This window comes from Buchnera aphidicola (Hyadaphis tataricae) (assembly GCF_005081445.1).
In the GTDB taxonomy this organism is placed as follows: domain Bacteria; phylum Pseudomonadota; class Gammaproteobacteria; order Enterobacterales; family Enterobacteriaceae; genus Buchnera; species Buchnera aphidicola_AE.
In genome coordinates this window covers 346,030-403,700 of record NZ_CP034873.1, presented here as the reverse complement: position 1 = coordinate 403,700, position 57,671 = coordinate 346,030, and the positions used below count along the sequence as shown (strand labels likewise).

The 57,671-nt window shown below is 26.0% G+C and carries 50 protein-coding genes, 3 tRNA genes and 2 pseudogenes (2 of these 55 only partly in view); 19 read left to right on the top strand and 36 right to left on the bottom strand.

Translation table 11 applies throughout. The features are described 5' to 3' along the window. Positions 1-744, bottom strand: partial view of an ornithine carbamoyltransferase gene (gene argF / locus D9V69_RS01835; RefSeq protein ID WP_158356631.1) — the 5' portion only. Its footprint begins 273 nt before the window's first position; only the first 744 of its 1,017 coding nucleotides appear in the window; it begins with the start codon at positions 742-744; the stop codon falls past the left edge of the window. A 284-nt stretch (positions 745-1,028) separates the two neighbouring features. Between argF and D9V69_RS01830 the strand changes: the two genes are divergently transcribed. From D9V69_RS01830 to D9V69_RS01820, 3 genes are all read left to right on the top strand, one after another. After that, a complete protein-coding gene (locus tag D9V69_RS01830) occupies positions 1,029-2,534 on the top strand; it encodes a leucyl aminopeptidase (protein WP_158356630.1) in 1,506 nt (501 codons plus the stop codon). 60 nt (positions 2,535-2,594) lie between these two features. Then, positions 2,595-5,471, top strand: a complete 2,877-nt coding sequence (locus D9V69_RS01825; RefSeq protein WP_158356629.1) for a valine--tRNA ligase — start codon at positions 2,595-2,597, stop codon at positions 5,469-5,471. A gap of 119 nt (positions 5,472-5,590) precedes the next feature. Beyond that, a complete protein-coding gene (locus tag D9V69_RS01820; protein ID WP_158356628.1) occupies positions 5,591-6,532 on the top strand; it encodes a rhodanese-related sulfurtransferase in 942 nt (313 codons plus the stop codon). A gap of 19 nt (positions 6,533-6,551) precedes the next feature. Here D9V69_RS01820 and D9V69_RS01815 read toward each other — a convergent pair whose 3' ends face one another. The 3 genes and pseudogenes from D9V69_RS01815 to pyrD form a co-directional block, all read right to left on the bottom strand. Next, a complete protein-coding gene (locus D9V69_RS01815; RefSeq protein WP_158356627.1) occupies positions 6,552-8,339 on the bottom strand; it encodes an ATP-binding cassette domain-containing protein in 1,788 nt (595 codons plus the stop codon). A 20-nt stretch (positions 8,340-8,359) separates the two neighbouring features. Continuing rightward, positions 8,360-10,468, bottom strand: a complete 2,109-nt coding sequence (gene rlmKL, locus D9V69_RS01810; protein ID WP_158356626.1) for a bifunctional 23S rRNA (guanine(2069)-N(7))-methyltransferase RlmK/23S rRNA (guanine(2445)-N(2))-methyltransferase RlmL — start codon at positions 10,466-10,468, stop codon at positions 8,360-8,362. Positions 10,469-10,647: 179 nt separating this feature from the next. After that, positions 10,648-11,660: pseudogene (pyrD, locus tag D9V69_RS01805) on the bottom strand (quinone-dependent dihydroorotate dehydrogenase). A gap of 279 nt (positions 11,661-11,939) precedes the next feature. Between pyrD and pncB the strand changes: the two are divergent. The 3 genes from pncB to D9V69_RS01790 all read left to right on the top strand — a co-directional run bounded on the left by pncB (position 11,940) and on the right by D9V69_RS01790 (position 16,002). Further along, entirely contained in the window at positions 11,940-13,178 is a 1,239-nt protein-coding gene (gene pncB / locus D9V69_RS01800) for a nicotinate phosphoribosyltransferase (protein ID WP_158356625.1), read from the top strand. A gap of 142 nt (positions 13,179-13,320) precedes the next feature. After that, positions 13,321-14,721: an asparagine--tRNA ligase gene (asnS, locus tag D9V69_RS01795; protein WP_158356624.1), complete on the top strand. Its 1,401-nt coding sequence runs from the start codon at positions 13,321-13,323 to the stop codon at positions 14,719-14,721. A gap of 144 nt (positions 14,722-14,865) precedes the next feature. Beyond that, positions 14,866-16,002, top strand: coding sequence for a porin (locus D9V69_RS01790; protein ID WP_158356623.1), 1,137 nt, complete (start codon positions 14,866-14,868; stop codon positions 16,000-16,002). Between the two features lie 243 nt (positions 16,003-16,245). On the opposite strand, the gene D9V69_RS01785 is transcribed toward D9V69_RS01790, so the two are convergent. The 11 genes and pseudogenes from D9V69_RS01785 to rluC form a co-directional block, all read right to left on the bottom strand. Continuing rightward, entirely contained in the window at positions 16,246-16,746 is a 501-nt protein-coding gene (locus tag D9V69_RS01785) for a hypothetical protein (protein WP_158356622.1), read from the bottom strand. A 38-nt stretch (positions 16,747-16,784) separates the two neighbouring features. Further along, on the bottom strand, positions 16,785-17,126 hold the full coding sequence (locus tag D9V69_RS01780; RefSeq protein WP_158356621.1) for an HIT domain-containing protein: 342 nt from the start codon (positions 17,124-17,126) through the stop codon (positions 16,785-16,787). A 51-nt stretch (positions 17,127-17,177) separates the two neighbouring features. Continuing rightward, positions 17,178-18,614, bottom strand: coding sequence for a PTS glucose transporter subunit IIBC (gene ptsG / locus D9V69_RS01775; RefSeq protein ID WP_158356620.1), 1,437 nt, complete (start codon positions 18,612-18,614; stop codon positions 17,178-17,180). A gap of 103 nt (positions 18,615-18,717) precedes the next feature. Further along, the gene (locus D9V69_RS01770) at positions 18,718-19,518 is read right to left on the bottom strand and encodes a TatD family hydrolase (RefSeq protein ID WP_158356619.1); all 801 of its coding nucleotides are present in this window, start codon (positions 19,516-19,518) and stop codon (positions 18,718-18,720) included. A gap of 50 nt (positions 19,519-19,568) precedes the next feature. Next, positions 19,569-20,564 carry a DNA polymerase III subunit delta' C-terminal domain-containing protein gene (locus tag D9V69_RS01765; protein ID WP_261979615.1) on the bottom strand — a complete coding sequence of 332 codons (996 nt, stop codon included), beginning with the start codon at positions 20,562-20,564 and terminating at the stop codon, positions 19,569-19,571. Further along, positions 20,543-21,175: a dTMP kinase gene (tmk, locus tag D9V69_RS01760; RefSeq protein WP_158356618.1), complete on the bottom strand. Its 633-nt coding sequence runs from the start codon at positions 21,173-21,175 to the stop codon at positions 20,543-20,545. The genes D9V69_RS01765 and tmk overlap by 22 nt, the downstream gene beginning before the upstream one ends. Further along, positions 21,162-21,413: an acyl carrier protein gene (gene acpP / locus D9V69_RS01755; RefSeq protein WP_158356617.1), complete on the bottom strand. Its 252-nt coding sequence runs from the start codon at positions 21,411-21,413 to the stop codon at positions 21,162-21,164. Before acpP ends, tmk begins: the two co-directional genes overlap by 14 nt. A gap of 53 nt (positions 21,414-21,466) precedes the next feature. After that, a pseudogene (locus D9V69_RS01750) lies at positions 21,467-22,186 on the bottom strand (beta-ketoacyl-ACP reductase); the annotation flags it as partial. A gap of 3 nt (positions 22,187-22,189) precedes the next feature. Next, positions 22,190-23,134 (bottom strand): ACP S-malonyltransferase, encoded by a 945-nt coding sequence (fabD, locus tag D9V69_RS03090; protein WP_187308313.1) that lies wholly within the window; start codon positions 23,132-23,134, stop codon positions 22,190-22,192. 108 nt (positions 23,135-23,242) lie between these two features. Next, on the bottom strand, positions 23,243-23,407 hold the full coding sequence (gene rpmF / locus D9V69_RS01745) for a 50S ribosomal protein L32 (protein WP_158356616.1): 165 nt from the start codon (positions 23,405-23,407) through the stop codon (positions 23,243-23,245). Between the two features lie 71 nt (positions 23,408-23,478). Continuing rightward, positions 23,479-24,423, bottom strand: coding sequence for a 23S rRNA pseudouridine(955/2504/2580) synthase RluC (gene rluC / locus D9V69_RS01740; RefSeq protein ID WP_158356615.1), 945 nt, complete (start codon positions 24,421-24,423; stop codon positions 23,479-23,481). Positions 24,424-24,764: 341 nt separating this feature from the next. On the opposite strand from rluC, the gene rne reads away from it, so the two are divergent. Further along, positions 24,765-27,542, top strand: a complete 2,778-nt coding sequence (rne, locus tag D9V69_RS01735; RefSeq protein ID WP_158356614.1) for a ribonuclease E — start codon at positions 24,765-24,767, stop codon at positions 27,540-27,542. Positions 27,543-27,695: 153 nt separating this feature from the next. On the opposite strand, the gene D9V69_RS01730 is transcribed toward rne, so the two are convergent. The 10 genes from D9V69_RS01730 to flgB form a co-directional block, all read right to left on the bottom strand. Next, a complete protein-coding gene (locus tag D9V69_RS01730) occupies positions 27,696-29,318 on the bottom strand; it encodes a FlgK family flagellar hook-associated protein (RefSeq protein WP_158356613.1) in 1,623 nt (540 codons plus the stop codon). A 37-nt stretch (positions 29,319-29,355) separates the two neighbouring features. Continuing rightward, on the bottom strand, positions 29,356-29,670 hold the full coding sequence (locus D9V69_RS01725; protein ID WP_158356612.1) for a rod-binding protein: 315 nt from the start codon (positions 29,668-29,670) through the stop codon (positions 29,356-29,358). Beyond that, on the bottom strand, positions 29,670-30,785 hold the full coding sequence (locus D9V69_RS01720) for a flagellar basal body P-ring protein FlgI (protein WP_158356611.1): 1,116 nt from the start codon (positions 30,783-30,785) through the stop codon (positions 29,670-29,672). The genes D9V69_RS01725 and D9V69_RS01720 overlap by 1 nt, the downstream gene beginning before the upstream one ends. Positions 30,786-31,012: 227 nt before the next feature. Beyond that, the gene (locus D9V69_RS01715) at positions 31,013-31,729 is read right to left on the bottom strand and encodes a flagellar basal body L-ring protein FlgH (protein WP_158356610.1); all 717 of its coding nucleotides are present in this window, start codon (positions 31,727-31,729) and stop codon (positions 31,013-31,015) included. A gap of 82 nt (positions 31,730-31,811) precedes the next feature. Then, positions 31,812-32,594: a flagellar basal-body rod protein FlgG gene (flgG, locus tag D9V69_RS01710; protein WP_158356609.1), complete on the bottom strand. Its 783-nt coding sequence runs from the start codon at positions 32,592-32,594 to the stop codon at positions 31,812-31,814. A gap of 17 nt (positions 32,595-32,611) precedes the next feature. Then, positions 32,612-33,370, bottom strand: a complete 759-nt coding sequence (flgF, locus tag D9V69_RS01705) for a flagellar basal-body rod protein FlgF (protein WP_158356608.1) — start codon at positions 33,368-33,370, stop codon at positions 32,612-32,614. A 19-nt stretch (positions 33,371-33,389) separates the two neighbouring features. After that, the gene (locus D9V69_RS01700) at positions 33,390-34,640 is read right to left on the bottom strand and encodes a flagellar hook protein FlgE (protein WP_158356607.1); all 1,251 of its coding nucleotides are present in this window, start codon (positions 34,638-34,640) and stop codon (positions 33,390-33,392) included. Between the two features lie 14 nt (positions 34,641-34,654). Next, complete coding sequence (locus D9V69_RS01695) at positions 34,655-35,344, bottom strand: flagellar hook assembly protein FlgD (RefSeq protein WP_158356606.1); 690 nt, start codon at positions 35,342-35,344, stop codon at positions 34,655-34,657. A gap of 14 nt (positions 35,345-35,358) precedes the next feature. Further along, a complete protein-coding gene (flgC, locus tag D9V69_RS01690) occupies positions 35,359-35,769 on the bottom strand; it encodes a flagellar basal body rod protein FlgC (RefSeq protein WP_158356605.1) in 411 nt (136 codons plus the stop codon). A 6-nt stretch (positions 35,770-35,775) separates the two neighbouring features. Beyond that, positions 35,776-36,186: a flagellar basal body rod protein FlgB gene (gene flgB, locus D9V69_RS01685; protein ID WP_158356604.1), complete on the bottom strand. Its 411-nt coding sequence runs from the start codon at positions 36,184-36,186 to the stop codon at positions 35,776-35,778. A gap of 254 nt (positions 36,187-36,440) precedes the next feature. Here flgB and flgA point away from each other — a divergent pair, with 254 nt between their 5' ends. Both flgA and flgN read left to right on the top strand, forming a co-directional pair. Continuing rightward, the gene (flgA, locus tag D9V69_RS01680) at positions 36,441-37,097 is read left to right on the top strand and encodes a flagellar basal body P-ring formation chaperone FlgA (protein ID WP_261979614.1); all 657 of its coding nucleotides are present in this window, start codon (positions 36,441-36,443) and stop codon (positions 37,095-37,097) included. 121 nt (positions 37,098-37,218) lie between these two features. Further along, entirely contained in the window at positions 37,219-37,626 is a 408-nt protein-coding gene (flgN, locus tag D9V69_RS01675; RefSeq protein ID WP_158356603.1) for a flagellar export chaperone FlgN, read from the top strand. A 30-nt stretch (positions 37,627-37,656) separates the two neighbouring features. Here the strand turns inward: flgN and pyrC are convergent, their stop codons facing one another. Beyond that, the gene (gene pyrC, locus D9V69_RS01670) at positions 37,657-38,703 is read right to left on the bottom strand and encodes a dihydroorotase (RefSeq protein WP_158356602.1); all 1,047 of its coding nucleotides are present in this window, start codon (positions 38,701-38,703) and stop codon (positions 37,657-37,659) included. Between the two features lie 165 nt (positions 38,704-38,868). Here pyrC and murJ point away from each other — a divergent pair, with 165 nt between their 5' ends. Together murJ and D9V69_RS01660 are read left to right on the top strand one after the other, a co-directional pair. Beyond that, positions 38,869-40,404, top strand: coding sequence for a murein biosynthesis integral membrane protein MurJ (murJ, locus tag D9V69_RS01665; protein WP_158356601.1), 1,536 nt, complete (start codon positions 38,869-38,871; stop codon positions 40,402-40,404). A 227-nt stretch (positions 40,405-40,631) separates the two neighbouring features. After that, positions 40,632-41,696: an OmpA family protein gene (locus D9V69_RS01660; protein WP_158356600.1), complete on the top strand. Its 1,065-nt coding sequence runs from the start codon at positions 40,632-40,634 to the stop codon at positions 41,694-41,696. 89 nt (positions 41,697-41,785) lie between these two features. On the opposite strand, the gene D9V69_RS01655 is transcribed toward D9V69_RS01660, so the two are convergent. Next, positions 41,786-41,870, bottom strand: a tRNA-Ser gene (locus D9V69_RS01655). Positions 41,871-41,999: 129 nt separating this feature from the next. Between D9V69_RS01655 and D9V69_RS01650 the strand changes: the two genes are divergently transcribed. Together D9V69_RS01650 and D9V69_RS01645 are read left to right on the top strand one after the other, a co-directional pair. Then, positions 42,000-42,070 (top strand) — tRNA-Cys (locus tag D9V69_RS01650). 15 nt (positions 42,071-42,085) lie between these two features. Next, positions 42,086-42,170, top strand: a tRNA-Leu gene (locus D9V69_RS01645). A gap of 21 nt (positions 42,171-42,191) precedes the next feature. Here the strand turns inward: D9V69_RS01645 and rsmC are convergent. Then, on the bottom strand, positions 42,192-43,208 hold the full coding sequence (gene rsmC, locus D9V69_RS01640) for a 16S rRNA (guanine(1207)-N(2))-methyltransferase RsmC (RefSeq protein ID WP_158356599.1): 1,017 nt from the start codon (positions 43,206-43,208) through the stop codon (positions 42,192-42,194). 220 nt (positions 43,209-43,428) lie between these two features. On the opposite strand from rsmC, the gene minC reads away from it, so the two are divergent. Genes minC through minE form a run of 3 tightly spaced genes read left to right on the top strand, consistent with a single transcriptional unit; the run spans position 43,429 to position 45,247 of the window. After that, a complete protein-coding gene (gene minC, locus D9V69_RS01635; RefSeq protein WP_158356598.1) occupies positions 43,429-44,154 on the top strand; it encodes a septum site-determining protein MinC in 726 nt (241 codons plus the stop codon). Positions 44,155-44,180: 26 nt separating this feature from the next. Beyond that, a complete protein-coding gene (gene minD, locus D9V69_RS01630; protein ID WP_158356597.1) occupies positions 44,181-44,993 on the top strand; it encodes a septum site-determining protein MinD in 813 nt (270 codons plus the stop codon). A gap of 2 nt (positions 44,994-44,995) precedes the next feature. Continuing rightward, positions 44,996-45,247, top strand: coding sequence for a cell division topological specificity factor MinE (minE, locus tag D9V69_RS01625; protein ID WP_158356596.1), 252 nt, complete (start codon positions 44,996-44,998; stop codon positions 45,245-45,247). Between the two features lie 150 nt (positions 45,248-45,397). Here minE and tsaB read toward each other — a convergent pair whose 3' ends face one another. The 4 genes from tsaB to zwf form a co-directional block, all read right to left on the bottom strand. Then, complete coding sequence (gene tsaB, locus D9V69_RS01620; protein WP_158356595.1) at positions 45,398-46,069, bottom strand: tRNA (adenosine(37)-N6)-threonylcarbamoyltransferase complex dimerization subunit type 1 TsaB; 672 nt, start codon at positions 46,067-46,069, stop codon at positions 45,398-45,400. A gap of 56 nt (positions 46,070-46,125) precedes the next feature. Beyond that, positions 46,126-47,703, bottom strand: a complete 1,578-nt coding sequence (locus D9V69_RS01615) for a TerC family protein (RefSeq protein WP_158356594.1) — start codon at positions 47,701-47,703, stop codon at positions 46,126-46,128. A gap of 658 nt (positions 47,704-48,361) precedes the next feature. Next, positions 48,362-49,243 (bottom strand): protease HtpX, encoded by an 882-nt coding sequence (htpX, locus tag D9V69_RS01610; RefSeq protein WP_158356593.1) that lies wholly within the window; start codon positions 49,241-49,243, stop codon positions 48,362-48,364. A gap of 174 nt (positions 49,244-49,417) precedes the next feature. Next, the gene (gene zwf, locus D9V69_RS01605) at positions 49,418-50,893 is read right to left on the bottom strand and encodes a glucose-6-phosphate dehydrogenase (protein WP_158356592.1); all 1,476 of its coding nucleotides are present in this window, start codon (positions 50,891-50,893) and stop codon (positions 49,418-49,420) included. A gap of 272 nt (positions 50,894-51,165) precedes the next feature. Here zwf and pyk point away from each other — a divergent pair, with 272 nt between their 5' ends. Continuing rightward, a complete protein-coding gene (pyk, locus tag D9V69_RS01600) occupies positions 51,166-52,608 on the top strand; it encodes a pyruvate kinase (protein WP_158356591.1) in 1,443 nt (480 codons plus the stop codon). 30 nt (positions 52,609-52,638) lie between these two features. Here pyk and D9V69_RS01595 read toward each other — a convergent pair whose 3' ends face one another. From D9V69_RS01595 to D9V69_RS01585, 3 genes are read right to left on the bottom strand one after another with little or no spacing between them, the layout of a single operon-like run. Then, on the bottom strand, positions 52,639-53,877 hold the full coding sequence (locus tag D9V69_RS01595) for a peptidoglycan DD-metalloendopeptidase family protein (protein WP_158356590.1): 1,239 nt from the start codon (positions 53,875-53,877) through the stop codon (positions 52,639-52,641). A 10-nt stretch (positions 53,878-53,887) separates the two neighbouring features. Next, a complete protein-coding gene (locus D9V69_RS01590) occupies positions 53,888-54,508 on the bottom strand; it encodes a metal ABC transporter solute-binding protein, Zn/Mn family (protein WP_187308312.1) in 621 nt (206 codons plus the stop codon). Between the two features lie 5 nt (positions 54,509-54,513). Further along, entirely contained in the window at positions 54,514-54,822 is a 309-nt protein-coding gene (locus D9V69_RS01585; RefSeq protein ID WP_187308311.1) for a metal ABC transporter solute-binding protein, Zn/Mn family, read from the bottom strand. A 65-nt stretch (positions 54,823-54,887) separates the two neighbouring features. Between D9V69_RS01585 and znuC the strand changes: the two genes are divergently transcribed. Together znuC and znuB are read left to right on the top strand one after the other, a co-directional pair. Next, positions 54,888-55,604, top strand: a complete 717-nt coding sequence (znuC, locus tag D9V69_RS01580) for a zinc ABC transporter ATP-binding protein ZnuC (RefSeq protein WP_158356587.1) — start codon at positions 54,888-54,890, stop codon at positions 55,602-55,604. 29 nt (positions 55,605-55,633) lie between these two features. Beyond that, complete coding sequence (gene znuB, locus D9V69_RS01575; RefSeq protein ID WP_158356586.1) at positions 55,634-56,425, top strand: zinc ABC transporter permease subunit ZnuB; 792 nt, start codon at positions 55,634-55,636, stop codon at positions 56,423-56,425. Here znuB and aspS read toward each other — a convergent pair. Further along, positions 56,422-57,671: the 3' portion of an aspartate--tRNA ligase gene (aspS, locus tag D9V69_RS01570; protein ID WP_158356585.1), read on the bottom strand. 532 nt of this gene lie beyond the right edge of the window; 1,250 of the gene's 1,782 nt are visible here — the last part of the coding sequence; its start codon lies beyond the right edge, outside the window; its stop codon occupies positions 56,422-56,424. The genes znuB and aspS overlap by 4 nt on opposite strands.

The window sequence follows — 57,671 nt, the reverse complement described above, 5'->3', positions numbered from 1 at the left end:
AATTCTATTTTCCCACTGTTCTTGAGATTCTCCCATAGAAACCCAAACATCAGTATAGATAAAATCGACATTTTTAACACCCTCTTCAATATTTTCAGTGCAAATGATTTCTCCTTTTTGTTTTTTTGCCATTTTTTTGCATTGGATGAATAGTTCTTTTTCAGGCCAAAATTGTTTAGGTGAGACTAAACGTAAATCTAAACCTACTAATGCAGCTGCTTCTAAAAGGCTATTTCCCATATTATTATGAGTATCTCCAACATATGCACATGCTATTTCGTGAAACTGTTTTTCTGGGTGTATTTCTTTAATAGTTAGTAAATCTGCAAGTAATTGAGTGGGATGAAACGTTTTAGTTAAACCATTCCATACTGGAACTTTTGAATGTTTTGCTAAAATCTCTATTGTTTGATGATCATGACCTCGGTATTGAATTCCGTCATATAAACGACCAAGTATTTTAGCAGTGTCTTCTATAGATTCTTTTGTTCCAAGATGTGTACTACCTGGTCCTAGATAAGTCACGTGAGCCCCTTGATCATATGCGGCTATTTCAAAAGCACATCTTGTACGAGTAGATTCTTTTTCAAAAATTAAAGCTATATTTTTTCTTTTCAAAAACTGGATTTCTTGATTATTTATTTTGTTTTTTTTTAATTTTTGAGATAAATTAATAAGTGTTTTTAGTTCTAAATCTGTGAAGTCTAACAATCTTAAACAATCACGCTTATAAAGACTATTCATATTTAAATTCTCAGTATTATAAAAATATATTAAATAAAATGAAAATTGAAGTAAAAAGATTATTACAGTTAGTATATAATATTTTTTTTATATTGTAATAATTTTATTCAATTACAGAACATAGTTATTTGTAATCAATATAAAGATAAAGCATCAATAGTTTTATAAAATATATTATTTTCAATTAAGTTATACTGTAACAATTATTAATATATTCAATATGTAATATATTTTATTTTTACATCCAATCATGCAAGTATTTTCAATAACATTGAGTTAAAATAATGAAATTTATTCTGAAACATTGTCATTTAGAAAAAGAATATACAGATTGTATAATTGTTGGAATCTTTGAGTCGCTTCAACTTTCTAGATCTGCTAATTATTTAGATTCATCTAGTAACGGTTACATCACTTCTTTATTAAAATTAGGTGATATAAAGGGTAATATAGGTGAAACAATAATGTTCTATAATATTCCAAATGTTACTGCTCAAAGAGTATTATTAATAGGTCTTGGAAAAAAAAATACAATCACTCAATCTAATTTAAATTTGATTATAAAAAAAACTATAACATTTTTAAAAAAAACATCTATAAAAAATTTTATTTGCTCTTTAGATGAAATCAACATCGAAAATAATCATCATACATATTGGCTCATTAGAACTATTGTACTAGGCATACAGTCATCTTTATATCAAATTTCAAAAATTAATCAAACTACAAAAAAACATATTAATTTTGATTTAATAACATTAAACATCTTAAAAAAAAATGATTTGTATTTAGGTGAAATAGCGCTGAAACATGCATTAGCCATCAATCTCGGCATAACTTCTACAAAAAATATTAGCAATTTACCTCCTAATATTTGTACTCCTTTATATTTATCCAATCAAGCAAAAAAACTTGCTGACAAATATTCAGATAATATTGTTGTTGATGTTATCGATATCAAAGAAATGAAAAAATTAAAAATGAATGCTTATATAGCAGTGGGTGGTAGCTCTAAAAATCAGCCATTTATGTCTGTCATTAAATATTCTGGAAATAATAACATTAATAATATAACTATTGCTTTAGTGGGAAAGGGTGTAACTTTTGATTCTGGAGGAATATCGATTAAACCTTCAACGAACATGCATGAAATGAAATACGATATGTCAGGAGCAGCTGCAGTTTATGGCACGTTAATTATGGCTGCTGAGCTTCAGTTACCTTTAAAAATTATTGGAATTTTATCTGGATGTGAAAATATACTGAGCAGTAATGCTTTTAGACCTGGAGATGTTCTAAAAACTATGTCAGGTAAAACAGTAGAAATACTAAACACCGATGCTGAAGGGCGTTTAGTTTTATGCGATACGTTAACTTATGTAGAACGTTTTTCTCCAAATTTAGTGATTGATATTGCTACATTAACCGGCGCATGCGTGGTAGCATTAGGTGAGTGTGTCAGCGGTTTTTTTGCTAATGATGAAGAACTTTCTAAACAATTACAACATGCTTCAAAAGAAACTGATGATAAGATATGGCGTTTACCATTGTTAAAAGAATATGAAACAAACCTTTATTCATCTATTGCAGATTTATCTAATATAGGAAATAGCAAAGCTGGAGCTATAACGGCAGCTTGTTTTCTTTCTAATTTTACAAAACAGTATAAATGGGCTCATTTAGATATTGCAGGAACTGCATGGGAATCAGGTAAAGATAAAGGATCTACAGGACGTCCTGTTGAACTCTTATGTCAATTTCTATTAAATCAAAGTAAAATATCATATTAAATTTTATATCATATTTTTTTATAATATCACAGTTTTTTAATTTATAAAAAGTTAAAAATAATGGAAAAAAATTACAATCCTAACAGCATTGAAACAAGTCTATATAATTTTTGGGAAAATAATGGTTATTTTAAACCTAATGATGTAACCAAACCAACTTTTTGCATTATGATGCCACCGCCTAATATTACGGGTAGTCTACATATGGGTCATGCATTTCAACAGACTATTATAGATATATTAGTTCGTTATCATAGAATGCAAGGAAAAAATACACTTTTACAAGCAGGTACAGATCACGCCGGAATAGCTACACAGATTTTAGTTGAGCGCCAAATATTTTTAGAAGAGAGAAAAACAAAAAAAGATTATAGCAGAGAAGATTTTGTTAAAAAAGTTTGGAGTTGGAAACAAACTTATAATAATATTGTTATCAATCAAATGCGTCGTTTAGGTGTTTCTGCTGATTGGGATCGAACTAAATTTACTTTAGATTCTGATATTTCTATTGCTGTTAAAGAAGCATTTATTTTATTTTATAAAAACAACTTGATTTACCAAAAGAAAAAATTAGTACATTGGGATGCAGTTTTAGAAACGGTTATTTCAGATTTAGAAGTAGAGCACCGTTTAGAAAAAGGAAAAACATGGTTTATTAGATATCCAATTGTAAATCCTAAGAATTTTTTAAACGGTAATGTGAAATATTTAATTGTCTCTACTACTAGACCAGAAACGTTGTTAGGAGATACAGCTATTGCAGTTAATCCGAAAGACAGCAAAAATAATCAATTGATTGGACACTTTGTTCGATGCCCTATAATTAATAGAATTATTCCTATTATTGGAGATGAATATGCTAATCCACAAAAAGGAACAGGTTGTGTAAAAATTACACCAGCACATGATTTCAATGATTATAAAGTAGGTTATCGTCATAAATTACCGATGATTAATGTTTTTACATTCAATGGCAAGATTAGATCTTTTTCTCAGATTTTTAATTATAAAGGAGAAAAAATTGATTTATATGATAACGCTATACCATCTTTATTTCAAAAATTAGACATATTATCTGCAAGAACCAAAATCATAGAAGAAATTAAAAAATTAGGATTTTTAGAAAATATTCAAGAATCTGATATTACAGTTCCTTATAACGATCGTAGTGGTTCAGTTATTCATTCTATGCTTACAAATCAATGGTATTTAAAAACATCAAAATTAGCAAAAATAGCTCTTAGTGCTGTTGAAGATGAAAAAATTAAATTTATACCTGAACAATATAAAACTATGTATAGATCTTGGATGAATAATATTGAAGATTGGTGTATTTCTCGTCAATTGTGGTGGGGGCACCGTATTCCAGTTTGGTACGATGATAAAAAAAACATATATGTTGGTCATGATGAACAAACAATACGTAAAGAATACTCGTTATCAAAAAATATACTTTTAAAACAAGATGATGATGTTTTAGATACTTGGTTTTCATCTGGCTTATGGACATTCTCTACATTAGGATGGCCTAAAAAAACAGTATGGTTGAATTTATTTCATCCTACTGATGTTTTAGTAAGTGGTTTTGATATTATTTTCTTTTGGATTGCACGTATGATCATGTTAACTATGTATTTGATGAAATCAAAAAACGGAATATCTGAAGTACCATTTAAAAATATTTATGTCACTGGATTAATTCGTGATGAACAAGGTGTCAAAATGTCAAAATCAAAAGGCAATGTTATTGATCCTTTAGATATGATAGATGGCATTTCTTTAAAGAATTTAATTAAAAAAAGAACAAGACATTTATTACAACCTAGTTTATTTGAAAAAATTGTTAAATACACTCAAAAAAAATTTCCTACGGGAATTGAGGCGACGGGTACTGATGCATTACGTTTTACTTTCTCTGCTTTAGCATCTAATACACGAGATATTAATTGGGATATGAATAGATTAAAGGGATATCGAAATTTTTGTAATAAATTCTGGAATGCTAGTAGATTTGTTTTAATAAATGCTACAAATCATTCTTTTTCTACATTAAACTTTCAAGAAAATATTTTTTTAATAAATGAATGGATCTTAACGAAATTAAATAATATGGTGAAGTTATATCGAGATGCTTTAGATCATTATCGTTTTGATAGTGCGGCAAATATTTTATATAATTTTGTTTGGAATATATTTTGTGATTGGTATTTAGAATTTGCAAAAATATTAATTAAGCATGGATCTGAACAAGAAGTGTATTTTACTAAAAATACAATGTTATATGTTTTAGAATTTCTTTTGAGATTAGCTCATCCAATCATTCCTTTTATGACAGAAGAAATTTGGCAACGTGTAAAAATAATTAATAAAGTTTCAGGGGATACGATTATGTTACAACCGTTTCCTCAATACAATAAAAATATTTCTAATATTGAAGTAATTCAGAATGTGCAATGGATAATAGAAATTATTATTTTTGTTAGAAATATTCGATCTAATATGCACATTCATCCTCATAAACTATTGCCACTATGTTTGTATAAAGTTAATTTAAAACAGAAAAAAATTATTAAAGAAAATACTTTTTTATTAAAAAAAATTGCTTTTTTAGAAAGTATAACAATACTTTTTAAAGATTATGAACAAGATTTATATATAAAAAAAATAATCCATGGAGTAGAAATTATTATACCTATATTAAAGTTAATTGACGTAAAATTGGAATTACAACGACTAAAAAAAGAAAAAATCAGTATTCAAAAAAAAATATTTATTATAAAAAACAAACTCTCTAATAAGAATTTTTTATCTTTTGCTCCTGAAATAGTTGTTAAAAACGAAAAAAATAGATTTTTAACGTTAAATAAAATATATCAAGAATTATCTAAACAAATTAAAAAATTAATTCATTTAGATGATGACGAAAATTTAAAGTAATAATCTATTTATTAAGTGTTTGCTAAAAAATTTTTTAACTTATTCAATACCAATTAAATATGATTTGATATTATTGATCACACAGTGATAATTTTTTGTTTATTATTTAGGATTTTATAATGTCTCGTTTACACAATATTCTTTCTAAAAAAGAGTTAAAGAAACGCATGTATTTAGACACTACAGAACGTTTAACACTATCTTTTTATAAATACTTTAATATAATCAATACTCAAGAATATAGAAATAAAATTTATAAGCAATTTCTTAAATATAACATTTTAGGAAGAGTTTATATAGCAGAAGAAGGTATTAATGCACAAATCAGTGTGCCATTAAAAAACTTCACATTCTTAAAAAACTTTTTATTTCAATTGTCTTCATCATTGCATGATATAGTTATTAACAAAGCATTAAGCAATCAAAAATCATTTTGGGTACTGTCAGTAAAAGTCAAAAAAAATATTGTTGCAGATGGAATACAAGATTTTTTTTTTAATCCTCACGATGTTGGTATATATATTAACGCACAAGAAGTGAATTTAATGTTAAAAGATCAAAATGTAATATTTATTGATATGAGAAACTCTTATGAATATAAAATAGGTCATTTTGAGCACGCAATTGAAATTAAAAGTACTACTTTTCGTGAACAATTAAAAAAATTAGTAAAAAAAATGGAATATGCTAAACACAAAAGAATTGTATTGTATTGTACCGGAGGAATTCGTTGTGAGAAAGCTACTGCTTGGATGCGTTTTCATGATTTTAAATATATTTATCATATTAAGGGAGGCATTATCGGTTATATACACAATGCAAAAAAAAACAATTTGCCTATTTTGTTTAAAGGAAAAAATTTTGTTTTTGACAATAGAATGAGTGAAAAAGTGTCAGATGATGTTATTGCATTTTGTCAGCAATGCAAAAATCCTTCTGATGTTTATGTCAATTGCAGAAACGATCTATGTCATTTGCTTTTTATTCAATGTAAGGATTGTGCTGTAAAATTTAATTACTGTTGTTCTAAAGAGTGCATGAAAAAAATTAAAGGTTTTTGAATGTATTTTATATTTTATTTTATGTTGATTCTAAGTTTTCCCAATATAGAATTTTTGTTTTTAATGCTTGTTCTTTATATTTTAATTTTTTTAAAATTATCATTGTTTCTTGTGGTTCTTTTTTAAAAAAATTAGGTTGATTAATGATTTTTTGTAGTTTTTGAATACACAATTCAAGTTTTGTTATTTCGTTTAACGTATTAGATAGGTTTTGTTGTCTTGTTTTTTTGTAATTTGCATCAATAGATATTCTATATTTATTTTTTTTATCTTTTTTATTAATTTTTTTTATTATATTTTTTTCGTTTTTTATACTATTATCATAGCTAATATGAGTATTAATTAATGCGTTATCTGCAAAACACCAAAATTTTTTTGCTGTATTTTTAATAAAATTTTGGTCATGACTGGTTATTATAACAGTTCCTTGATAATTTATAATTGTTTTTTCTAGTACATTCAAACTATCTAAATCTAAATCGTTGGTAGGTTCATCAAGAATTAGCACGTTGCTTGGCTTTAAAAATAATCGCGCTAATAGTAATCGACTATACTGGCCTCCAGATAATGTTTTGACTAGAACGTTTAATTCATGAGGTTGAAATAAAAAATCTTTTAAATAGCTTATTATGTGCTGTTCTGTTCCATTTATTTTTATACTTTCTTTTCCATAATTTATGTTTTCTATAATAGATTTATTTGGATTGAGAAAAGATTTATTTTGATCAAAGTATGCTATGTGTAAATTTTTATTTCTATAAATTGTTCCTGTTTCAGGTAATATTTCTCCTAAAAGCATTTTTATTATCGTAGTTTTTCCACATCCGTTTTTTCCAATAATTCCTAATTTATCACCATTTTCGATAACCGATGAAAAATCTTGAATAACATGTTTATTGTTTATTGAAAAGTTAATGTTTTTTATTTTAAAAATAACTTTTCCCAAATAATTTTTATCTTGATTTATATTAATCTGATTGAATGTTGCTATTTTTTGATAATTTTCCTTTTCTTGTCTTAATAATTTCAAATTTTTAGTTCTTCCTTGATTACGAATAGAACGTGCTTGAACATTTTTTCTGATCCAAATTTCTTCTTTTTTTAAATTATTATCAAATGTTTTCTTGTGCATTTCGTCAATGCGATTATTTTCACATTTTAGCTTTTTAAAGTTTTTGTAATCTCCTGACCAAGAAGTCAGTTTTCCACGATCAAGATCTACGATTCTTGTGGATACATTTTGAATAAAATTTATATTATGTGATACGAACAATATGCTTCCTGAAAAATTTTTTAAAGTTTTTTCTAACCATTTTACTGTTTGTATATCTAAATTATTTGTAGGTTCGTCAAGTAAAAGTATGTCTGATTTTTCTATCAATACTTGAATTAATGCAGTTTTTCTTAATATTCCTCCTGATAGTTCAGATGTTATTTGACTTTTTTTTAGTGAAATATGTTTAAGGATTTTTGTGATTTCTGTGTCATGTTCTATATCTTTTTTGTAATAATCTTGATTTATATATTTTCTATTGTATCTTGATTTTATAAAATCATACACAGAAGCATTTGTATTTGTAGTATTATTTTGTTCTAAATAAGATATTTTGATATTTTTTTTAAAAGTGATGCTACCATGATCTAAACTTTGCTTTTGATTAATAATTTTTAAAAATGTAGATTTTCCAGTTCCATTTTTTCCAATTAAACATATTCTTTCATTTTTATTCATGTAAAACATACTATTGTTTAAAATAGTTAAATTGCTGAATGATAAATAACCATTTTTAATATTAATGAGCGACATAATATTTTTTGTTCTTAAAGTTATGGAAGATGTTTAATTATCCAGGAATGATGTAAATTTGAATCATTAATATAGTCTTTACATTGCATTTTTTTTGTAATGTTTTTGGCATATAATTGTATTTTTTTGATCTCATCTGACTGAAAATTAAAATTATGGGTAGAACTTGAAAAAATAATAGAACCATTTTTGCGTAAAATACTTTTTAAATTTTTTATAAGATTAAGATAATCTTTTTTTATGTCAAAATGTTTTTTCATTTTTTTTGAATTGGAGAATGTTGGTGGATTGATAAAAATTAGATCGAATTTTTTGTTAGTATTTTTAATCCAATCTACACAATCTGTTTGAATAAAATGATGTTGATGATTATTGTTTAAATTATTGATAAACATATTACGTTTAGACCATGTAATATAAGTTTTAGAGATATCTATACTAGTAGTGCTTTTTGCTTGTCCTAATCCAGCATATACGGTAGCAGTTCCAGTATATGAAAATAAATTTAAAAAATCTTTTCCTTTAGACATGTTGCCGATTAATTTTCTTATTAAACGTTTTTCCAAAAATAAACCAGTATCTAAGTAATCTACTAAATTTATTAAAAATTTTGCAGAATATTCTTTAACTTGAATAAAGTTATTTTGCTGAAATAGTTTTGAATATTGCGCATGATTTTTATTTTTTTTTCTAATTTTTAATATGATGTTATTGATTTCAATAGATAATATTTCTTTAGCATAATAAATAGCGTGACACAATCTTTTATGTGTTTTATTAAAGTTAATTATATTTGGAGCTTGATATTCTTGTACAACCATCCATTTTTTATATATATCTATAATTATATTATAATTTGGTAAATCAGCATTATATATGCGGAAACATTCTATTTTTTCTATATTTTTCCATTTTTCTAACTTTTGGACATTTTTTTTTAATCTATTTTGATATTCTTTGTTTTCAATATTTAATTGATTAGAATAGATATGGTAATTGTTTTGAAAACAATTAAGTGCGCCATTTTTTAAACAGTATTCTTGATTTGCTCTCATTTGTATGAATTGTAATAAAAATTTTGATGCACTGAAAATTGATAATGTCCAATTATGAAAATATTTTTTTGATACGATTCCTAATTGTATATAAAGTCCTACTAGTTGACTTTCAGTGTGATTTCTTTCACCGTATGGTGCATTACTCAATAATGTACCAATTTCTTCTTTGTTATATATGTTCTTAAGATTATTTAAGTTTTTTGTAAAAAATTGAGTTATTTTTGATACACCAGCATACAATGCATTGATTTTGGCTTTTTTTATGATTTCAGCGTTATAATCGTATCCTAAAAAATAATTTTTTGAGCATAATTTTATTCCAATTTGAAATTTTTTTTCTGCATCTTGATAAATTTTTTCCCATATATCTTTTTTGTATCCTTTCCAAAATTGAAATCCCCAAATTAATCTGTTCAAACCAGGAGCTCTATTGCAAGCAATCATGGCTGCTTCGATTACTAAAGTTCCTGATCCACACATAGGATCTATGATTGGAGTATTATGTTTCCAACCTGATTGTAATATTGCTGCTACACTTAGATTTTCTTTAATTGGAGTAGCGTGAACAAAACGACGATATCCTCTTTTATGTAATGCATCACCACTTAAATCTAGCATAACATTTATTTTGTTATTTTCGTATAAACATACTCGAATACGAATATTAGGATTAATAAGATCGACATTGGGACGTGAAGAGAAGTTTTTTTTAAACTTATCTACAATAGCATCTTTTACTGTCAAACTTCCGAATAAACTATTGCGAATAATATTGTTAGTACCTTTAAAATTAATCAAAAAAGTATTATGTGTATAAAAGAAATCATTCCATTCAATATTATATACATTATTATAAAGATCTTTAATGTTATAAATGCTAAATCGTTTTATACATAAAAAAATTCTTGATGCAATACGACTCCACATTAAAGTTTTATACAATAACAATTCATCAGCTTGATAATAGACACCACCATGTGTACTGTCAATTTTTTCAACACCTAAATCTAACAGTTCTTTTCCTAACATTTTTTCAGTGCCAAAATTGGTACTTGCAAATAAATAATTCATTTTTTTATTTTTTTTAAGTAATTACATTATATTGTTTACAAAATGATATAATAAGAATGATATATTTTGTTAATTTTTTTTTGAATTTATGTTAAATATTTTAAATATTTTTTAAAAATTAATTGTTTTTGATAAAATATGTGATATTTGATATATAATTTATAAATTATCAAATAAGATCATGTTTTTTCAACAATACTTCTAATAATTTGTGGTCCTTGATATATCAGTCCAGAGTAAATTTGTATTAAAGTTGCTCCTGATTGTATTTTTTCTTTGGCAGAATCAATTGAATTGATACCTCCTACTCCAATAATAGGGATTTGGTTCTTTAAAATTTTTGACAATGTGTTAATTATTTTGGTGCTTTTTTTTTGTAAGGGTAATCCACTTAAACCGCCTTTTTCTGTGCTATTAGTTAAACCGACTATTGAAGAATGATCTAATGTTGTATTTGTCGCAATAATACCATCTATTTCATGTCTAATCAGTTCTGTAGCAATATGATATAATTCTTTTGTGGAAAGATCTGGTGAAATTTTAATTGCTATTGGAACATATTTTAAATATTTTTTGTGCAATTCGCTTTGTTTTTTTTTAATTGCATATAACAAATTTTGAAATATTTTTCCGTATTGCAATTGTGTTAAATCATGAGTATTAGGAGATGAAATATTAATAGCAATATAACTGGCATAGAGATATGTTTTTTCTATACAAATTAAATAGTCTTTAACAGCGTTTTTGATGCTAGTATTTTTGTTTTTTCCTATATTTATACCAAGAATTCCTTGAAAACGCGCCTGTTGTATATTTTTAACTAAATTGTCCACTCCTAAATTAGGAAATCCCATTCTATTGATAAGGCCTTCTGCAGGAATAATCCTAAATAATCTTGGTTTAGCATTGCCATATTGCGGTAATGGAGTCACAGTTCCTACCTCGATAAATCCAAATCCTATTTGAGATAAGACGTTTATATACTCACCATTTTTATCTATTCCGGCTGCATTTCCTAATTTATTACTGAAATTTAACCCCATACATATTATATTTTTTGAGATGATTTTAGGCTTAAAAAAAAATTTTTTAAGAATTGTATTTTTTTGGAGCGAAGTTGCTTTAACGTGAACATGTGAGCTTTTTCTGGATCTATTAAAAATAATAGTTTACGAATGAAATAATAAAACATTATAATTCCTTTTTCATGTAGAAAAATATATAAACGTTTATCATAATGAATCGCATAAAAATGTTCTACTTTATTTGGTTATGTAATGATATATTTTTCAATTTATACAGTGTGATTTTATAAAAAATTTAATCACGTTTGTTTTTATGCTATATTTTTTCAATCAGCAAAGCAATTTTTATTTATTAATTAATATTTAAATATTTATTATCAAACACAATATTATTGTTTAGTTAAATATTAAAAAATAAAACAGTATAATAAAAAATCAAATATACTATGAAACAATATAATTACCCAATATTAAAAACATTACTTGATACTGATGTATATAAGTTTTATATGCAACAAGCAGTTTTTTATCATTATAAAAATGTAGATGTAGTTGCTGATTTTATTTGTAGAGGGGATAATTTTTTAGGTTGTTATTCTGGTGTTTTATCAGAACAAATTAAAATGATGAGACATTTATATTTGAATGATGAAGAATATATTTATATGAAATCTTTTTCATTTTTTAAACAAGAATATTTAAGTTGGTTGAAAAGTTTTCGTTATGATGTTTCTCAAGTAACAATTAATAATTATCAAGGTCAGCTAAAAATTCGTATTAGCGGCTCTTGGAAAGAAGTAATATTATGGGAAGTTCCTATTTTAGCTTTGATTAGTGAAATTTTTCATGCTAATTGTTCTCCAGAAATTACCACTACAAGTGCAATAAAACATTTACACGTTAAATTAAAAAATTTTTTTAATGCTACAAAATCTATAGATTTATCGCATTTAAAAATCGTTGATTTTGGAACACGAAGAAGATTTTCTTATCAAGTGCAATATTCTGTTATTCAAACGTTAAAAAAAGAATTTCCTTTTTTGGTAGGTTCAAGCAATTATCATATATCTCGTATGTTAAATTTGTCACCAATTGGTACTCAAGCTCATGAATGGTTTCAAGCTCATCAGCAAATTAGTGCCGATTTAAAAAACAGCCAAATTCTAGCATTACAAATATGGTTGTGTCAATATAAAAACGATTTAAATATAGCGTTAACAGATTCTATTAATATGAACTCTTTTTTGCGTGATTTTAATTTTTATTTTACTTCTTCATATAAAGGAATACGACATGATTCAGGAGATCCAGTAACATGGGGTGAGAAAGCTATAAAACATTATGAAAATTTAGGCATTGATCCTCGTACTAAAGTATTATTGTTTTCAGACAATTTAAATTTTCAAAAAATTATATCTCTTTATCAAAAATTTAATCGTAGAACTAATGTAATTTTTGGAATAGGAACACAATTAACATGCGATATTCCATATGTAAAACCATTAAATATAGTAATAAAATTAGTAAAATGCAATGGTAAACCGGTTGCAAAATTATCAGATAGTCCAGGAAAAACATTTTGTTTAAGTAAAAAATTTTTAGAAAAATTATGTAAAGAATTTAACATTCCGTTTAAAAAATACAAAGATACAAAAATCGATAAAGAATGTTCAATTTATCAATAAATTAAATACAACAATATTATTTAATTAATTTTTAAATAATTAAAGAAAAGTTCTTTAACGAAATGATCTAGATAAATAAGTTGATATATTATAAGTTATATAATAAAAAAATTTTTTTAGATGAGTCAAAAGGAAAGCATGTATGAATACAGTATCAATATCAGAAATATATAATGATGATATTATAATCAATAGTTTCATTACTGTATGTGGATGGGTTAGAGCTCGACGAGATTCGAAATCTGGTTTTTCTTTTATTATAATTTATGATGGTTCATGTTTTTATTCTATTCAAGTAATCGCTGATAATTCTTTACCTAATTATTATAAAGATATCTTACATTTGACGGTTGGGTTTTCTGTTATAGTTACTGGGAAAATAGTGCTATCTTCAGGAAAAAATCAAAAATATGAAATTCAAGCCACTGAAATCAAAATATTAGGTACAATTAAAAATCCAGATACTTATCCTATATCTCCTAAAAAACATAGCATGGAATATTTAAGAGAAGTGGCTCATCTAAGGTCTAGAACAAATTTAATAGGTGTAATAGTACGTATCAGAAGTTACATATTGCAATCTTTACATAGTTTTTTTTCTAAAAAATATTATTATTGGGTACCTACTCCGATTATTACGGGGTTCAATACTGAAGGTACCGGAGAAATGTTTCGTGTTTCCACTTTAGACATGAATAACATCCCTAAAAATCAAGATGGATCTATCGATTTTAAAAAAGATTTTTTTGGAAAAGAATCTTTTTTGACCGTTTCTGGTCAATTAAACTTAGAAACTTATGCTTGTGCTCTATCTAAAGTGTATACATTTGGCCCAACATTTCGCGCTGAAAATTCTAATACTAGTCGTCATTTAGCAGAATTTTGGATGTTAGAAGTAGAATCTGCGTTTTCTGATTTAAATGATATATCCAATTTTGCTGAAGATATGTTAAAATATATTTGTGAAGCTGTTTTGAAAAATTGTGTTGCAGAAATCAACTTTCTTAAAAATTACATTGATTCTGAGATTATTAATCGTCTAAAAACATTATTATCAGTAGATTTTGTGCGTATTGATTATTTAGATGCTGTAAATATTTTACTAAAAGCTAACATTCGATTTAAACAACCTGTTTCTTTTGGAATAGATTTATCTTCTGAACATGAACGTTTTCTTGTAGAAAAATATTTCAAAATTCCTGTAATCATTAAAAATTATCCAAAATCATTAAAAGCATTTTACATGAGGTTGAATGACGATAAAAAAACTGTTGCAGCAATAGATTTATTGGTGCCGAAAATCGGTGAATTAATAGGTGGTTCACAACGTGAAGAACGTATTGAAATATTAGATCAACGTTTATTAGAATTAGGTTTTAAAAAAGAAGATTATTGGTGGTATAGAGATTTACGTAGATATGGTACAGTTCCACATTCAGGATTTGGAATGGGTTTTGAAAGATTAATGTGTTATATAACAGGGATATCTAATATAAAAGATGTTGTTCCATTTCCACGAACCGTCAATAATGCTAATTTTTAGTAAAAATTTTTTAATATTTAATCATTAAATTTTTTATTACATGAATGATTTCATACAATAAAAATTTAAAAAAATAACATTATTTTTTTTAGTGAAAATTAATATATACTTTATATATTCATTGAAAAGGTAGTATAAAAAACTATGATAAATCGTAAATATTTAGCAATTGCAATACCAATGTTTTTATCCATAAGTAATGGAGCTAATGCAATAGATATTTTTAATAAAAATGGTAATAAGCTCGAATTATATGGTAGCATTGATCCCAATCATGAATTCTCTCAAAAATTTGCATCAAAAGAAATTAATTCTCATCAAGACTGTACACATTCTATTTTGGGTCTATTAGGAGAAGTAAACATTACTGATGAATTAATAAGTTATGCTACTTTGGAATATAAAACTGATTTTTTATTTCCAGAAAAACACACTAATCAACAACAATCTAATAGTGTTCGTTTAGGATATGCTGGTTTTAAATATGGTGATTTAGGTTCGATTGATTATGGTCGTAACTATGGTATTTTTCATGATGTAGAATCTTTAACTAATCGCACTCCTTATGTTACTAAAGATGGTTTATTTTCTAAAAATGATAATTACATGATAGGTAGAAATAATAGTTTACTTACATATAGAAATAACAATATTTTTGGTTTATTTGATGGTGTTAGTTTTGCATTGCAATATCAAAATAAATCTAATAAAAAAATTATTAATGAAGAAAATAGCTCAACTTGGGGTGCGTCTATCAAGTATGAAACTGATATAGGTTTAACTGCTATTGGTTCTTGTTTTTCTTCTGATCGATTTAAATATAAACAAGATGTAAATGAAAAAATGCCTTCTGTAAATGCATACGGATTAGGTTTTAAATATAATACAAATGATTTATATATTGCTGCTTTTTATGGCGCAGGAAAGAATTTGAATTTATTTGACACAAACAATCAAGATGATAATTCTAATGAATCACGTGTAGATAAAGTAGAAAATATAGAAGCGATTGCAGAATATGATTTTCATTCGGGATTTTATCCTTCTTTAAGTTACTTAGATGCTAAAGGACAAAATTCAACTGTACAAAATGAATCTAACGAAAATACTTGGGAATTAGCAAGACAAATTAATATTTCTACTCGTTATGAGTTCAATAAAAATATTTCTACATATATGAATTATAAAATTAATTTATTAAAAAATAACAATAAATTTATTAAAAAACATAATATGACTACAGATAATGTTATTGCTGCAGGGCTCGTGTATCAATTTTAATTTTGTTCAATCGTATCTTGATCTGAATAATTAACTATGCAATATAGCATTTAAAAATTAACAGTTAGAACTTTCTACTGAATTATAATATGATTCATATCATGTTAAATATGTGTTTTTTGCACAAGAGCATAATATATTCATATCATATAATTTTTCAGTAGAAAGAACTGTTCTTTATTAAAATTACCCTTTTTTTAAATATATTTTTGTTCTTTCAAAAACTGTTAAAGACAAACTATTTTAATAATTAAATTTTGCTGTTTTTAAAAATATTATTTCTCCTGTTTTTGTTAAAATTAATTTTAATGTTAATAAAAAAGGTTTTGTGTATCCTGAAACATTGCTTTCTAAATAGTATTCAGCATGATTACTTCGAGATAATAATATTGCAATACTAGTATTTCTTACATTTTTTTCATTAGATAATCCTAATTTTTGTTTGCTTTGATTAATTTTTTTTTCGCTAATAAAGATAATTTTATCATTATATTTTGTAATTGTGTTTTTTATAATGTCTGTGATTTTTTTTGCATTTATGTTAATAGTGCCATTGTTGTTTAAGGTATGCGCGAAGAATAATGTATTTTTGTTGATAATTATATTTTTAGATTGTAAAAGTTGTATAACAATATTTTCTATTGCTGCATCTATGTTGAAAAATATGTTTTTTTCTTTTTTGGCAACATTGCAACTATTTATAAAGATTATCATGCAAAATATATAAAAAAATTTTTTAATCAACTGGTATCCTTGTTGTTTAATATTCTTTATCGGTTAAATCATAATTTACTCAGCTTTTTGCCGCCTAATAAATGCATATGAAGATAATCAATTTCTTGTCCGCCATGTTTGTTACAATTTACAATAATTCTATATCCTGTTTGATGAATGTTTTTGTTTTTTGCTATGTTGATGGCTACATAAAACATATCTGCTAAAATATTTTTATTTTCAATATTTATATCATTTGATGATGCAATAAAAATATTAGGAACAATTAATATATGTATTGGCGCTTTAGGTTTAATATCTTCAAACGCAGTAATATATTGATCTTGGTAAACGATATTTGAAGGTGTTTTTTTATGAATAATATCTTGAAAAATGAAATAATTTGACATGATTAAAATGCTCATTGTGTAGGTTTTTTGAAAATTTTTTAATATTTTTTGTCATGTGCTGTGTTTTATATATTCATCTATAGATGTTTTTATATTTTCAGATCTGGTTCCAAAAACAGCTTGAATTCCCAATCCTGAAATCATTATTCCTGCTGCACCAAGATTTTTTAGCTGATCTTGATTGACTTGAGATATGTCTAAAACCGTGATTCTTAGCCTAGTAATACATGCATCTAAATTTTTTATATTATTTTTTCCACCTAACGCTTCTACAATATATGGCGCAATTTCAACATTACTTTTTAATCGATTTTTATTCTGATTTTCTTCTCGTCCCGGTGTTGGTAGATTAAAATTCACAATGACTAAATAAAATATAACATAGTATAAAACTCCATAAATCATACCAATAAAAGGAAAATAAAATATATGATGACTGTTTCCGCTTAATATTATAAAATCTATTAGTCCGTGTGAAAAACTAGTTCCCGCTCGCATATCTAAAAAGATACAAAGAGCAAAAGATAAGCCAGCTAATATAGAATGAATCACATATAAAATCGGAGCTACAATAATAAAAGAAAACTCAATAGGTTCGGTAATACCTGTTAAAAAAGCTGTTAAAGCGGATGAAATCATGATGCTACCGATTTTAGATTTATTTTCTGCTTTTGCTGTTTTCCAAATAGCTAATGCAGCACCAGGAAGACCATACATTTTAAAAATAAATCCTCCTGATAAATTTCCAGCTGTAGAATCTCCAGCCATGTATCGTGCAATATCTCCATGAAAAACTTGTCCTACAGAATTAGTATATTCTCCGATTTGCATTTGAAATGGTACATTCCATATATGGTGTAATCCAAATGGTACTAATGCTCTTTCTACTAATCCATATATAGTAAAAGCGAGAATAGGATTTTGATACGCAGCCCATTGAGAAAATATTTGAATACCTTTACCAATTGGAGGCCATATAAAAGATAATATTAAACCTATTAATATTGCAGATAAACCTGAAATAATCGGAATAAATCTTTTTCCAGAAAAAAAACCTAAATATTCTGGTAACTGAATACGATAAAATTTGTTAAACATATACGCTGCGATTGTTCCAGAAATAATACCTCCTAATATTCCTGTGTCGGCCATATGTTTGTTTTTTATAACATCAATATTATTATTGATAGTAATTGGTTCAAATACAGATAATGTTGCAATTAAAATACCATAAGATACTACTGCTGCTAATGCAGCAACACCATCGTTTTTTGTAAAACCGAGAGCAACACCAATTGCAAAAATTAAAGGCATATTATTAAATACTGAACTTCCTGTTTGAGCCATAATTTGAGAAATAATATCTGGTAATAAACTAAAATGTGCTGATCCTATTCCTAAAAGTATTCCTGCAATAGGTAATACTGAAACAGGCAGCATAAGTGATTTACCAACTTGTTGAAGGTGTGCAAATACGTTTTTAAACACTGTAAAGGACTCCTAGAAACACATAAAAATATAAATTCATAAAATATTATTGATTTTTTTGAATCAATCTCGATAATGCTGATGGCATTTTTTAATAAAATACTTATGCTTTGAGATTAAACAATGTGCGAAAATTATTTGTTGTAGTTTCTGCTAATTTTTTTAAGTCTATATTAATTAAAGAAGAAATATATTCTGCTATATTGAATAGGTATGCTGGTTGATTTTCTTGTCCTCGATATGGAACCGGTGACAAATATGGTGAATCAGTTTCTATTAATAAACTTGATAATGGTATTTTTTTTATTGTTTCTTGTAACGATGTAGAATTTTTAAACGTAATAATGCCAGAAAAAGAAATATAAAATCCCATATCTAATAGTTTTCTTGCTGCATTATAATCTTCAGTAAAAGAATGCAAGATTCCTTTGCATATTTGTGCATTTTCTTCTTTTAGAATTTTTATAGTATCGTGAATAGCATTTCGAGAATGCACTATAATTGGTTTTTTTAATTTAATCGCAATTCTAATATGTTCTCGGAAAAATGTTTGTTGAATATGTTTATTTTCTGTTGAATAATAATAGTCTAAACCAGTTTCTCCTAAAGCTATCACGCGTTTTATAGAAGACAATTCTGTTATTTTATCAGACAACACTTGTAATTTAAGAAATTTTTTTAACTCTCTTTGACAATATACTGGATGCACACCACAAGAATAAAAAATAGAGTGGTATTGTTTGAATAATTTTTGAATATGATAAAAATTCTTTATAGAAGTAGATACTGTTAATAAAGATTTCACATTTTGTTCATAAGATTTCTTTAAGACATCTTCTATATTTTTATGTATATAATGATAATTTAATTTATCAATGTGACAATGTGAATCTGTTAAAAACATAATTTTTTTATCTCTTATTTTTATAAAAAATTGTACAATGAATTAACAGTTTAAAAATGTAGTATTGTTTCCCACCGCAGCAATTGTTCTGCCATCAATAACTCATAATTTATTCCAGATATATTTAATAATCTATATCTACACTGCATCCAATTTCGAATGCTAATATCTAAAACATCATTTGTATAATTCTTAGACAAAAATTTAATAATTTCTAATTGATCAAGATTAATTAAATATTGGTCTTGAGTATAATGAAATTTAATAGCATCTAATAATAGTGAACATATCCAGTTAATTTTAGTGTGAGTATTAGTTGTATTTAATATTTTTAATAATTCAAGTAAATCTTTTTTTTTAAAAGCTTTAATAAAATGTTGATAGAACTTGATTCGTTCCATCCATAATGTTCCATCGAGAAATTTTTTTGAAGATATAGGAGAACCTGCATTAATGCGTAATGCAGTTAAATATAATGCATCATTGTTAATTTGATTGTTATTTAACCATTGCAAACTATCTTTTTCTGTTGGAGTAAACACTTTATACAAAACACAACGACTATGTAATGTTGCAAAGATATCTAAGCTGTGATAGTTTATAATTAAAAACCAAGTATTTTTTGGTGGTTCTTCTAGTGTTTTTAAAAATGCATTCATTGCAGGTTCTGTCAAGTTTTTAATATTTTCCAAAAAAATAATTTTAGGACCACCTTGTTGTGCACTTTTAAAAATTTTATTATTAATTTTTCTTACATCATCTACTTGCAATTTCTCATTTTTTTCATTTTTGAAATTATGCCAATCTGGATGGTTATGAGCATTCATTAATGTGCATCCATGACATTGGTTGCAAAAGTATATATCAATACGTTTAAGACATAATAACCATTTACTGATGAACCAGATTAGTTCAGATGTGCCTAATCCTTTTTGTGTTTTTATTAAAATAGCATGATGAGCTGTCTTTTTTTTATATTGATAAATAATATTTTTATATGTTTGTCTGAGCCAAGGATATAATTTCATTGATTTTTTTTTAGCCAATTAGATAATTCTTTTGTAATCTTTTTAGTTACAGTATGAATGTTTAAATTAGCATTAATTTTAATAAAATTTTCATTATTATTAATATTTTTCAAATAAACTGCTCTGGTTTTTTTAAAAAAATTTACAGATCTACTTTCAATTTGATCTAATAAACTTCGATTTGCAACTCTTTTTAATCCTATTTTTGGAGTTACATCTAAGTAAATTGTTAAATCTGGAAAAAAATTTTTTAAAAATAAATCGTGTAATTGCAGTATAATTTTTTTTTTAATTCCTAAACCTCCACCTTGATAGGCTAAAGAAGATAAACTATGACGGTCAGAGATGACCCATTTTCCATTTTTTAATGCAGGTTTTATTATTGTTTCAACTAACTGTATTCTTGCGGCATACATTAATAATAATTCAGTTTCTTTAACGATTTTTTCTTGACTGATTTTTTTTGTTAACTGTCTTATTTTTTCTGCGATAGGTGTACCGCCTGGTTGTCTTACTAAGATGATATTTTTAATATTATGTTCTTGTAATGTGTTTCTAATACATTTGCAGGCATGCGTTTTTCCTGCACCCTCTAACCCTTCAATTACAATAAATTTATTTTTTTGCATTTTTATTTAATCGATATTGAATGTATTCAATAGCATTATTTATTGTATTGATTTTTTCTGCTTCTTCATCTGAAATTTCAATGTCAAATTCTTCTTCTAAAGCCATAATTAATTCTACTATGTCAAGTGAATCAGCTCCAAGATCTTCTATCAAGGAAGAGTTTTTGAAAACTTTTTTTTCTTCTATATCTAATTTTTCAATGATAATTTTTTTTATACGTTCTTCAATTTTATTCATTTTTTATACATTCCATTTTTTGTCTATGTTTTATACAAAATATTTTATACATATTATACCATAAACATACCTCCGTTAACATGTAATGTCTGACCAGTTATATATGATGCTTTTTCAGAAACTAAAAACATAACAGCATGAGCAATATCTTCAGGATCTCCTAGTTTCTTCATTGGAATGAGCGATAAATATTTTTGATATTGTTGAGCATGAAAATTTTTTGTTAAATCTGTTTTAATCAATCCTGGAGAAACCATATTTACAGTAATCCCTTTTGAAGCAACTTCTAATGCTAATGATTTATGAAAACCTATCAATCCAGATTTTGAAGTACTATAATTTATTTGACCTTTGTTCCCTATATACCCAATTATTGATCCAATTGTTACTATTCTTCCGTATTTTTTTTGTATCATAGATTTAATACAATGTTTTGTTAAATAAAATATTGAGTTTAAATTAATTTGAATAACGTCGTACCATTCTTTTTCAGTCATTTTAATTAATAGATTATCTTTTGTAGTACCTGCATTGTTAATAAGTATATCAATTTGATATTTTTGATAAATTTTCTTGATATCTTCCTTCATAGAGCTGTCTGTTGAAAGCTTTAAAATCAAACCAAATCCATTTTTTTTTAAATATTTATTGATAATATTCACACCATTTTTATTTGTGGCTGTACCAATTATTTGAATGCCATGTTTAGATAGTTCTTTTGCAATTGCTCTTCCTATTCCACGACTCGCACCAGTAACTAAGGCTACTTTTTTTTTTTATTCATTTTGATTGTTGATGTAATTAAATGCTTGTAAAAAATTGTTTAAACGATCGGTATGCAATGAAATAATGTTTTTATTTTTTTTATTTAAATTCGTTAAAATTTTATTAGGTCCTACTTCTAACATTATAAAAATTTTTTTTAATTGTATTAAATTAATAATATTGTTCCATTTTACAGAGTGATAAATTTGTCGTATGAGTGCAGTTTTAATGTTTTTTTCACTATATTCAATTTTCACATCAACATTGTTAATAATTGGAATGATTGGAGAGTATATAGGAATTCTATCTAACATTTTTTTTAATCTCTTAGAAACTGGTTTCATTATTTTACAATGCGCTGGAACATTGATGTTTAGTCGTAGTATATTTTTAGCGCCAATATTTTTGCAATATAGACTAGCTTCACATACAGCTTTTGCATCTCCTGAAATAACAATTTGGTTTAGAGAATTAATGCTAGCTATACTCACAATGCCATTTTTTGAGGCAATTGAACAAGCCTTTTCAACTTTTTTCTGATCTAAACCAATAATTGCTTTCATTAAAACAGGACGATTAATGCTTGTTTTTTCCATTAATATACCACGCAAAAAAACAAGCTTTAATGCATCAGAAAATTTGATAGACTTAGCGCATACTAAAGCAGAATATTCGCCAAGACTATGTCCTGATATTAATGATGGAATTTTTCCATATTTATTTCTCCATAGTCGGTATATCGCAACAGATGTGGTTAATATTGCAGATTGTTTATACTGATTTTGATTCAGTTTTTCTTTTGGTCCTTCTTTTACTAATTTTAGTAAATTAAATTTTATATAATCTGATGCTTCGTTAAAAGTATGTTTAATAATATAATTATTATAAGAAAATGAAGATAACATGCCTATATATTCTGAACCTTGTCCTGGGAATAACATTGCAAATAGAGTCATGTCCAGATAACCTTTTTTAAAATAATGTACTTTTTTATAGTATTAAAATATCTTTATATTGTTATGAATAATATATGGTACTCAAGTATAAGTACCATATATTATTTCTTAAATTATTTTTTTTCCTTTGTAATATCCATTATGAGTAATATGATGTCGTATATGTGTTTCTCCACAAAATTTATCTATAGACAATGTTGGATTTAACAAAAAATCATGAGATCGTCTCATACCTCTTTTAGAACGAGTAGGTTTATTTTTTTGAACAGCCATTGATATAATTCTCTTTGATGTAGTAATATTTAATTGTTTAAAAAAATTTTTTATAATATATTTCTGACAACTTAAATCATATTTTTTAAATATGCGGTAAATGTTTTATCTAAAGGTGATTTTATACATATTGCATGATTGGTTTTTGGATGAATAAAATTAATTTCTGTAGCATGTAATAAAAGTCTTGTTGTATTGTTTTTGTATTTAATATTTTGATCAAAATTATTATTTCCATATCTTTCATCAAAAAAAATTGGATGACCAATATATGAAGTATGTACTCGGATTTGATGTGTTCGACCAGTTTTTGGAAAAATAGACAGTAATGTTGATGAATCAAACTGTTTTTTTATTTTAAAAAAAGTTTCTGAAGGTTTTCCAGAATCGCTCACAAATACTTTTTTTTTTGTATTATTTAATTTTATTTTAGATAATGGTTGAAATATTCTATTTAATTTTTTTGGCCATAATCCATGTACTAATGCTATATATGTTTTTTTGATTTTTTGTGCTCGTAATTGTTGGTGCAAAGAAATTAAAGCGGATCGTTTTTTCGCTAACATTAATACACCTGAAGTTTCACGATCAATACGATGAACAAGTTCCAGAAATTTTTCTAATGGACGTAATTTTCTAAAATATTCTATTATTCCAAAAGATAATCCACTTCCACCATGTACGGCAATTCCTGCAGGTTTATTGATAATTAATAAATCATTATCTTCATATATAATACTGTCAGTTAACATTTTTGCTTGATTTGAAGAAAATAAAATATTGTTTTTATTTTTTAAAATTTTTATTGGTGGAATTTTTAATATGTCTCCTAATTTTAATTTATAAGAAGGCTTGATTCTTTTTTTATTAATTCGTATTTTTCCTGTTCTAATAATTCTATAAATCATACTATTAGGAATTTTTTTATATTTTTTACGAATAAAATTATCTAATCTTTGATTTATCATATCCTTATTAGCATATATAATAGATACAGGAAGTGTTATATATTGCATTAAAAAAATCTCTTTATGTTAGGTAATTTTTTTAATTTTATATTTATTATAATATAATTGTTGGCATAAATATATTATTCTAATTATTTATTATGCAGTAAATTCAAAGAAATAATGATTTTAATATTTTTAATTATATTATATTTATTAAAAGAGTCACTGTGTATATCAATTTTTTTTTATATATTTAAATTTCTTTTTATTTGAAATTGTTTATACAACACTTATTTTTATAGGTATGTTAAATAAATGCATCTTATTATAATAAAAAATTTTTTGCTCATTTATATTTCCTGTTGATATTTTTACTTATTTATAAAAATAAGAGAGAAAACAGTACAATGAAAAGAATGTTAATTAACGCAACTCAGCAGGAAGAATTGCGTGTAGCTCTCGTTGATGGTCAACGTTTATATGATCTCGATATAGAAAATTCAGGATCAGAACAAAAAAAATCAAACATATACAAAGCAAAAATAGCTCGTATAGAACCTAGTTTAGAAGCTGCATTTGTAGATTATGGTGAAGAAAAACACGGTTTTTTACCACTAAAAGAAATTTCTAAAAGCTATTTTTTAAAATGTGATGTTAATCATGTTCGCATTAACATCAAAGATGTTTTAAAAGAAGGACAAGAGATTATTGTTCAAATACATAAAGAAGAAAGAGGCAAAAAAGGAGCAGCATTAACTACTTTTATTAGTTTAGCTGGTAGCTATTTGGTACTGATGCCAAATAATCCTAAATCTTCTGGAATATCTAGAAGAATCGAAGGTCATGATAGAATAATATTAAAAGAATTATTATTATCGTTAAAACTACCTGAAGATATGAGTTTAATTGTTCGCACTGCTGGAGCAGGAAAATCTATAGAATCATTAAAGTGGGATTTATCATTACGACTACAACATTGGGATACAATTCAAAAAATTGCAAAAAAACGTTCTGCGCCATTTTTAATTTATCAAGAAAGCAATGTTATTGTGCGAGCTTTTAGGGATTATTTAAGGCAAGATATTGGAGAAATCTTAATTGATAATCCTAAGATACTTAGTTTAGCACGTGAACATATTACCTTTTTAGGTCGACCAGATTTTATTAATAAAATAAAATTGTATACTGGAGATGTTCCTCTGTTTAGTTATTTTCAAATTGAAGCGCAAATCAATTCTGCTTTTCAAAGAACAGTACGTTTGCCTTCCGGAGGTTCTATTATGGTTGATAGTACAGAAGCCTTAACCGCTATTGATATTAACTCGTCTCGCTCTACAAATGGCATAGACATTGAATCAACAGCATTTAATACAAATCTCGAAGCTGTAGATGAAATTTCTCGTCAATTACGTTTAAGAGATTTAGGCGGTCTAATAGTAATTGATTTTATAGATATGACACCGATAAGTCATCAGAGAGCAATTGAAAATAAATTACGCGAAATTACACGTGAAGATCGAGCTCGTATTCAAATTGGTCAAATCTCTAAATTTGGTTTATTAGAAATGTCTAGACAAAGATTGAGTTCATCTTTAGGTGAATCTAGTCATCATATTTGCCCAAGATGCACTGGAACAGGAACGATTCGAGATAATGAATCTTTATCTTTATCTATTTTGCGTTTGATTGAAGAAGAAGCATTGAAAGAAAATACACATGAAGTTCATGCTATAGTTCCGATAGAAATAGCTTCTTATTTATTAAATGAAAAACGAGACGCAGTATATGCAATAGAACAACGTCAAGCTGGAGGGAAAACTATTATTGTTCCAAGCAAAAAAATGAAAACACCACATTATTCTGTTTCTAGAATAAGAAAAAATGAAAACATTCATGCAAATAATTCTAATCGTGACAATGTTAAAAAAAATAAAAACATGTACTTTTTTAAACAGAACAAATTAGAAAAAAAAAGAAAAAAAGCATTAGATTTTTCTAAATCTTATCTTTTTGAACATCATGATAAAGAATTAATTGATGCAAAAAAATATTTTTCAGGAAAAAAAAGTCATATTAAAAATTCTTTTAGTTTGTTATCAGTCAACAAGAACTTTATTTTTAAATTTATTACTTGGTTAAAAAGTTCTTTTTTTATTAAAAATATTTTATTTTCCAATCATACTCTCAAAAGAGAGACAGTTCAAAGTAACAATTGTGTTGATGTTAAAAAAAAAGAATTTGTTTTAAACAAGTTGCCTAAAAAAGAATATAATTTTAACATGAACTGTATTAAAAATTCATCAAATCATCTCAATATTAAGGATAATAATTTTAAAACGTTACAAAAATATCATGGTTTAATAGACAAAAAACTTAAATTTACACATAAAAAAATATTCAACATATTTAAAAAAAACAATTTATTTTATAATAAAATAATTGATTCGAAAAAAAATTTGAACAATAAAAATGCATTAATAAACAGTGCTTATGCAGAGAAAAAATATATTCAAAAAAATTTTCTCTACAATAATAACAATGTTCTTGTTAAAAACTGTAATAAAAAAGATTTTGATAAATCAAAATGTATTTTAGATATATCTAACAATGTTAATAAAAAAAATATCAAACATCATTTTTTGAATAATAGTGATTTTAACCTTGATACCTTAATCATGTCGGCTTTTCCTTCTTTAGATGTATCTTTAAGTAAAGTTTGGATTAAATATCCTATTTTGAAAATATGTAAAACAAAGATAAATAATAGAATTCTTTTTAAAAAAAAATCTAACACATCTTCTATTGTTACAAAACATAGAATAAAAAATGAACAATGGCCTTTAAATTCAAAAAGCAAACATACAGAATGCAAACAATTCGAAACTAATAGAATTATAAAAAGAAAAAATTGTACCGCGCAATCATTAAAACATGATTATGCAATTCAAAGCAATATTGCAATTCAAGAGTCATCATTATTGCCAAAAAAAGATAAAAAAAAATTAGTTAAAAAAAATCAATCTAGCGCACCAGTGACCAAAGTTTCTAATTTTCTTGCTAACAAAACAGAATCAAAAAAACATTTTTATCGTTTCAAAAAAATAGTAAATACTGAAAGAATCAAATCTGCTGGAGCACATTCTGCAATTAATTTTTCTAGTTCTCCGATTTTTAAAATAAAATAATTTTTTTTCGTTTTATTGGTAATATTTTTTGCTGAATAAATTAAAAATGATTTGAATGATAAAAATTAATTAAGTTTTTTATTAATAAAAAATAAAAACTTACTTTTATGGTAAGTTTTTATTTTTTATAAATTTGTTTTCTTGAATATTTTATTAACTATAACTATCAACTATTTCATTAAAAATACTTTCTGCTACTTTTAAAACTCTTACATTAGCAAGATAACATTCTTGTTCGTAATTCAATTTTTGAAAAATTTTTTCAATATTGTTTAACGTAGATACCCTTTTGTTTTGAAGAATATTTACCATATTTCTTTTAAAGGGTACTTCTTCTTTTAATTGATTGCATTTATGAGATATAGATTTATGAAATGTTTGATAATCTAGATTAAAATGATCTTGATGATAGAAAAAACGAGGTTTAAATAAAATCTTATTATTTTGAACATTCTTTGTTATGTAATGACCTGATGATAATACATTTGTATCAGCATACTCTAATATTAATCTTAATTTTTCTAATGTTTTAGAATATGGTTTGACCATATACATATCGCCATTATCAGGTTTTCCGGATATCGAGAGTTGTATATCATCAAAAACAATTGATACATTACCATTCTTACTGTTGATTACGCTGAATTGAATTTGTTGATGATCTGCTAGTCTAGTCACGAACCAATGATTGTTTTGAAAAGATACGATATAATCAGTATTCTGAGAATGTGCACTTGCCAGCCAAATTGCCGTGGTTTTATGTGAAGAATGATTGGCAACATCAGCTAACACTATAGGATTAGAAATGTACAATCTTGGTTTTCCAATTCTTCTGAATTGATCAGCTTCTAATACTAGTTGATGGTTCATATATTCGGAAAACCGTGCTATTAATTGTCCTATGGTATTTCTTGCAGCACTTAATTCGTCTCTACGAAATGTTAAAAGAGCCCCTAAAACACCAGTGGAAATGATATTTTCTATTTTTTGTGTTTGTTTTTTTTGCTCATCAAAATATCCTATACTTATATATTTTTCATCTTCACTAGATGTAAGAGCGATGAAATGTTTTTTTTGATGTTTATCTAAAATACAAAAATTGTTATCCAAATAAATTTCATAATTGTTTTTATCTTTAACAATTTTAATGTCTATTAAAGCGCTCAACTCATCTATTAATTTTTCTCTTTTATTAATTAAATCATCAATTTTTTTTGGAGATTTATCTATAGGAAAATAATAAATATCTATGTTGGCATTTTCTATTTGATCAATTAAACTATTAACTTTATTAATGTTTTCTATTACTAAATTTTTTACATTTGTTTCTAAAAATTGTAATTTTTTATCGAACTTGTTTGCTGCATCAGTAACTTTATTGGCTGCATTATGAAAATTATTATCAATTGCAAATAGTGCGTTATCAGAAAAATCTATTTCTATTTGTTCATATAAAGCATTGATAGCTGTACTTAAAGTGTTTGCTTCTTGACCTAATAAATCTTCTAGTTTTGATAATTGTTCAATTGTAGTTTCATCTTCTTTTACTTGTGTATTAGTTTTTCTTTTTTCTTCCACGATAAAATCATTATAATCATCATATATTTCTTGTACTTTAACTGAATTGCTAGTCTCAGGTGGTTGTACTGTATTTTCTACGAATATTCGTTTATTTACATTATTTCTAGAAGGATGATCGACTTGTTCTACTGTATCATCAATCATAGTTTTCATTGCATTAATGCCAGATATAACAGAGTTGAATATATCACTCATTATATTATCCTTTTTTAAACTTTAATGTTTCTATAGGTTATGTTAAGTTTTTTTTATATTCAATTTGTTTTAATATAATCTCAGTTAATCCTATGCCTTTTTTACTGATTTCTTTTGAAATAGCTTGATCATATATTTCTCTATACAACAAGCTTTGGTTATTATCTAAAAAACTATTTTTTGGCAACGCATTTCTCATACTTTTTAATAATATTTGAATAAATATACTTTCTACTTCTCTAGCAGTTTGCAAAGAATATTTTTTTGGGTTTGTGCGCACGTGATATTTTAGTTCATCAATAAATTTTACATTATGATTTGAACTATTTAATAATAATAAATTATCGTTCATTAAACAATTTCCAATTTAGCGTTAAGACATCCGGCATTTTTCATTAATTGCAAAATTGATATTAATTCCTCTGATCTAGTTCCTAATAAATTTAAAGATTGTATTATATGATTTAAGTTCACTTTATTTAAAGAGATACGATCCATGTAGTTTTTATTGATTGACGCATCTGATATGTTTTTTTTTGTTTGATTTTTTTTAAATAATTTTAAAAAATCAAAATCTTTATTTTTATTAATAATTTCATTTAACATTATAGAGATATTTCCATTAGATACAATACATGAGCCTAATTTTACTGATTGATTCATAACAACAGATCCGGTGCGTGGATTGACTAGAACTTTAGCTTCTTGATCAGGTAATGATACATCTATATCCTGAATGTTAGAAAGCATATGTACTTGTACATTATTATTAGCAGAAGTGTTTAATTGGACTGTTTTAGAATTAATCGGCGTTGCCGTATCTGGATATTTGATATTGATCATATCACTAATTCTTTGTGCTGTACTAAAATTTTCTTCATTTAATTGTAAATTGATTGTGTTGTTCTTGCCAAAAGTAGTATGTACTTCACGTTCGATTGTAGCACCATTATTTATCGTTCCAGAATTCTCCTGATTATCTCTAAGATATCGCATTCTTTTTTCAAGATGATGTTTTTCGGATGTTAATATTTCTCCTTGAGCAATAGCATAAATTTGATTATCTGTTCCTTTCAACGGTGTCATTAATAAGGTGCCTCCTTTAAGACTTTTAGCATTTCCTATGGATGCAACTTTTATATCTATTTTTTCACCTGTGTGACTAAAAGGAGGTAAGTTTGCAGTTACAATTACTGCCGCTACATTTCTTAAATGCATATTAATATTAGGTGGAACAGCAACACCTAATTGAGATAACATATTGTTTAAAGACTGCTTTGTGAAAGGAGCTTGTGTTGATTGATCACCTGTTCCATTTAATCCGACTATTAAACCATAACCAATTAATTGGTTATCTCGAATTCCTTGTATGCTTGTTAAATCTCTTATTTTTTCAGCATAAGAGGGTAAGGATACACTGATAATAGTACAAATAATAATTTTTATTAATAGTATTATTTTAGACATATAAAACCTTCATACATGCGTTTTAACAACTGTTGTTATCATATAAAATATATTAAACATCTTTAATATATAAATTTTTTATGTTTTTAATTTTAAATTATTCATACTTTTTAAAATAAAGAATGTTTACTCATAAAGAACAAAAAACTGTTCTTTATGAGTGTATAATTAATACATAAAATAATTTTTTTAAATTATTACTGATGAGTTGATTCAACTTTTATATGTTATATAGGAGAAAATTTCAATAAAAGTTTTTGCATCCATCCCATATGTTGCATTTGATTCACCCATCCATAACGTGAATATTCAATTCGAGCATCAGCAATTCGACTAGATTGAACGAAATTATTGTTATTAATGTTATTTGGATTTACTACACCGGAAAAACGTATGTATTCCACACCATCGTTAATTCCAACTTGTTTTTCTCCTATAACTTTTAAGTTCCCATTTGGAAGAATAGTTTTAATGGTAACAGTAATTAGTCCACTAAATTTATTTTCAGCCGTATTATTTCCTTTTCCAAAAAAGTCATGTTTACCTGTATTATTTAAACCAATTTGATTTTTTTTTAAATCTAAACCTAAAATTGGACTTAATCCACTAGGTATTATTTCCATACCTATATTATTCGTTCCATCGCGACTAGCGTTAGAAGTAGAACTATTACTAGCACTGATCTCTTCTTGTAAAATTACAGTAAGAGTATCTCCAATATTATGTGGTCGATAATCTTCAAATAACGATTTATATCCATGATGTTCAAGAGATCTTTCTTGAAATAAAGATCCATTTGTAACATTAGGAAAAAAATTAGGTGCTATAGCGGTTGTAATACCTTCTACTAAAGGCTTATGTGGAATAGATGTACAACTTTGAATCAATAATAAAAAAATAGGAACAAAATAATATTTGGTTTTATGAAAAACGAAATTTATCACGAAAAAGTTACCTTTAATAATAGATGTTCAATATAAATTTTTGTAAAACATTATTTATACAAAATAATATAAAAGTAAACAATTATAACTGAGATAATTTTTGTAACATTTGATCTGATGTATTAATTGATTTGCTATTTATTTCATAAGCCCGTTGTGTTTGAATCATATTTACTAATTCTTCAGCAACATTAACGTTAGAAGTTTCAACGTATCCTTGATACAACAATCCTGTTCCATTTAATCCTGGAGTTGTATCAATTGGAGTACCAGATGCTTGTGTTTCTTGATATAAGTTTTCACCTAAACTTTCTAATCCAGAATTATTAATAAAGTTAATTAAATTTAATTGTCCAAGAAACATAGGTTGCGTTTGTCCCTGCACCGCAACGCTTACTACTCCATCTCTTGCAATATTAATATTTGATGCATTAGGCGGAACGTTGATTTCGGGAACAATAGGGAATCCGCTGTTTGTGACTAATTGACCATTTTGATCTATTTGAAAAGAACCATCTCTTGTATATGCTACGCTTCCATCAGGCAATTGTACTTGAAAAAAACCTGGTCCATTAATTGCTACATCTTTCAATGCATCTGTTTTTGACAAGTTACCCTGACTATGAATTTTTTCAGTAGCAACTGGTCTAACACCGGTTCCTAATTGTAAACCTGAAGGCAAGGTGGTATCAATTGATGAATTAGTTCCAGCTTGTCTAATGGTTTGATACATTAAGTCTTCAAACACTGCTCGAGAACGTTTAAATCCATTAGTGCTAACGTTCGCTAAATTATTTGAAATAACATTCATATTCATTTGTTGAGCATCAAGTCCAGTTTTAGAAATCCATAAAGATGGAATCATATTTTTAGTCCTCGTGATTAATTGTTAATATTAATTAATTGATTAGCATACTCAGCATTTTTATCAGATATTGAGATTATTTTCATTTGTGTTTCAAATTGCCTAGCATTTGATATCATTTCTATCATATTTTGTGCAGCATTAACATTACTAAGTTCTAACATTCCTGATTTTATACGCACATTATTATCATGAGGGATTAACCTATTTTTATGATGGAAATTATCATATTTTTTATTTAAGTAAAAAAATCCATTTTCTTTTTGTATCAAACTATTTATCGGGATTTTGACTAATTTCAATTCTCCTATTTTGTTTTCAACTGAGTTATTTTTTTTTTTGAATATAGACGAAATTACCCCATCAGATGAAATTCTTAATTGTGCATTATTTGGTATGTTGATATCACAATGATTTCCTATGACTTCATTGTTTTGAATGGTTAATTTGCCATTTGAATTAATTTTTAAATGACCATTTTTTGTATATGCTTCTTCGCCATTTATATCTTTGACAACAAACCAACCATCTTTTTCTACAAATAAATCTAAATTTCTTTGTGTATAATTTAATATTCCCGGAGATACGTTATAATATTCTTTTATTATTGTATTATATGCATCTTGTTTGTTTTCTGTGCTATTTTTTTCTAAAATATAATGAAATTTTTCTTTGAAACCTGTTGTTGAAATATTAGCTAAATTATTAGCTATGATATTTTGTTTTTCTAGTAATTGATTTGCGGAAACTATAGCATCATAGACTGCATTTTCCATTATAATCTTTCCTCTTTAATTATTTTAAATTAATTAGAGTACTAATGATTTTATCTTCAGCTTTGAAAGATTGTGCATTTGATTGATAATTTCGTTGTGCAATAATCATATTAATTAATTCTTTATTCAAATCAACATTTGAATATTCTAACGTTTTAGTTGCTAAGACTCCAAAGCCTTGATCACCCGCTATACCGATTGTTTCTTTTCCAGAGTTTGCAGTTGCAGACCACATACTACCACTTTCATGTTGTAATTTTTCAGGATTAATAAATTTTGATAGTAATATTTGTACTATTGGTTTTTTTTGTTCGTTAGAATAAGTTCCCATAATTGTGCCATTTGGAAGGATATCAAAGGTTTTTAACGATCCCGATGAATATCCATTTTGAACACTTTCTTCAATAGAATTATGTATATTTTTTATTTCAGCGCTATTAGATACGTCAAAATCAATATTCTCATAATCAGGATTATTTGGTTTGATTTTTATAATAGAATCAGAGATCAATTTACCCTTTTCATCAAACTGCATGGGAAATAGTGTGTCTATATCTTTTTTATTATTTTCTTGAGAATCTTTGAATTTTTCATTTGATACAACATGCACCATCCAAATATGTTCATCTTCTCTATAAAAATCAACACTAATGGTTTTTCTTTTGTTATTTTTATTATATATATCAATATTTGTTGTATAATTTGCATATGGAGGATACGACGGATCTGTAGAAAGATTAGTGTGTTTTACAAACTTATCGTTTTCATTTAATTTTATATCTAATTTTATTTTGGTTGTTGGCTTTCCTTCTAATTTATAGGCGTGTTGTAAATTAATAGCTTCTAAATTGAATTTATTATTTAAATTATCTTTTGTGTTATGTTCATTAGATATATTATGTCCTGTCAAATACATTCCTTGCATATTGACAATGTTTTTGTTCTCATCAAGTACAAATTGTCCGTTTCTAGTGTAGTATATTTTTCCTTGAGCATCGGTTACTCTAAAAAAACCATTTTGAACGATTGCTAAATCTAAATCTCTACCTGTTGTTACTAAGGTTCCATTATTAAAGTTTTGAACAACATTCAAAACTCCCACTCCTGATCCTGTGTTATTTAGAGAATACGCACGACGAGAAAAGATATCATAAAATATCGGTGTGCTAGTTTTATATCCTATAGTAGATGCGTTTGCTATATTATTAGATATAATGTCTAGATAATCATTATTGACTAGCAAACCATTTACAGAAGCTGTAAATGTCATATATATTTACCTTTTTATTGAAGAACTTCACGGATTTGTGAAAGTGTTATGTTTCTTGAAGCGCCTAAATCTAGAATAGGATTATCAGACGATGTAATAATACTCTGAACTACTGCCTCGCTTAAACCTAATGCAGGAATATTTTTTTCGTTATTTTTAGCAGTTATGACAATATCATATTTTCCAGTTTTTACATTTTGATTGTTTAAATCTTTTCCGTTCCATGTGAAATGATGTATTCCTGATGAAATATCATCTTCATGTGTTTTATTAATAACATATACTGTTTTGCCTTTATGATCTTTAATTTCAATTTTTATTGACGTAGCTTTTCCGATTAATTCTACACCAAAATTTGTTTTAACGTTTTCTGTGTGCATAATTTGATTACTAGGAACCATTACATGATGTCCAAGTAATGAAGATAATTCAATATTTTTCTGTTGATTTATTTGATTAGATACTTGTCCTACAGCATTATTGAGCCTTTCAATTCCACTTGCTGTATTAATTTGCGCTAATTGCGATGTTAGTTCAGTATTTTTAATAGGATCAGTAGGATCTTGATTTTTAATTTGCGCCATTAATAGAGTTAAAAAATTTTTTTGTAAATCTAGTGGATTGAAAACATTTTGTGCATCATTATTATTATTTGTGTCAATCAAATGATTTTCTAAACTCGAATTAACATTAATAGTAGTCATACATTCCTCTTTTATTATTCAATAATAGTTAATGTTTTCATGATCATTGATTTAGCGGTTTTCAGAACTTCTATATTAGCTTGATAGCTTCGTGATGCTGCGATGTTGTTTACTGTTTCTGTAATTGGATTAACATTAGATGTTAAAACATAGCCTTTTTTATCCGACATAGGGTTATTAGGGTCGTATATTAGCTTCATAGGACTGGTGTCATCAACGACATCAGATATTTTGACTCCTCCTATTTTTGAATTATTTACAGAATTAAATTCAAATACCACTTGTTTTGCAACATAAGGGTAAAATTTTCCATTTTTATATACTACACTATTGATATTGGCTAAATTGCTTGCAATGACATTCATTTTTTCTGCTTGTGCAGTAATTGCAGATCCTGCAATTTGAAATATATTTAGAAGAGACATGATATATTATCCTTTTAAAACACTCATGATATTTTTAATTTCATTTTTTAAAAAAGCTAAACTTGATTCATATTTTAAACTGTTTTTTAAAAATTCAATTCTTTCTCGATTCATGTCTACTGTATTACCATCAATTTTTATTTTATTTGTCATTATAGGTACAGTCTCAATAAAAAGAGAACTATTATTTTTTCCATGTAAATGGTTCAGAGAAGTGGTTTTAAGAGCTACACTGGTTTTGTTTATTGTATTTTTTTTTGTAATTTTGCTGAGTTCACTGCTAAAATTAAAGTCTATAGATTTATATCCTGGTGTATCTGCATTTGCGATATTAGCTGCTAATATTTCTTGTCTTTTAGCGCAAAGATTTAATGATGTTTGATGGAAATCAAACATATGACTGATTGTATTAAACATAATATCTCGCTCCTCAAAAAAAAGATAACTTAAATAATTCAGGCGTAATATCAAACTATCATTGTTTAAATAAATTTAGAAGATTATTCTGACTATTTTCAATAAAACTATAAAAAATTCTTTATCGTTTTGCGTTATAATTATCTGTAATTAAGATTATATGATCAATCAAAAAATTATTAGAGTATTAATCTATATTATATTAATATAATATAAAAAAATATTATATTAATATAAATATTAAAGGAATTTTAATGAAATTAATAAAAACAATCATTTTTTTTCTTTTATTTTTTTTAACCTGTACTTCAAATGCACATAATTTAACTGAAAAATTAAATGATTTTTTTAAAAAAACGTTTCCTCATAAAAAAAATGTAACAGTTATCATCCGTACTCCATTAAAAAAAAATTTTTTTTGTGAAAAACCTGTTTTTTCTTTTCCTAATAACTTAAATCGCTTAGGGTTGACTCATATTCTTCTAATTTGCGGAAAAAAACATCATTATTTAAAAGTTGAATTTCAACAAAAAGGAAAATATATTGTTGCAAATAGAAAAATCCCTAGAGGTACTAAAATCACAGAATCAGATCTTAAAGTTGAAATAGGACAATTAGAAAATTTACCTTATAATACTTGCATTCATAAAAAAGATGTCATAAATAAAGTCAATTTACGTGACATTTTTCCATTGCAACCAATAACCTCTTTTATAATACGTCCATTTTGGACGGTTCGCATTAATCAAAGCATTAAAATTATTATTCGAGGAGAAAATTTTTTTATTTCTTCTCAAGCAACATCATTAAGTAATGGATCTGAAAACGAACGTATTCGTATTAAAACGAAAAATGGCAAAATTATTACTGGCATTGTTAATAAAAATGGTGAAGTAATAGTGTCATTATAAAATATAATTATATCTTTTTTAAAAACATTATTTCCTGAATTCTAATATTCAACATTCTCATAAAAATTATAGATATGTTACATCATATAATTCTTATCTTTTCAACAAATATAGCAAAAAAATGAAACTATTAACAGAAACTATAAATAAAAAAAAAATAATTTTGATAGCCTTAGAAAAACTTTTAAATAAGGAAAGATATACTTTATTAAACTCTAATTCTAATATAGATCAATTGAAGTTAATTTTTCAAGAAAAAACAATATTGTTTAAAAAATTTTTATCTTTACATCAAGATAGATTATTGTTAGAAACAAAATACAATATCTTTGCTCCTTATAAAAATCAAGAGAAATTAAATATTTCTTGGAACTTTGTTGTTAAAAAATGTATTGTTGTAAAAAAAATTCATGGTAATAATAAAGTTATTATCAATAAAAAATTTTGCTTAAATCAATCTCTATTAGAACTCTTTTCGCAATATCGAAAATCTATCACTTATAATATTGATGGGCAACTAAAAATGTAATAAATATGAATAAAAAATATAATTTATTGATTAAGTTTTCATAGACCAGTGCAAAGTTTTTCCTGATAAAAATGGAATGATTTTCTTTTTTCCTATATTAATTTTATTGAGTATTTTAAATGGTTTTTTTACTAATGTTACTGTTTCAGTATTAATAGGCATATTATAAAAATTAGGTCCATTTTCTGAGCAAAATGCTTGAAAATGTTTCAAAGCATTAAGTTCTTCAAACACTGTTATATAACATAATAAAGAAGATGGAGCATTAAATATTCCAGGACGTCCAAAACAATGAATTTTATTTTTATTTAAATGTGGCGCGGTATCACTACCTAAAAAAAAATGTTTATCTCCATTAGATACAGCTTGTCTTAAAGCCTGTTGATGTGTTCGTTTTTTCAATATTGGTAAACAATATAGATGTGGCTGAATGCCTTTTAAAAACATATCATTTCTATTTAACATTAAATGATGAGGTGTAATTGTTGCAGACAAATATTGTTCATCATGTTTTTTAACATATTCTACTGCATCTTTCGTTGTAATATGTTCTAATATTATTTTTAATTTTGAAAATTTTTTGCGCAATGGTTCTAATATGTTTTTTATAAATTCTGATTCTCTGTCATAAATATCAATATTTTTATCATTATCTTCACCATGTATCAGTAATGGCATGCTAATATCTTCCATACATTGTAAAATATGATTTATATCATTAATATTTTTAATACCATTTTCAGAGTTAGTCGTGGAAGATTTCAAATATAATTTAGCAGCTACAAATATTTTTTTATAAAATCCATATTCCAATTCTTTGGAAGTTGTAAATGGAGTTAAATAACAGGTCATTAGCGGTTGAAATGTAGAATTGAATTTTATAGAATTTAAAATTCTGTTACGATATGCAAGACTTTTAACACAATTTGTAATAGGATCTTCAAGATTTGGCATAATGATGGCCCTTTTATAAAATTGCGCCGTGTATTTAATAACTTTTTCTAAAATTTTACCATCTCTTACATGAACATGCCAGTCGTCTGGTTTTATTATTGTGATAGTTTTTAATTCAGTCATTGAACTTTATTCTCCATATTTATTAAATAATGATTTTTTAGAAACTCATGCAGGTTATTTTGATCTTTTAATATAGTAAATATTAGTTTTTGAATCAAAAATAATTTTTTAGATATCTCGTAAATTTTAAAAAAATTGTTTATAAGTCATGGGTTATATTTGAGAATGAATCTTTTAAAATCTTTAATATCAGTTAGTTTGATGACTTTGATATCTCGTATATTAGGTTTTATTCGAGATATCTTAATTGCAAGTATTTTTGGTGTTTCTATTTTTACCGATGCTTTTTTTGTGTCTTTTAAAATTCCTAATTTATTACGTCGTATTTTTTCAGAGGGTGCATTTTCTCAAGCATTTGTTCCAGTGCTCATGGAGTATAAATCCAATCATAATAAAAAAAAATTGCGTGAATTTATTTCTTCTACATTAGGTTGTATGTGTTTTTTTTTATTTATAGTTACAATATTAGGAATGTGCTTTTCTAAATTTTTAATTTTAATAAATGCACCAGGTTTTATAAATTTTCCAGAAAAATTGAATTTATCTGAACATTTATTACAAATTATGTTTCCTTATATTTTTGTGATTTCTTTATCTTCATTATGTTCATCGATTCTCAATAGTTGGAATTTTTTTTCTGTACCGGCTTTTTCTCCTATATTTTTAAATATAAGCATTATTTTTGTCTCTGTTTTTTTTAGTTCTTTTTTTAATCCATCTGTGCTTTCTTTAGCATGGGCTGTAATTATAGGAGGTTTGTGTCAACTGTTTTATCAACTACCTTTTTTATATAAAATTAACATGTTAGTTGTTCCTCATTTTAATTGGCATAACCGTGGGCTTATAACAGTACTAAAAAAAATAGGGCCTGCAATATTAGGATGTTCTGCTACCCAAATATCTTTAATATTAAATACTATTTTTAGTTCATTGTTAAATGCTGGATCAATATCTTGGATATACTATGCTGATCGTTTAGTAGAGTTTCCTATTGGCATTTTAGGTGTACCATTAAGTACTATATTATTTACTGCTCTTACGAACAGTTATAAAAAAAATAGAATCTTAGAAGGTTTGCATCTTCTAAATTGGGGATTTCGCATCAGTGTAATTTGTGCTGTACCTGGTGCTGCGCTTCTTTTTTTTCTTGCAAAACCAATTATTATCGTTCTTTTTCAATATGGAAAATTTACAGATTTTGATGTTTTAATGATAGATCAAGTATTAAAATATTATTCGTTTGGTTTGATCGCTTTTATTTTAGTAAAAATTTTTTCTGCTGCTTTTTATGCTTGTGAAGCGATCAACGTGCCTATGAAAATTTCATTTTTTACTCTAATTGTCACACAGTGTATGAATCCATTTTGTATTTTTTATTTTCAACATGCCGGACTCGCTTTATCAATTAGTATTGCTAGTTGGATAAATTTAGCCTTACTTTCTCGAGAGTTGTACAGAAGAAAAATGTTATTTTTTACAATAAACGAATTAATTTTTATTGTACGTATTATATTATCAACATTATTTATGATTTTGATTTTATCAATTATGTTAAAATTTATGGTTTTTTCATATTTTGATTCCTTATTGAGTAAAATTACACGCTTGGTATTTGTTTTTTTTGTATCTGGATTTGGATATTTATTAATGTTGCATTTTTTAGGAATACGTTTGCTGGCTTTATCTTATAACATTTCTTAACTGAATCATTTTTACATTAATGATATATTACCATTATATATAATTGTTAATGTATGATTAATGTGATATTTGCTATATAATATATAATCGTTAATAAATATTTTTTTGTATGGTTTTTAATGAATTGTTTAATGAAAAAATTAAATCAATTATATGCATAATGTTAAAAATGATATTTTATGTAAGAAATTTCATTTAATTTTTTTTAACAATAAAGGAGTTTCATAATGAAAAAAAAAGTTCTTGCTATTTTGTTTTTTGTATTAGCAAGTTTCGTAAATTATGTGCAAGCTACAGAACAAAATGGATGGTATTTTGGGACAAAATTAGGCTGGTCTTATATCGATCCTTTTCAATTAAAGTATAATAGTCATATCAAGCAATCTAAAATTGTTAAAGATGACTTTAGTGTAAAAGAAAAATTTAGCGCTCCTATAATCGGTCTATTTTTAGGATATGAAGTCAATCCTTATTTATCTTTTGAAGTAGATAATAGTACTAATGGATTTTTCCCACATAAAATATTTGATAAATATACCAGATATATGCAATCACATAGTCTTGAATTAACAACAAAACTGTCTTATCCAATTACGGATTCGTTTCATGTTTATACTAGATTAGGTGGTTTTGCTTTTTGGAGTGATCTTCTTTCTCAAAAGGAATTAAGAGATACATTTACTAAAGATAGTATTATATACCCTAGTGTTTCTTTAGGTGCAGAATATGTATTTGATAACCAACTTATTACTAGACTAGATTATACATGGAAAAATAAGGTTAAAAAAATAATAGATTCATCATGGAAACCACCTTTAGGAAATGCAATTTTTTCCTTAGGATGGAAATTTGGTAATTCTGATATGGATCTTATTTCATTATATGATGATGTTAATTCAAATAGTGAATCGTATCCGGTTCTGAATGAACAAATTAATTTTTCTTTTGATAGTGCAGATTTAAAACCAATATCTTATGATAAACTTAATAAATTAGATGATGACATTCAAAAAATGAAATTAAAAAATATTTCCATTGTGCTTTCAGGTCATTCAGATAGAATAGGTAATCAAGAATATAATCAAACGTTGTCCGAAAATCGTGCTTACAGCATTAAGAATTATTTGACATCTCGAGGATTTTCTAGAGATAGTATTACGGTGCAAGGCATGGGTAAACAATATCCACTAACTAATCAAGTATGTAACGATATCAAAAATAAGTCTTTGTTGATAAGTTGTTTAGCACCTGATCGTCGTGTAGAAATTGAAATTTTATCAAATACAAAATAAAATATTTTTTTGTATGTTGTGTAAAAAATTTAAGGTAGGAAGATAAAACAAAAATATTGAAAATATTTTTTTGATGTATTATTTTTTTTCGGAGAGAGAGAGATTCGAACTCTCGGACGATTTCTCGTCGGCGGTTTTCAAGACCGCTGCCTTAAACCACTCGGCCACCTCTCCAAACAATTATTATATTAAATCATTATATGATGAATTGCAAAAGTATTTTTCGATTTGATTTTGATTAAAATTGATGTAAAAAATTTTTTGTTTGTAATTTTTGTTTTTTTTTCTTATAATAACAATATAGGCGTGTTGACAGATTGGATATGTAGCGGATTGCAAATCCGTATAACCCGGTTCGATTCCGGGATACGCCTCTAAAATTTTATTAAGCCCGGATGGTGAAATTGGTAGACACAAGGGACTTAAAATCCCTCGGCTTTTATGGCTTTGCGGGTTCAAGTCCCGCTCCGGGTAAAATAAACTTGATATTTTTATTCAATTTAAAAACGTTTGATAAACTTGATATTTATAATTTTTTTCTATTATGTCAAAATGTTTGAATATTTTTTTTAAAAAAATATCATATTTAAAACAGCTATTTACGACAAATCTCAATTCTCCTTTTGGTTTTAAATATTGCACCGATTCAAATATAATCGTTTTTATTGTGTTAAAATTAGTTGCTAAATCTTCATGAAAGGGTGGATTAGAAATAATTAAGTCAAATTTTTCAAAAATATTTGAATATATATTGCTAGCAATTATTTGACCCTTGAACTGGTTAATTTTAAGAGTTTCTTGACTGCATTTTAACGCAATTACATTATTATCTGTTAAAGTTACAAGAACATTTGGTGAGCAATTTAATAAACATACCGACAAAAAACCTGTTCCACTACCCATATCTAAAATTTTTCCATTCATATTTTTTGAAAAAGTCGAAGCTAATAGTTTACTACCTTCATCTATTTTTTTATGACCAAAAACACCAGGTAAAGATTTTATATATAAATTATTCCATGTGTGTATTTTAAAAAAATTATGCAACGTGAATTGTATTGTTTTTTTAATAGATCCTGTCATCAATATAGAATGCTTTGCGTTATCTATTTTTTTTAATTTAATCCATGGTTGCAAAATTTTCGATGCACTTTTTATTCCACTTGAATTGTTTCCAACGATAAATACACGAGTATTTAATGATAAACACGATAGAGCATTTTTTAATTGAAATTCTGCTTCTTTTTTATTTTTAGGCCAGTAATAAATTATTGTGTTGCAATCCTGGATTATATTTTTTGAAATTAATATAGTGTTATAAATATTAATATTTTTGATATTTTTTTTTTGAAAACATAAATAATCGTTATATTTATAAAAGTGAATTTTTGTCTGATCAGTTAACAAGTATATAGGTAAAACATCTTGTATATTGCCAAAAAAAAACACTTTTTTTGTTTCAAATTGTTTTGCATGACGTAATATTATTTGACTATTTTGAGATAATAACAAAATTAGATTTGTCCTTGTTCATTTTAATATATTTATATTGTTTTAAGCGCATTTTTTAATAATTTGATATTTAAAAAATAGCAATTGTTATCATATAATATTTATATTATAATTTGTTTTGAATAATATTTATTAATTCTTTAATATTAAATTATCTTTACATATTATATAAATAATAAATTTTCACATGCATATCAGTAAAAATTCTTGAGCAATCAATATGCAAAAAAAATCTATTGAAATTAAAGGTAGCAGTTTTACATTACTAGTACTTTATTTACATGATCACAATATAGAATTAATAAATAAATCATTATATGAGAAAACTCAAGAATGTCCGAATTTTTTTAAAAATGCACCCGTAATTGTTAACATTTCAGAAATATGTAATGTTGCAGACTGGAAAAAAATTCAAAATATTATTATTTCTCATGGTTTTTTTGTTTTAGGTGTTAGCGGTTGTAATAATGATTCTTTAAAAAAAAGCATTATAAATTCAGGTTTGCCTGTTTTATCAGAAAATAAAAACAGTTTTCATCATAATATAGATATTTTTTATAGCAAATCTCATGTTTCTATTTTGAAAAAAAAGAAAAATCACACAACAAAAAAAACAGAAAAAACTCATATTGTAGATATACCAGTACGTTCAGGTCAAAAAATTTATGCAAAAAATGCCGATTTAATAGTTGTGAATAACGTTAGTGCTGGCGCTGAATTAGTAGCAGATGGAAACATTCATATTTATGGTGTTGTTCGAGGTAGAGTTCTTGCAGGTGCTGATGGAGATACTACAAGAAAAATATTTTGCACAGGATTATTTGCAGAACTCGTTTCTATATCTGGAGAATATTGGCTATCAGATCAAATACCATCAGAATTTATCGGAAAATCAGCTCAAATTTACTTAAAAAATCAATTTTTAACTATCAATTCTCTCAGTTAAGTGTATTTTTTTAAGGATTTTTTTATATGACACGGATTATTGTAGTGACTTCAGGGAAAGGAGGCGTAGGTAAAACTACTTCAAGTGCAGCTATTGCAACTGGTTTAGCAAAACAAGGCAATAAAACCATTGTTATAGATTTTGATATCGGATTAAGAAACTTAGATTTAATAATGGGATGCGAACGTAGAGTTGTATATGACTTTATTAACGTTATTCAAGGTGATGCAACGTTAAATCAAGCGTTGATAAAAGATAAAAAGACAAAAAACTTATTTATTTTACCGGCATCACAAACTCGCGATAAGGATGCTTTAACATACATAGGAGTAGAAAATATTTTAGAAGAACTTATCAAAATGAAATTTGATTTTATTATTTGTGATTCACCAGCAGGAATAGAGACTGGAGCAATTTTAGCTATATATTTTGCAGATGAAGCTATCATTACTACAAATCCTGAAGTGTCTTCAGTAAGAGATTCTGATCGAATCTTAGGAATTGTCTCATCTAAATCAAAAAGAGCAAAACAAAATAAAATTCCTATAAAAGAACATCTTTTACTAACGCGTTATAATCCTACACGTGTTAAAAAAGGAGAAATGTTAAGTATGAAAGATGTTGTAGAAATTCTTCAGATACCTGTTATTGGCGTCATTCCAGAAGATCCGTCTGTTCTTCGTGCATCAAATCAAGGTGAATCTATAATATTAGACGTTCGTTCTAATGCAGGGCAGGCTTATTACGATACTGTAGATCGATTATTAGGTAAACAACGTAACTTTCGTTTTGTTGAAGAAGAAAGAAAAAGTTTTTTACAACGTTTATTCTGGAGATAAAGATGGCTTTATTAGATTTTTTTTTGTCTCGACATAAAAATACTGCTAATGTCGCAAAAGAAAGACTACAAATAATTGTTGCAGAACAAAGAAAATATAATAGTGAACCAGATTATTTTCCGGAATTAAAACGAGAAATATTATCTGTAATTTGTAAATATGTAAATATCGAACCTAATATGATAACAGTACAGCTAGAACAAAAAAATGAACAAATTTCTATATTAGAATTAAATATTGTATTACCCGATTAGTTATTTTAACTTAAAAAAAATATTTCATTGTTATAACAAAATACAATTTTTTTTAAATACATTTAATACTACAATATTAATTGAATATAATCAATACTGAATATATTTCATTTTTTTTTCAGTATTGATTTTTTAAGAAATCTTTTAACCTTATATATTAAACTTTTTATCTAAATAATTAATATTGCTATTTATAGAAAAATTATGTTCTTTTTTTTGAATTTTTAATAATACAAATGGAATAATATCTTGAGCATTAGGAAAAAAATATTTGATATTTTTGATTTGTGGAATTCTTGCATAACAACAGATTTTTGATGGGTTACTCACTACAGTCCATATTTTTTTTAAAGACTGTATTTTATTTTGAATTTTTGTTTTTTCAATAACGGTTTCCGTTTTTGATCCAGTCCAAATAGATTCTGTATTTCTTATATATTGCCCCCAATAAACATTTTTTTTTTGAGTGTTCAACAAGATAATTATTTCTTTTTTTTGATATTTTCGCCATGCTTGTTGAGCCATGATAGATAAAGTAGATACGCTCATTATAGGAATATTTAAACTTAAAGATAAACTTTGTGCAATACTTGCTGCAAAACGAATACTAGTGAAGTTTCCAGGTCCTTTTGCAAAGGCAATGTAATTCAAATCATGTAATTTTGTGTTGGTTTGAAGTAATATTTTTTGAAGCATAGGTAACATTTTTGTAGTATGTTTTTTTTTACAGTATTCTTGTATTACTTGAATATCATGGTTTTTATATATAGCAAATGAACAAGAATCAATTGAACTATCTAGTGTTAAAATTGTATTGGACATAATGTTCTCAAAAAACATCTATTTTTAGAAAAAATATAAGTATAAAAAATATTATTTTAAATTTTTATAAAATCATCTTTTTTTTGAATAATTCTAACTAGATCAACTCGGTATTCTGTGGCTTTTACGATATGAAAATCAAAAGGATGAATACAAATAATTTCTCCTGTAATGGGTAACTGACCTTTTTGTGCAATTAATAATCCTCCTAAGGAAGCATAATTACTTTCTTTAATCAACTCTTCAGTATTTAAAAGTTGTTGTAATGAATGTAAATCCGTTTCACCTTTTACTAACCAACTATTATTTTCTTTTATAATATCCGGCGTTTCATCTGCATCTGGAAATTCCCCTGCAATAGCTTCTAAAACATCTAATGGAGTGATTAATCCTTGAACTACACCAAACTCATTACTAACAATAACAAAACTTCCTTGAGCTCGACGAAGAACACCAAGAAGATCAATCGGATCTAACGTGTCTGGTATTATAATGGGTAATATTTTACTTGCAAAAATAGATACATCTATTTTTTTTTCAAGAGCTACTAATAATTCTTTAGCTCGGACGATGCCTATTATTTCATCTAATTCTCCTTTACACACTGGAAATAAACTATGAGGTGTATCTAGTAATTGCATTCTAATTTCATCGGTATTTTTTTCAGTATTAACCCAAGATATATTTCTTCTTGGAGTCATGATACTTCTAACAGATCTTCCTGCTAAGGTTAAAACTCCATTAATCATATATCTTTCTTCATCTTTAAACGTTTCTATTTTTTTTGAAGATTGAATAGATTTTGTTTTTTGATCGTTATTGTGTTTAATACTATTAATTTTGCTAATGTTATTTTTTTCTCCTACCATTAAACGTAAAATGACTTCTGCTGCTCTTTGTCGCATGGGTCTTCTAGATTGATTTTTCATGAAGTTATGACGAGCTATTTGATTGAATATTTCAATTAATACTGAAAATCCTATTGCTGCGTATAAATATCCTTTTGGTATAGAAAAATTTAAAGCTTCTGTAACCAAACTAAAACCTATCATTAGCAAAAAACTTAAGCAAAGTACAACTACTGTTTGATGAAGATTGATAAAGTTAGTGAGTGTTTTCGAGGCAAATAACATTAATATTGTTGCTAAAATAACAGCTATCATCATGATTAACAATTGGTTTACCATTCCTACAGCTGTTATTATTGCATCTAAAGAAAATACAGCGTCTAGAATGACTATTTGAATAACTACTGCCCAAAATCCTGCATAATTTTTGTTTTCTGAGGTTTCATGAGGATTACTTTCTAATCTTTCATGTAACTCCATTGTAGTTTTACATAATAAAAATAAACCGCCAAATAATAGAATGATATCACGTATTGATAAAGAGAAAAATTGATTTAAAATAATAGGATACGTTAGTGTAACTATCCAAGATATTAATGATAACAGTGCTAAACGCATTACCAGAGCTAATCCTAATCCAATTAAACGTGCTTTATCTCTTTGATCAGGAGGTAGTTTTTCTGATAAAATTGCTACAAAAATTAAGTTATCGATTCCTAATACTACTTCTAAAATAATTAGTGTTAACAATCCCGCCCAAGTTGACGGTTCTAAAAAAAACTCCATCAGAAAAGCTCCGTATAAAAATAGGACAATATATAATACAAATAATGTCTGACATGTATTATGTCTCTCAATAAATATGTTTTATATTATTACATTATATGTATAAAGTTAAAAACTTTTTGAATCAAATTAGGTTACATAAATATGTGAGAGTCTTCAATAATTCAGCTATACATAAATATATTATGATAAAAACTTATTAAATTTTTGATACATTCTTCATTATTTAAAACGCTGAATGTCAATAGATATTTAGCGTTTAAATATCACATTTGTTATAAAAAATACAAATTTACCTTAAAATTAATTGTTTTTTATGGATAATGGATGTTTAGGAGATGTTATTGTGCTGTTATGTTTTAATATATTAGTTAAAGTGGTCAATATTTTTTTAAACGTTGTGTAAAAAAATATAGAAATATTTGAAATATTTTTTTGTTTTTTTAGGATGAAGCGTTTATAAAAATCATTATGAATAGATATTTTGCGATTTTAACACAGATTGTTTTGTAATATCAAAAAAAACATTATTTTTTAAAAGTATATAATAGAATAAAGATGCTAATATTGTTATTCACAAAAAATTATTTAAATAATATAAATATTATTTTTTTCTCTTAATAGAAATATGTTGCTTCTACTAAGAGAATTACAATAGTTATGACATATATGTTTTATTATATAAAGCGTTTATTCGCGTTTCTAAAGAAGGATGAGATGCAAATAGTTTTAAGAAAGAATTTGATTTTCCATTAATACAAAACGCCATTATGTTTTCAGATTCTTGAGGTTCATAACTGGTTTTTAATTTTTTTAATGCGGCAATCATTTTATCACGACCTACTAATTTCGCAGATCCAGCGTCTGCATAAAATTCACGATGTCTAGAAAACCACATTGTAATCATGCTTGCCAATACACCAAACAGTAGTTCTAAAATTGTAGAAATCACAAAGTATATAAATGAATTTTTAGTTTCTTCATTATCATTATTTCTATTATTTGAGATAATATTACTGATAACTTGTGATAATATTCTTGATATAAAAATAACAAAAGTATTAACTATACCTTGAATTAATGTCATTGTAATCATATCACCATTAGAGATATGACTGATTTCATGAGCAATAACTGCTTCTGCTTCATTTCGCGTCATATTTGCTAATAATCCTGTAGAAATAGCAATTAATGCTGAATTACGACGAGATCCTGTTGCAAAAGCGTTTATATCAGAAGCTTGATATATTGCTATTTGTGGCATCAAAATGCCTTTTTTAATAGATTGTTCTCGTATTATTTTCATTAACCAAATCTCTGTTTCGTTACGTGGTTTTGTGATGATTTCACCGTTCACAGAACGTAATGCAATCCATTTTGATAAAATCAATGATATGATAGCACCACTAAAACCAAACAGACTTGAAATAATTAGTAATCCATAAATACTATTAGACTGAATACCTATCAAATTAAGAATCAGACTAAATACCAACATTACTGCTAAATTAGTTAATAAGAAAAGAATAACACGTATCATGAGATATTATTTTCCTCGATTAGCAAAAGTATACAATTATATGAAAATTAAATATATTTAAACAAGTAAAGTGTTTATGTGACATATCATTATGATTTGATATACATTTATATATAAAATAAATTGTTTTTCAACCTAACATAGTTTTCTAAGCTAAGTCAAGATAGATGATCTTTAATTAAATTGATTCCAAAATCGATCATCTTGATTAATTAAAAAATCTGATTTTTTTGGACCAAAAGTACCGCAAGGATATAATTCTATTATATTTTCTTGATTTTTTTTCCAAGCTTGTACAATAGGATCTACCCATTTCCATGATGCCTCTATTTCTTCACGGGAAACAAATAAAGCTTGTATACCTCTCATACTTTCTAATAACAATCGTTCATAAGCATCAATAAAAATTTTAGGATTTTCATTAAAAACATGAACAAATTCTAATTTATTCTTTTCTAGTTGATATTCTTGATCTAGTCCTATTTTTTTATTTAAAAAATCAAATGTGATATTTTCATGAGGTTCTAAACGTATGATTAATTTATTTTGAAAATTCTTCAAATTAGAACTTTTAAATAAATTGATAGGATTTTTTTTGAAAAAAATTACTATTTCAGAATATTTTTTTGCTAAACGTTTGCCTGTTCTTAGATAAAATGGTACACCGGACCATTCTTTATTATTAATATTAATTTTTAGAGCTACAAAAGTTTCTGTGTCACTTTTTTCTTTTTTAGGATTTTCTTCTAAATAAGAACATGTATTTTTACCATTTATCTGTCCTGAAGAATATTGACCTCTCACTGTATTTTGATGAGCGTTGTTTATGTTAATGGGAACTAAAGATCTCAAAATTTTTAATTTTTCATTTTTAATATTTTTAGATGTAATGGTTTTGGGTTTTTTCATTGTTATAATAGTTAAGATTTGTAAGAGATGGTTTTGTACCATATCTTTCATTTGTCCCATTTTATTAAAGTAATTCCATCGATCTTCGATTCCGACTTCTTCAGAAACAGTAATTTGCACATGATCAATTGTGTGATTGTTCCAATTATTAAAAAGACATGAGTTTGCAAATCTTAATGCAAATAAGTTCAGTATTGATTCTTTTCCAAGATAATGATCAATACGGAAAATTTGCGATTCTAAAAAATATTTAGATATCTGATTATTAATCTGTTTTGATGTTTTTAAACATATTCCTAATGGTTTTTCTAAAACTATACGTGATGAAATAAGATTTAAGTTAGCATGTTTTAAACCTTCAAAAATAGAACTTAATGTATCAGGTGGCACAGCGCAATAATAAATAGCTATGTTTTTTTGTTGATTTAATATATTTTTTAATCTAAAAAAATGTAGTTTTTCATGAACATCTATATTACAAAAATATAAACGAGAACTAAATTTTTTCCAAACGATATTATTGAGCTCTTCATTTAAAAAAGTTTTTATTGCTGTTTTGGCTATTTTTATATATTCTTGTATATTCCAGTTGGCACGTCCTGCAGCAATAATACGGGTATTCTTATCTATTTTATTTAATTTTTCTAATTTATATAATGCAGGTAATAGTTTTCGTTTTGACAAATCTCCTTTTGCACCAAAAATTACTAAATCGCAAGCTTGATTTCTTTCTGTAATCATAACCTTCTCGTTTTGTTTAAAAAAATGTATATTATGCATATAAAGTTGAACGTTTTAATATAATACAAGAAATATTGTTGCAAAAAATATTGATTATTTTAGGTATAATATTGCATTATAGAAAACGTGAATATTACGTATATTAATGTTTCTAAAGAGTTCAATCAATATAAATATTTTATTTTTACTTGCTTGAGAAATATTAAAATTATAAAAATATTTCATTTAATAACGTTAAATATTTTTAATATATCTAATAAAAAGGTTTTTTTATGTTAACCCGTCTAAGAAGAACAAAAATTATTGCTACATTAGGTCCATCGACAGATATTGATAATAACCTTGAAAAATTGATGCTTGCAGGAGTTAATGTATTACGATTAAATTTTTCGCATGGTTCGATCGTAGAACATAAATTAAGAGCAAAAAAGGCAAGAGCAATAATGAATAAGTTAAATTATCATGTTGCATTACTCGGTGATTTGCAAGGACCAAAAATTCGTATTTCTAAGTTTAAAAAAAACAAAATCTTTTTAAAAACAGGTAATTTTTTTATATTGGATACTTTATTGAAGGAATTTGATGGAACCGAAGAAAGTGTAGGTATTGATTATAAAAAATTACCCAATGATTTAAAATCAAATGATATCTTGCTATTAGATGATGGCAGAATACAATTACAAGTCTTGCAAGTTACTGATAACAAAATTTTTACAAAAGTTGTTATCGGAGGAATACTTTCTAATAATAAAGGTATTAATAAATTAGGTGGTGGTTTATCAGCAGATTCTTTGACATTAAAAGACAAAAAAGATATTGTTGTTGCTGCTGAAATTGATGTAGATTATCTAGCTGTGTCCTTTCCAAGATGTAGTAATGATTTAAAACAAGCTAGAAAATTAGCTAAAAAATTTCATAGTAATGCTAAAATTATTGCTAAAATAGAGCGTGCTGAAGCAGTGATGAATCAACAAGTAATAGAAGAAATTATTCTATCTTCTGATGGAATTATGATAGCTAGAGGAGATTTAGGTGTTGAAATTGGAGAATCAGAATTAGCTGGAATTCAAAAAAGATTAATTCGAACCGCTAGAAAATTAAATAGAATAGTTATTACAGCAACGCAAATGATGGAATCGATGATTCTGAATCCATCTCCTACTCGCGCAGAAGTGATGGATGTAGCCAATGCTGTGCTCGATGGAAGTGATGCAGTCATGCTGTCTGCTGAAACCGCATCTGGAAAATATCCATCAGAAACAGTAATGAAAATGTCAAACATTTGTCAGGGAGCTGAAAAAGTACCAAGTATTAACGTATCTAAACATCGTCTTAACGTTATGTTTGATAATATTCAAGAAGCTATTGCGATGTCTGCTATGTATGCAGCTAATCATTTAAAGGGTATTACCGCAATCATTACATTAACTGAATCTGGCAAAACACCATTAATGACATCAAGAATTACTTCCGGATTACCTATTTTTGCTTTATCAAAACATAAAAAAACTTTAAACTTATCCAGTTTGTATAGAGGTGTGACACCTATATATTTTGATACTAAATTTAATGGATTTCAAGCATCTGATGAAGCGATTACTCTTTTACGTAAAAAGAATTTTTTATGTATCGGTGATTTGGTTATCATTACTCAAGGAGATTTAATGAGAAAAAAAGGAAAAACAAATACTATAAAAATTCTAAGAGTAACATAATTATTTTTTTGTATCAGCATATATTCATTTTTAAATTATAGTTGTATTTAAAGCAAAAACTATTTTTTTAGAATCATTAATATAAATTTTTTTTTCTTTTTCTGTTAATGTATCACAAAAAAGATTCTTTACATTTAAAGGATCAACTGCTTGATTATTAATCCAAATTTCATAATGTAGATGAGGACCTGTAGTTCTTCCGGTATTTCCCGATAAAGCAATTTTTTGTCCTATTTTTACATTGTCTCCTTGTTTAACTAAAATTTTTTTTAAATGCATGTATCGAGTTATACAAAAATCATCATGTTTTAATACAATATAGAATCCAGATATTTTATCAAAATGTGTTTTTATAATCTTGCCATTAGTAGTAGAAAAAATAGGCGTTCCTTTTGGCATCGCTAAATCTATTCCTAAATGACGAGAAACATGATGTGTTACCGGATGCAGACGATGTAAATTAAATTTAGAAGAAATACGATATTTCTTTAGTAAAGAAAGATCAATCCATTTTTGTTGTTTATTACATCCATTAATATCATAAAAATGTCCATTACATGCTCTTATTGAGTAATATGTTTTTCCAGCATTATTTAACTTTACACCTAATAATATATTTTTATTACATTGAAAATTATGCAAAAAAACTATATGAAAAACACTCCCTATATTCAGTTTATGAAAGTTTACTTGCCATTTGAAAGCTTGAACAACATTCATAATATCATGTTGATTTAATCCTATTTTTGATGCGCTGCTAAAAAAATTTGATTTTTTTTTGATAAAGATGTTTTTATAGATTAAATCATCTTTTAAAACATTATTTACCATTATGAAATTATGATTATTTTTTTTGTATATTTTTTTTTTCAAAGGAGAAATAATCCATTTTAATTCTAATAATTCATTAAACTCATTTGTTTTCCAATATAATTCTTGATTTGGTTGAATGTTATTTAAAATTGCATTATCTTTTTTAATTAATGTGAAAATGTCTTTTGTATTAACACCTGATTTTATCAGTAATGAAGTGATATTTTCTCCTTTTTGTACTATATGTTTATACTGTTTATTTTGATATGCTAAAACATTGTTAGAAAATGGTTGAATTGGCGTTATTTTGTTCATTAACATGCTTACATGTTGATTTTTTTCTAAAACATTACAACCAGAAAAAACGATCGATATAACTAAAATATTAGTTAAAAAAATCATTTTATTATAAAAACAATAGCAATAAAATAAAAATGTTTTATCAATCTGCTGCACGTTTTGTTCCTTAATGTTTATTCAAGCAACGAATATATTGATTAGATAGTTGAAAAAGAAATTTTATATAACTATCTTGACTTAATGGTATACTTGTACCAAGAGGATCAAGCACACATGTACGAATATTAGTTCCGCGTGTTATAATGTTAATAATATTCGTATTAAATTGTGGCTCTATAAAGATACAACTGGCTTGATGTTTTTGCAGATTTTTTTTGATGTCATACAACTCTTTGACGCCCGTTTGAATACCAGGAAAATTTATAAATGCTTTTAACGGATAAATTTTATAATATTTTTCAAAATATTGATAGGCGTTATGAAAAACAAAATATTTTTTTTCTTTAATAGAATGCAGTTTGTTCTTAATTTTTTTTTCAATAAACATCATTTTTTTTTTAAATGTTTTTAAATTTTGATCAATTAAATATTTTTTTTTAGGAATGATGTTTATTAACATATCATGTATAGCAATCGCAGATTCTATGGCAATTGGAGGTGATAACCAAATATGCATATCGTATGACAAATCATCTAGTTTTTGATTTTTTGGTATGGTATTTAGTTGTTTTTTTTGTTTTTTTAGCACCTTAGAATTATGTAGCAAAAATGTTTTAATTTGTTTCAAGCGACTCAATTCAATATTTTTTTTTTAAAACGGTATATGATCTTTTTAAAATATTTCGGTTCAGCAGTATTACCAATAAAAACTATAAAATCAGCATTTTTTATTTTTATAACGTCTAATGGACGCAATGAATAATTGTGCATTGTGGAGTAGTTTGGAACGATTACTTCAACTGAAGTAATGCCATGTGCAATAGCTGATGCAATAAAACCTAATGGTTTTATTATTGTTACTATTGTAGCATTAGCATAATTTGATAGAACACACAATATACTTATCAATAAGCATTGAAAAAAATGTTTTTTGTTTAACATAATATTTATTTTCATCTCTAACAATATTGTTTATAATATTAAAAATTAAAAATAATGTATAAAATATGATTGAATTAATTAAATTAAAAAATGTTTTTGTAGACTTTGATGATCGTTCAATTCTTTCAAATATTTCATTGTCGTTAATTTCTGACCGTATTCTAACTCTAATTGGACCGAATGGTGCTGGAAAATCTACTTTAGTGCGTATTATATTAAGATTAATAAAACCCACTTCAGGAACAATTGATTATTCATCAAATTTATCTATTGGTTATGTTCCGCAAAAATTATATTTTAATACTTTACTTCCAATAACAGTAGAACGCTTCATGAAATTATCTCTTAAAATTGATACAAAAAAAATATTAAATATTTTACAACGTGTCAAAGCAGATCGTTTAAGATATCTTCAATTGAAACATTTATCCGGTGGAGAAATTCAAAGAGTTCTTTTAGCTAAAGCACTGTTAAAAAGTCCCAATTTACTTGTTTTAGATGAACCCACTCAAGGTGTGGATATAACAGGACAATTAGACTTATATAAATTAATTAATGAAATTCAATCTGAATTAAATTGTGCTATTTTGATAGTTTCTCATGATTTAAATTTTGTCATGGCTAATACCAAATATGTTATTTGCTTGAATAATCATATTTGTTGTTCTGGAACACCAGAAACTGTTTCGAAAAATTTAGAATTTATATCTATATTTGGCTCAAAAAATATTAAAGATTTTGCTATTTATTATCATCGCCATAATCATATTCATACTTTTTGAACAAATCATTAAATTATAAAGTAGGTTTTATGTTTGAATTAATTTTTCCTGCATGGTTATCCGGAATAATACTATCTTTGATCACTGGTCCGTTAGGCTCCTTTATAGTATGGAGAAAAATGTCATCTTTTGGTGATACATTATCTCATTCTGCCTTGCTTGGTGTATCTTTATCAATAATATTTAACAGTAGTACTTTTTTTGTTGTATTTTTTACGATAACTGTTCTGGCAATTATTTTAGCATGGTTAGAAGAAAGATTACCTTTTGCATTAGATACCATAATAAATATTATATCACATACTTCACTAGCTTTAGGGATAGTTTGCATGAGTTTAATGTCAAACAATTATCCACAGCAAATAGATATAACAAATTATTTGTTTGGTGACTTATTAGCAGTAACAGAATCAGATTTGATAATAATGGGCATTGGAGCTGTAATAGTACTTAGTGCTTTAATTTTTTTTTGGAATTCTATTTTATTATCGACTATAAATGAAGAATTATCCAAAATAGATGGTGTAAATCCTTTTTTTTGCCGTTTAGTAGTAATGTTAATGACAGCGTTAACAATTTCTATGTCTATTAAATTTGTAGGTGCTTTATTAATTACATCTTTATTAATTATTCCTCCGGCTACTGCCCAAAATGTTTCTGAATCACCAGAGAAAATGGTAATGATTGCCATTATAGTGAGCATGATGTCTGTTACAGGAGGCATACTTTGTTCTATTTATTATAATACTCCTCCTAGTCCTTCTATAGTTTTATGCGCTGCTTTTTTTTGTTTATTAAGCAATATTAAAAAAATTTTTTAAAAATCTTTATATTTTTGCTTTATGTTTAATTTTATTCCCAGTTCTTGTAATGTTGATTTATCTAATTTACTTGGAGATTCAGTCATTAAACATGTTGCAGACGTTGTTTTTGGAAATGCAATCACGTCTCGAATATTTTTGCTATTAGTTAACATCATCACTATTCTATCTAATCCTAACGCTATTCCTGCATGAGGAGGAGCGCCATATTCTAGAGCTTCTAAAAAAAAAGAAAATTTGTTCTTTTGAATATGTTTTTCCATGCCAAGTATATCAAAAATTTTTCTTTGCATATTCGCATCATGAATTCGCACAGATCCTCCTCCGATTTCATATCCATTGATTATTAGATCATAACTATCTGAAATAGCAAAATGAGGTTCATTTTTTAATTTATTCACATGATGCTTTTTTACTGCAGTAAAAGGGTGATGAGAAGAAGAATAATTCCCTTGTGAATCTTTTTCAAACATTGGAAAATTTTTAATCCAAACAGGGTTCCATTGACTTTTTTTCACAATATTGAAATCGTTGCCTATTTTTATACGCAAAAGACCTAAGGCTTTATTAACAATATTTTCTTCATCAGCCATTAAGAAAAGTATATCTCCATTTTTTGCTTTGCTCTTTTTAATTAACTGTTCAAAAATCTTTTTGTTTAAAATTTTTGTTATAGAACTCGAAATGCTTTGATCTTCATCGTATGTTTTTTTTATTTTTATATAAAATAATTTACTTGAATGATTTTTTCTTATATATTCTATATAATTATTGATAATTTTTCGACTTATTTTTAATTTTTCAGAAACACATAATAATGCTATACGATTATTTTTTTGACAATTTAAATTAAAAAATAATTGAGATTTTTTATTTTTAAAAATGTTCAATACATCAATAATTTCCATAGGATTGCGTAAATCAGGCTTATCCGTTCCGTATTTTTTTATTGCGTCTTGAAAAGACATGACAGGAAATTTATTAAGTTTAATATTAAGAGTTTTTAACCAAATATGTTTAATAAGTTTTTCTGTTAAATTTCGAATTTGATAAGAATCAACAAAAGACATTTCAATATCAATTTGAGTAAATTCCGGTTGTCGATCTGAACGCAAGTCTTCATCTCTAAAACATTTAGTTATTTGATAGTATTTATCAATTCCGGAAATCATTAATAATTGTTTAAATAATTGAGGAGATTGAGGTAAAGCATAAAATTTTCCATGATAATTACGACTAGGTACTA

Coding starts and splice junctions, on each gene's coding strand:
- D9V69_RS01830 (WP_158356630.1), top strand. CDS start 1,029: ATGAAATTTATTCTGAAACATTGTCATTTAGAAAAAGAATATACAGAT.
- D9V69_RS01825 (WP_158356629.1), top strand. CDS start 2,595: ATGGAAAAAAATTACAATCCTAACAGCATTGAAACAAGTCTATATAAT.
- D9V69_RS01820 (WP_158356628.1), top strand. CDS start 5,591: ATGTCTCGTTTACACAATATTCTTTCTAAAAAAGAGTTAAAGAAACGC.
- D9V69_RS01815 (WP_158356627.1), bottom strand. CDS start 8,339: ATGTCGCTCATTAATATTAAAAATGGTTATTTATCATTCAGCAATTTA.
- rlmKL (WP_158356626.1), bottom strand. CDS start 10,468: ATGAATTATTTATTTGCAAGTACCAATTTTGGCACTGAAAAAATGTTA.
- pncB (WP_158356625.1), top strand. CDS start 11,940: ATGAAACAATATAATTACCCAATATTAAAAACATTACTTGATACTGAT.
- asnS (WP_158356624.1), top strand. CDS start 13,321: ATGAATACAGTATCAATATCAGAAATATATAATGATGATATTATAATC.
- D9V69_RS01790 (WP_158356623.1), top strand. CDS start 14,866: ATGATAAATCGTAAATATTTAGCAATTGCAATACCAATGTTTTTATCC.
- D9V69_RS01780 (WP_158356621.1), bottom strand. CDS start 17,126: ATGTCAAATTATTTCATTTTTCAAGATATTATTCATAAAAAAACACCT.
- D9V69_RS01770 (WP_158356619.1), bottom strand. CDS start 19,518: ATGTTTTTAACAGATTCACATTGTCACATTGATAAATTAAATTATCAT.
- tmk (WP_158356618.1), bottom strand. CDS start 21,175: ATGCAAAAAAATAAATTTATTGTAATTGAAGGGTTAGAGGGTGCAGGA.
- acpP (WP_158356617.1), bottom strand. CDS start 21,413: ATGAATAAAATTGAAGAACGTATAAAAAAAATTATCATTGAAAAATTA.
- fabD (WP_187308313.1), bottom strand. CDS start 23,134: ATGACTCTATTTGCAATGTTATTCCCAGGACAAGGTTCAGAATATATA.
- rpmF (WP_158356616.1), bottom strand. CDS start 23,407: ATGGCTGTTCAAAAAAATAAACCTACTCGTTCTAAAAGAGGTATGAGA.
- rluC (WP_158356615.1), bottom strand. CDS start 24,423: ATGCAATATATAACACTTCCTGTATCTATTATATATGCTAATAAGGAT.
- rne (WP_158356614.1), top strand. CDS start 24,765: ATGAAAAGAATGTTAATTAACGCAACTCAGCAGGAAGAATTGCGTGTA.
- D9V69_RS01730 (WP_158356613.1), bottom strand. CDS start 29,318: ATGAGTGATATATTCAACTCTGTTATATCTGGCATTAATGCAATGAAA.
- D9V69_RS01725 (WP_158356612.1), bottom strand. CDS start 29,670: ATGAACGATAATTTATTATTATTAAATAGTTCAAATCATAATGTAAAA.
- D9V69_RS01720 (WP_158356611.1), bottom strand. CDS start 30,785: ATGTCTAAAATAATACTATTAATAAAAATTATTATTTGTACTATTATC.
- flgG (WP_158356609.1), bottom strand. CDS start 32,594: ATGATTCCATCTTTATGGATTTCTAAAACTGGACTTGATGCTCAACAA.
- flgF (WP_158356608.1), bottom strand. CDS start 33,370: ATGGAAAATGCAGTCTATGATGCTATAGTTTCCGCAAATCAATTACTA.
- D9V69_RS01700 (WP_158356607.1), bottom strand. CDS start 34,640: ATGACATTTACAGCTTCTGTAAATGGTTTGCTAGTCAATAATGATTAT.
- D9V69_RS01695 (WP_158356606.1), bottom strand. CDS start 35,344: ATGACTACTATTAATGTTAATTCGAGTTTAGAAAATCATTTGATTGAC.
- flgC (WP_158356605.1), bottom strand. CDS start 35,769: ATGTCTCTTCTAAATATATTTCAAATTGCAGGATCTGCAATTACTGCA.
- flgB (WP_158356604.1), bottom strand. CDS start 36,186: ATGTTTAATACAATCAGTCATATGTTTGATTTCCATCAAACATCATTA.
- flgA (WP_261979614.1), top strand. CDS start 36,441: ATGAAATTAATAAAAACAATCATTTTTTTTCTTTTATTTTTTTTAACC.
- flgN (WP_158356603.1), top strand. CDS start 37,219: ATGAAACTATTAACAGAAACTATAAATAAAAAAAAAATAATTTTGATA.
- pyrC (WP_158356602.1), bottom strand. CDS start 38,703: ATGACTGAATTAAAAACTATCACAATAATAAAACCAGACGACTGGCAT.
- murJ (WP_158356601.1), top strand. CDS start 38,869: ATGAATCTTTTAAAATCTTTAATATCAGTTAGTTTGATGACTTTGATA.
- D9V69_RS01660 (WP_158356600.1), top strand. CDS start 40,632: ATGAAAAAAAAAGTTCTTGCTATTTTGTTTTTTGTATTAGCAAGTTTC.
- minC (WP_158356598.1), top strand. CDS start 43,429: ATGCAAAAAAAATCTATTGAAATTAAAGGTAGCAGTTTTACATTACTA.
- minD (WP_158356597.1), top strand. CDS start 44,181: ATGACACGGATTATTGTAGTGACTTCAGGGAAAGGAGGCGTAGGTAAA.
- minE (WP_158356596.1), top strand. CDS start 44,996: ATGGCTTTATTAGATTTTTTTTTGTCTCGACATAAAAATACTGCTAAT.
- tsaB (WP_158356595.1), bottom strand. CDS start 46,069: ATGTCCAATACAATTTTAACACTAGATAGTTCAATTGATTCTTGTTCA.
- D9V69_RS01615 (WP_158356594.1), bottom strand. CDS start 47,703: ATGGAGTTTTTTTTAGAACCGTCAACTTGGGCGGGATTGTTAACACTA.
- htpX (WP_158356593.1), bottom strand. CDS start 49,243: ATGATACGTGTTATTCTTTTCTTATTAACTAATTTAGCAGTAATGTTG.
- zwf (WP_158356592.1), bottom strand. CDS start 50,893: ATGATTACAGAAAGAAATCAAGCTTGCGATTTAGTAATTTTTGGTGCA.
- pyk (WP_158356591.1), top strand. CDS start 51,166: ATGTTAACCCGTCTAAGAAGAACAAAAATTATTGCTACATTAGGTCCA.
- D9V69_RS01585 (WP_187308311.1), bottom strand. CDS start 54,822: ATGTTAAACAAAAAACATTTTTTTCAATGCTTATTGATAAGTATATTG.
- znuC (WP_158356587.1), top strand. CDS start 54,888: ATGATTGAATTAATTAAATTAAAAAATGTTTTTGTAGACTTTGATGAT.
- znuB (WP_158356586.1), top strand. CDS start 55,634: ATGTTTGAATTAATTTTTCCTGCATGGTTATCCGGAATAATACTATCT.